The organism is Pseudomonas sp. AAC, from assembly GCF_000725445.1.
Lineage (GTDB): Bacteria > Pseudomonadota > Gammaproteobacteria > Pseudomonadales > Pseudomonadaceae > Pseudomonas > Pseudomonas citronellolis.
The window spans coordinates 1,044,938-1,100,979 of sequence record NZ_KL647094.1 but is presented as its reverse complement, the minus strand read 5'-3'; the positions used below and the strand labels follow the sequence as shown (position 1 = coordinate 1,100,979).

The following is a 56,042-nucleotide window of genomic DNA, read 5'->3' as shown; positions in this document are numbered from 1 at the left end:
GGCTACCTGCTGGCGGCGCAGGTCCGCCCGCACCTGGGGCTGTGATGGGCGAGCGGCGGCGCTGGCCGCTGGTCCCGCGCTCGCTGCTGGGGCGCATGCTGCTGCTGACGCTGCTGGCGATCCTCGTCGCCCAGGGCCTGTCCAGCCTGTTCTGGCTCTCGCACCTGCGCTCCAGCCAGCGCGAGGGCCTGCTCACCAGCTCGCGCAGCCTGGCCTATTCCATGGCCGCCAGCGTCAGCTACTTCCGCTCGTTGCCCATCGGCTACCGCCCGCTGGTGCTGGACCAGCTGCGCAGCATGGGCGGCACGCGCTTCTTCGTCTCGCTCAACGAGCGCCCGCTGCAGATGCAGAGCCTGCCGGACACGCCGAACAAGCAGGCGGTGCTGGACATCGTCCGCGACGTGCTGCAGCAGAAGCTGGGCAAGGACGTGGAGCTGGAAGTGGAATTCGTCGCCCCGGACGACCTGCGCCTGTTCAACAGCCAACTGAAGCTGGAGGAACTGCCGCGCTCCTGGGCCCACTACGCGCTGACCCTGGAGCCGGTGAACCCGCCGGTGCTGGTGACGCAGATCCGCATCGGCGAGAACGAATGGCTCTACATCGCCAGCCTGATGCCGGCGCCCTACGTCAGCCTGGAGCCGGAGGCGCTGCAGCCGCAGCAACTGCTCTCCATCGGCCTGACCAGCCTGTTGCTGCTGCTCTTCGCCGGCCTCTTGGTGCACCAGCAGAGCCGCCCGCTCAAGCGCCTGGCCCGCGCCGCCCGCGAAGTCGCCCTGGGCAGCCCGGCGGCGCCGCTGGAAGAGCGCGGCGCCCGCGAGCTGGTGGAAGTCAGCCGCGCCTTCAACACCATGCGCGAGAGCATCGACCGCTACCTCAGCGAGCGCGGCCAGCTGTTCAGCGCCATCTCCCACGACCTGCGCACGCCCATCACCCGCCTGCGCCTGCGCGTCGAACTGCTCGACGACGAGCCGCAGCGCGACAAGCTCAACCAGGACCTCGACGAGCTGGAACTGCTGGTCAAGGGCGCCCTGCAATGCGTGAAGGACACCGACATCCACGAGAACATCGAGCCGGTGGACGTCAACCAGTTGCTACAGCACGTCGCCGGCCCCTACCTGGCCGACGGCCGCGTGAAGCTGCTGGGGGAGGCGGGCGAACCCTATCCCGGCAAGCCCCTGGCCCTGCGCCGCTGCATCGGCAACCTGCTGGACAACGCCCTGAAGTACGGCGAGCGCGCGCAGGTGCAGGTCGAGGACGGCCTGGAAGCGCTGGTCGTGCACGTCGACGACGAGGGGCCCGGGGTGCCGGAGCAGCGGTTGGAGCAGGTGTTCGAACCGCGGGTGCGCTTGTCGCAGCGGGGGCAGGGGTATGGGTTGGGGTTGGGGATCGCGAGGAATATCGCGCATACCCATGGCGGGGAGGTGAGTTTGCAGAACAGGCGGGAAGGGGGGCTGCGGGTGACCTTGCGGTTGCCGAGGTTGGTTGTGGAATAAGGACGGTTCTTCTTTCCGACTCCGATATTGCCGGCGTACTCCGTAATTCCATCTCGCAGAGGACAGCTCCCTCTCCCTTCAGGGAGAGGGGGCTTGTCCTGAGCGGCGACAAGTCCGGCGTCAGCCTGAAGCTCAGGAGTTGCCGGCTGACGCCATATCATCAACGCACACCGAACGGCTCCCTCTCCCGCTTGCGGGAGAGGGCTGGGGTGAGGGGCTCTTGGCTCTTCAACCCCAACCCAACCAACCCCCAAATGTCACCACCCCGTGACAATCCACCATCCCTTCGTTACCCGGAGCAGGAAATGCCTTGGATAGACTCGGACTACCGCAAGCGCAGACTTGCCCCGAATAACAAGAACAGGTCCTCCCCCATGAATGCGCTCCGCCGCCTTTCCGCCGCTGTCTGTCTTTCCTCGCTCTATCTCGCCACCCCGGCCCATGCCGGCGAAGTCGAAGTCCTGCACTGGTGGACTTCCCCCGGCGAGGCGCGCGCCGCCGAAACCCTGAAGAAACTCGTCCAGGCCAAGGGCCACACCTGGAAGGACTTCGCCGTCGCCGGCGGTGGTGGCGAGGCCGCCATGACCGTGCTGAAGACCCGCGCCGTGTCCGGCAACCCGCCGGCCGCCGCGCAGATCAAGGGGCCGGACATCCAGGAGTGGGGCCAGCTCGGCCTGCTCGCCGACCTCAACCAGGTCGCCGCCGAGGGCAAGTGGGACCAGCTGCTGCCGCCGCAGGTGGCGCAGGTCATGAAGTACCAGGGCGACTACGTCGCCGTGCCGGTCAACGTGCACCGGGTCAACTGGCTGTACATCAACCCCGAGGTCTTCAAGAAGGCCGGCGCCACGCCGCCGACCACCCTCGACGAGTTCTTCGCCGCCGCCGACAAGCTCAAGGCCGCCGGCTTCGTCGCCCTGGCCCATGGCAGCCAGCCCTGGCAGGACGGCACCCTGTTCGAGAACCTGGTGCTCAGCAAGATGGGCCCGGACGGCTACCGCAAGGCCTTCGTCGAGCAGGACAAGGCCACCCTCACCGGGCCGCAGATGGTCGAGGTGTTCAGCGCGCTGAAGAAACTGCGCGGCTACATCGACGCCGACGCCGCCGGGCGCGAGTGGAACGTCGCCACCAGCATGGTCATCAACGGCAAGGCCGGCATGCAGATCATGGGCGACTGGGCCAAGAGCGAGTTCACCGCCGCCAGCAAGGTCGCCGGCAAGGACTACCAGTGCCTGCCGTTCCCCGGCACGCAGAAGGACTTCGACTACAACATCGACTCCCTGGTGATGTTCAAGCTGAGCAACGCCGAGAACCGCAAGGCCCAGGAAGACCTGGCCCGCGCGGTGCTCGACCCGGCGTTCCAGAAGGACTTCAACCTGGCCAAGGGCTCCATCCCGGTGCGCCTGGACGCCGACATGGCGCCCTTCGACGCCTGCGCCCAGCAGTCGATGAAGGACTTCAAGGCGGCCTCGGCGGCCGGCACCTTGGTGCCGAGCATGGCCCACAGCATGGCCGCCTCCAGCTACGTGCAGGGCGCCATCTTCGACGTGGTGACCAACTTCTTCAACGACCCCGCCGCGGACCCGCAGAAGGCTGCCCAGCAGCTCTACGCGGCGATCGAGGCGGCGGCGCAGTAAGCCGCGCGGCGCCTTCCGCCAGGCGCCGCCCCACTCCCAGCCGACCCACTCCGGGCCATCGCCATGGCCCGGACGGCTTCACTCGCACCCGGGAAGACCCATGGCGACAGAAAACCCCACCTTCACCCCCGCGGCGGCCCCGCGCGCCTCGCTGCTCGACGGCCTGCAGCGCTGGCTGCCGAAACTGGTGCTGGCCCCGAGCATGCTCGTGGTGCTGGTCTGCGTGTACGGCTACATCGGCTGGACGCTGCTGCTGTCCTTCACCAACTCGCGCTTCATGCCCAGCTACAGCTGGGCCGGGCTCGGCCAGTACCTGCGCCTGTGGGACAACGACCGCTGGTGGGTGGCCAGCCGCAACCTGCTGCTGTTCGGCGGCCTGTTCATCGTCATCTGCCTGCTGCTCGGGGTGTTCCTCGCCGTGCTGCTGGACCAGCGCATCCGCCGCGAGGGCTTCATCCGCACGGTCTACCTGTACCCCATGGCGCTGTCGATGATCGTCACCGGCACCGCCTGGAAGTGGCTGCTCAACCCCGGCCTGGGCCTGGACAAGCTGCTGCGCGACTGGGGCTGGACGGGCTTTCGCTTCGACTGGCTGGTGGACCCGCAGCGCGTCGTCTACTGCCTGGTGATCGCCGCCGTGTGGCAGGCCTCGGGCTTCGTCATGGCGCTGTTCCTCGCCGGCCTGCGCGGCGTCGACCCGGCCATCGTGCGCGCCGCCCAGGTGGACGGCGCGAGCCTGCCGACCATCTACCTGCGCATCGTCCTGCCGAGCCTGCGCCCGGTGTTCTTCAGCGCGCTGATGATCCTCGCGCACATCGCCATCAAGAGCTTCGACCTGGTCGCCGCCATGACCGCCGGCGGCCCCGGCTACTCCTCCGACCTGCCGGCGATGTTCATGTACGCCCACACCTTCACCCGCGGCCAGATGGGCCTGGGCGCGGCGAGCGCGATGCTGATGCTCGGCGCGGTGCTGGCCATCGTCGTGCCCTACCTGTATTCCGAACTGCGAGGCAAGCGCCATGCGTGACGCGACCTTCAAGCCGAGCCTCGGCCGCCTGGCGGTCCACGCCACCCTCTGGGGCGCCGTGGCGCTGTACCTGATCCCGCTGCTGGTGATGCTGCTGACCAGCTTCAAGAGCCCCGAGGACATCCGCAACAGCAACCTGCTGGCGCTGCCGGAAGTGTTCACCCTGATCGGCTGGGCGAAGGCCTGGGGCGCGGTGGGCGACTTCTTCTGGAACTCGGTGAAGATCACCGTCCCCGGCGTGCTCATCTCCACCTTCATCGGCGCGCTGAACGGCTACGTGCTGTCCATGTGGCGCTTCCGCGGCTCGCAGCTGTTCTTCGGCGCGCTGCTGTTCGGCTGCTTCCTGCCGTTCCAGGTGATCCTCCTGCCGATGTCCTTCACCCTCGGCAAGCTGGGCCTGGCCAACACCACCACGGGCCTGGTGATGGTCCATTGCATCTACGGCCTGGCCTTTACCACGCTGTTCTTCCGCAACTACTTCGTGGCCATCCCGGATGCCCTGGTGAAGGCCGCGCGGCTCGACGGCGCCGGCTTCTTCACCATCTTCACGCGCATCCTCCTGCCGATGTCCACGCCCATCGTCATGGTCTGCCTGATCTGGCAGTTCACCCAGATCTGGAACGACTTCCTCTTCGGCGTGGTGTTCGCCAGCGGCGACGCCCAGCCGATCACGGTGGCGCTGAACAATCTGGTGAACATCAGCACCGGGGTCAAGGAATACAACGTCGACATGGCCGCGGCGATGATCGCCGCGCTGCCGACGCTGATCGTCTACGTACTGGCTGGAAAGTATTTCGTGCGCGGCCTGACCGCCGGCGCGGTCAAGGGGTAATCGGACATGGCAACACTCGAACTGCGCAACCTGCACAAGTCCTACGGCAGCGGCCTGGCGGACACCCTCAAGTCCATCGACCTGGCGATCGAGTCCGGCGAGTTCCTGATCCTGGTCGGCCCATCCGGCTGCGGCAAGTCCACGCTGATGAACTGCATCGCTGGCCTGGAGGACATCAGCGGCGGCGCCATCCTGGTGGATGGCCGCGACATCAGCGGCATGAGCCCGAAGGACCGCGACATCGCCATGGTGTTCCAGTCCTACGCGCTGTACCCGACCATGACGGTGCGCGAGAACATCGCCTTCGGCCTGAAGATCCGCAAGCTGCCCCAGGCGGCCATCGACGAAGAAGTGGCGCGGGTGGCCAAGCTGCTGCAGATCGAGCACCTGTTGCAGCGCAAGCCCTCGCAGCTCTCCGGCGGCCAGCAGCAGCGCGTGGCCATGGGCCGGGCGCTGGCGCGGCGGCCGAAGATCTACCTATTCGACGAGCCGCTGTCGAACCTCGACGCCAAGCTGCGGGTGGAGATGCGCACCGAGATCAAGCTGATGCACCAGCGCCTGAAGACCACCACGGTCTACGTCACCCACGACCAGATCGAGGCCATGACCCTCGGCGACAAGGTGGCGGTGATGAAGGACGGCATCGTCCAGCAGTTCGGCACCCCGCAGCAGATCTACAACGACCCGGCCAACCTGTTCGTCGCCAGCTTCATCGGCTCGCCGCCGATGAACTTCATCCCGCTGCGCGTGCAGCGCCAGGGCAGCCGCCTGGTCGGCCTGCTGGACAGCGGCCAGGACCGCTGCGAGCTGCCGCTGGAGCTGGACGCCGAAGTCGCCGAGGGCCGCGAGCTGATCCTCGGCGTGCGTCCGGAACAGATCGGCGTGGCCGAGAGCGGCAACGGCCTGGTGGACGTGCGCGCCGAGGTCGAGGTGCTGGAGCCCACCGGCCCGGACACCCTGGCCTTCGTCACCCTCAACGGCGCCAAGGTCTGCTGTCGCCTGGCCCCGGACGCCGCGCCGGCCCTGGGCTCGACCCTCCAACTGCACCTGGACCCGGCGCGGGTACTGCTGTTCGACGCGGGCAGCGGCGAGCGCCTGCGCAAGGCGCCGGGCGGGGCGGGGGAGGCCAAGGTCACCCCGCTGGCCCGGCACAAGCACTGAACGCCGCAAGGCATTTCACCAACGAGGACGTCAGCAATGCATAAGAACAACAAGATCCGGCCCGCCCTGGGCTGCCTGCTCGCCCTGGGCGCCGTCGGCCTGAATGGCCTGGCCTGCGCCGACGAGGCCTTCTCCGCCGATTCGAAGTGGGGCCTGGGGGATTGGGGCGGCACCCGCAGCGAGCTGCTGGAGAAGGGCTACGACTTCAAGCTGGACTACGTCGGCGAGGCCGCGGGCAACCTGCACGGCGGCTAAAACGACGACAAGACCGCGCGCTACACCGACCAGTGGGCGCTGGGCACCCACCTGGACCTGCAGAAGATCCTCGGCTGGCACGGCGCCGAGTTCCAGCTGACGGTGACCGAGCGCAGCGGCAACAACCTCTCCAACGACCGCCTCAGCGACCCGCGCGCCGGCCAGCTCAGCTCGGTGCAGGAAGTCTGGGGCCGCGGCCAGAACTGGCGGCTGACGCAGATGTTGTACAAGCAGACCTTCCTCGACGACGCCCTGGACATCAAGGTCGGCCAGTTCGGCGAGGGCGAGGACTTCAACAGCTTCCCCTGCGACTTCCAGAACCTGGCCTTCTGCGGTTCGCAGGTGGGCAACTGGGTGGGCGGCATCTGGTACAACTGGCCGGTGGCGCAGTGGGCGCTGCGGGTGAAGTACAACCTCAGTCCGGAATTCTTCGTGCAGGTCGGCGCCTACGAGCAGAACCCCTCGAACCTGGAGACCGGCAACGGCTTCAAGCTCAGCGGCAGTGGCACCAAGGTCGCGATCCTGCCGGTGGAGCTGGTGTGGTCGCCGAAGGTCGGCGGGCTGCCGGGCGAGTACCGCCTGGGCTACTACTACAGCACCGCCAAGGCCGACGACGTCTACGAGGATGTGAACGGCCAGCCCCAGGCGCTGACCGGCAACGCCTTCAAGTCCCATGGCAGCAAGCACGGCTGGTGGGTGGTGGCGCAGCAGCAGGTGACCGCGCACGACGGCGACGCCTCGCGCGGCCTGAGCCTGTTCGCCAACTTCACCGTGCATGACCAGGCGACCAACAGCATCGACAACTACCAGCAGGTGGGCGCGGTCTACAAAGGCCTGTTCGACGTGCGGCCGAAAGACGACATCGGCCTGGCGGTGGCGCGCATCCACATCAACGACGACGTGACCAGGCACCAGAAGCAGCTCAACGAAGTCGCCGGCCTCGACGACTACGACAACCCGCTGTTCCAGCCGGTGCAGCACAGCGAATACGACGCCGAGCTGTACTACGGCGTGCACGTCACCAACTGGCTGACGGTGCGGCCGAACCTGCAGTACATCAAGCATCCCGGCGGCGTCTACGAGGTGGACAACGCCCTGGTCGCCGGGCTGAAGATCCAGTCCAGCTTCTGATACGCCAAACGACACGCTCCTGAGGTGCTGCTGTACTTGGCCCGCCCGCCGATATCGGGGCGGGCTTTTTGTTCGTGGGGCGCATAACCGTTCGCGGTTATCCGCCGATACGCCGGGGCCACGGCCAGCGCCCAGGTCAACCTGGTAGCCGCCGGGCAGCGAGGCTGGACGGCGGATAACGCCGTAGGCGTTATGCGCCCTACGTGACCGGCCTGGGACGAAAAAATCCGGACATGTGACTGGGGTTCTATGCTTTTCAGGTAGAATCTGCGCTTTTTTCACCAACGTGTAGTAAAACTACATAGATGTCATGCCCCGGGAGCGTCCGGGAAGGGATTGATTCAGGACCTCCGGACAATGCTCGAGCATCCGCTGCAGCGCTTCTTCCATTCCATGCGTGCCAAGCGCCCCTTCGACTGGGTGCGCTTCCAGCGCCGCGACCTGCTGCTGATCGATCATCCCCTGTGCCAGGCGGTCTTCAGCCGCCAGGGCGCGCAGCTGCTGCATTTCCGGCCCCAGGGCGAGCGCTCCATGCTGTGGTGTTCCAGCCAGTGGCCGGCGCTGAGCACGGCGCCCATCCGCGGCGGCATCCCGGTGTGCTGGCCGTGGTTCGGCAGCCATCCCAGCGAGCCCGACTGGCCGCCCCACGGCTGGGCCCGCCAGCGCGAATGGCGCCTGCTCGACGCCCACGCCGACGAGAGCCTGGTGCAGGTGAGCTGGCAACTGGACATCGAGGACTGGCACGTGCGCCTGGACGCGCGCCTGGGCCGCGAGCTGGAGATGGAACTGTCCAGCTACCACGAGGACGACAGCGACTGCCTGTTCAGCTTCGCCCTGCAACCCTACTGGCGCATCGGCTCGCTGCGCCGCAGCGTGGTCCACGGCATGGAGCTGGAGGGCGGCCAGCGCCCGGCTGCGCCGCTGCCCAATACCTGGACGCCGCGGGGCGCGGTCAAGCAGGTGCTGTACAACACCGGTGCGCTGGTGCTGGAAGACGCCGGCTGGCAGCGTCGCCTGCGCATCGACAAGAACGCCGCCGCCGGCAGCGTCATCTGGCACCCCGGCAGCCGCGCGGTGGAGCAGGTGGAGCCGGGCGAGGCCGACCGCTTCCTGTGCATAGGCGCCGCCGGCTACCGCCCCGGCGGCCTGATCCTGGCCCAGGGCGAGCGCATGCGCCTGCGGTTGAAGGCCGGGTTGGTCTGACGGTTTCCGCTGCGCGGGGTTTGAGCGTAGGAACAGCGGTCTTGCCGACTGCGCCAAGGTGCTCTTCGTAGGATGGGTTGAGCTTGCGATACCCATCGAACCATGGTGATGGGTATCGCTTCGCTCAACACCATCCTACGACGGTGCTCCAGGAGCGGACTCCGTCCGCGATCGGTCGATCCCCTGCGCCGAAATCGCGGATGAATCCGCGCCTGCAAAATCACCGCGGCGGGGCGTCAGTCTTCCTCGTCCAACTGGTAGCGCGTCGGCACCAGGCTCTCCTTGATCCTGCGCAGGTGCGGCTGGAAGTCCACGCCGCGGCGCAGAGTCACGCCGGTGGCCAGCACGTCGAGCACCGTCAGCTGGATGATCCGCGAGGTCATCGGCATGTAGATGTCGGTGTCTTCCGGCAGCGGGATGTCCAGGGTCAGGGTGCAGACCTTGGCCAGCGGCGAGTCGGCGGCGGTCAGGCCGAGCACCGAGGCGCCGTTGTCCCGCGCCAGGCGCGCCACCTCCACCAGCTCGCGGGTGCGGCCGGTGTAGGAGATCACCACGAACAGGTCGCCGGTGTGCGCCACCGAGGCGATCATCCGCTGCATCAGCACGTCGCTCTGCGCCGACACCGCCAGGTTGAAGCGGAAGAACTTGTGCTGCGCGTCCAGCGCCACCGAGCTGGAGGCGCCTAGGCCGAAGAAGTGGATCTGCCGGGCCTGGATCAGCAGGTCCACGGCGCGGTCCACGGCGCGCGGGTCGATCAGCTTGTAGGCGGCGTCCAGCGAGGCGATGGTGCTGCCGAAGATTTTCCGCGTGTACGCCTCGGGGCCGTCGTCCTCGGCCACTGCCTGGGTGACGAAGGCCGCGCCGCTGGCCAGGCTCTGCGCCAACTGGATCTTCAGCTCTGGGTAGCCGCTCATGCCGAAGGAACGGCAGAAGCGGTTCACCGTCGGTTCGCTGACGCTCGCGGCCTGGGCCAGCGCGGCAATGCTGAAGCGGGTGGCCTGCTGCGGGTTCTGCAGTATCACCTCGGCGACCTTGCGTTCGGCCTTGTTCAAGTCTTCCAGGCGCGTCTGGATCTGCTCCAGCAGGTTCTTCATCCGTTCTCCTTGGTGGCCCCGGCGGGGCAATCGACGGCCGGGGACGTACCTGCGGCCAGCGGCGCTATCCTAACGTCAGGTCGGCAGACGACCAACAGGACCGCGTCTTGGGAAAAATATGTTGTTTAATTACTACATTTTTGCCTTAATGGCCCGGTGTATTCGGCAAATGTTCCTCAAAATCTGTTTGGTAACAACAAATGCCTGATGTCCGCGTTCTGCCTTGCACCCTGGCGCTGTTCGGCGCGCTGGGCGACCTCGCCCTGCGCAAGCTGATCCCCGCCCTCTACCAGCTCGACCGTGAAGGCCTGCTCCACGGCGACACCCGCATCCTCGCCCTGGCCCGCGACGAGGGCGACCCCGCCGCCCACCTGGCCACCCTCGAGAAGCGCCTGCGCCTGGCCGTGCCGGCGCGCGAATGGGACGACGCCGTCTGGGCGCGCTTCCAGCAGCGCCTGAGCTACCTGAGCATGGACTTCCTCGATGCCGCGTCCTACCCGGCGTTGCGCGACGCGGTGCCCGCCGGCCTGCCGCTGGTGGCCTATTTCGCCACCCCGGCCGCGGTCTACGGCGGCATCTGCGAGAACCTCGCCGCCCTCGGCCTGGCCGAACGCACCCGGGTGGTGCTGGAGAAGCCCATCGGCCACGACCTGGCGTCCTCCCGCGAGGTCAACGAGGCGGTGGCGAAGTTCTTCCCGGAGAACCGCATCTACCGGATCGACCACTACCTGGGCAAGGAAACGGTACAGAACCTCATCGCCCTGCGTTTCGCCAACAGCCTGTTCGAGACGCAGTGGAACCAGAACCACATCTCCCACGTGGAGATCACCGTGGCCGAGAAGGTCGGCATCGAAGGCCGCTGGGGCTACTTCGACCAGGCCGGCCAGCTGCGCGACATGGTGCAGAACCACCTGCTGCAGTTGCTCTGCCTGATCGCCATGGACCCGCCCAGCGACCTCTCCGCCGACAGCATCCGCGACGAGAAGGTCAAGGTGCTGCGCGCGCTGGAGCCGATCCCGCCGGAGCAACTGGCCGGCCGCGTAGTGCGTGGCCAGTACACCGCCGGCTTCATCGACGGCAAGGCGGTGCCCGGCTACCTGGAAGAGGAACACGCCAACCGCATGAGCGGCGCCGAGACCTTCGTCGCCCTGCGCGTGGACATCCGCAACTGGCGCTGGTCCGGCGTGCCCTTCTACCTGCGCACCGGCAAGCGCATGCCGCAGAAGCTGTCGCAGATCGTCATCCACTTCAAGAACCCGCCGCACTACATCTTCGCCCCGGAGCAGCGTTCGCTGATCAGCAACCGCCTGATCATCCGCCTGCAGCCGGACGAGGGCATCTCCCTGCAGGTGATGACCAAGGACCAGGGCCTGGGCAAGGGCATGCAGCTGCGCACCGGGCCGCTGCAACTGAGCTTCTCCGAGGCGTACCAGGCCGCGCGCGTGCCGGACGCCTACGAGCGGCTGCTGCTGGAAGTGATGCAGGGCAACCAGTACCTGTTCGTGCGCAAGGACGAAGTGGAGTTCGCCTGGAAGTGGTGCGACCACCTGATCGCCGGCTGGGAACGCCTGGGCGATGCCCCCAAACCCTACGCCGCCGGCACCTGGGGACCCCAGGCGGCCGTGGCGCTGATCGCGAGAGACGGGAAGGACTGGTATGGCGACCATTGATCTGAAACTGCCGGCCGGCGTGCGCTGGACGGCCTGGGAAAGCCCGGTGGCGCAGGCCCGCGGCCTGGCCGCCAATGTGGCCGAACAACTGCGCGGGGCCATCGCCGAGCGCGGCCGCGCGCTGCTGGCGGTGTCCGGCGGGCGCAGCCCGGTGGCCTTCTTCGAAGCCCTGAGCGGCGAAGTCCTCGACTGGGACAAGGTGACCGTGACCCTCGCCGACGAGCGCTGGGTGCCGGAAGTCCATCCGGACAGCAATGCCGGCCTGGTGCGCCGCCACCTGCTCAAGGGCGCGGCGGCCAAGGCGCTGTTCTGCGGCCTGTATCACTCGGCGCCGAGCCTGGAGGAAGCGGCGGCCATCGCCGACCGCCAGGTCGCCGAGCTGGCCCTGCCCATCGACGTGCTGGTGCTGGGCATGGGCGACGACGGCCACACCGCCTCGCTGTTCCCGGCCAGCCCGGGCCTGGCCGAGGTCCTCGACCCGGCCGGCGCGCGCCATTGCCTGCCGGCCTGGGCGCCGAGCGTGCCGCACCAGCGCTTGACCCTCAGCCGCGCGCTGCTGGCCGCCTCGCGGGTGCAACTGCTGGCGATCCAGGGCGAGGCCAAGCTGGCCACCCTGAAGGCCGCGCTGGCCGCCGAAGACGAAGCAAGCATGCCGGTGAGCGCCTTCCTCCGCGCTCCCCTGTCGATCCACTGGTGCCCCTGAGGCACGGAGTTACCGCAACATGAGTCTCGATTCCCACATCCAGCGCATCGACGCCTTCGCCGAGCGCGCCCGCATCCTGCCGGTGATCACCATCGATCGCGAGCAGGACATCCTGCCCATGGCCGACGCCCTGGCCGCCGGCGGCATCACCGTGCTGGAAGTGACCCTGCGCACCCCGCTGGGCCTGACCGCCATCCGCACCCTGGCCGAGCAGCGCCCGGAATTGTGCGTGGGCGCCGGCACCGTGCTGGACCCGCAAACCTTCCGCCAGGCGGAAGAGGCCGGCGCGCAGTTCATCGTCACCCCCGGCTGCACCGAGGAACTGCTGCAGCACGCGGTGAGCCGCCCGGTGCCGCTGCTGCCCGGCGTGGCCACCGCCTCCGAGATCATGGCCGCCTACCGCCACGGCCTGCGCCGCTTCAAGCTGTTCCCGGCCAAGGTGTGCGGCGGCGTGGAAGCGCTCAAGGCCTTCGCCGGCCCCTTCCCGGAGGTGCGCTTCTGCCCCACCGGCGGGGTGGGGCCGGACAACCTGAACGACTATTACCGCCTGGACAACGTGATGTGCGTGGGGGGCACCTGGATGCTGCCCAGGGCCGCGGTCGCCAGCGGAGACTGGGCTGAGGTCGAGCGCCTGTCGCGCGAGGCCCTGGCGCTGCTCGAATCACACTGAGCTGTCCCACGATCGGACGTGCCCGGCCTTGTGCCGGGCTTTTTTATGGGGCTCTTCGTAGGAGCGAGCTTGCTCGCGAACGGGGATCTGCCGGTGGCTTCGGTGCTTGCCCTGAAGAACGCCCTCTCCCTAACCCTCTCCCTGAAGGGAGAGGGGACCGTTCGGAGCGGTCTGGTGTTCCTGAGTCAGCCGGTACGCGCAGCGGTTGCCGGCTGAGACCATGCTTCTTCTCGGCACGGTCTAGCCCCCTCTCCCTTCAGGGAGAGGGCTGGGGAGAGGGTGCTCTTAAACCCGGCACCTACGCCACCGGGAAACCCCGTTCGCGAGCAAGCTCGCTCCTACGAAAGACCCTCTTCCAGATAATCCCGCAACCGATCCTGCAGATAGGGCACCGCCTCCCCCTCATCCAACCCGAGATACTCCTCCACTGCCATCAGCCGCCAATACTGCCCCTCGTCGCCGAAGCGGATCGCCGCGAACTCCGCCGCCCGCAGCCGCGCCACCAGGAACCAGGCCCAGGGCGCCGGGCCGTGGGTGGCGCGGTAGCGGCGCTGCCATTCGATGCGCTCCTGGCCCAGGCGGATGGCGAACTCCTCCTCCAACTCGCGCAACGCGCATTCGGCCGGGGTTTCCTGGCCTTCGCGGCCACCGCCGGGAAAGTCCCAGCAGCCGGGGAAGGGGATACCGGGTTTCTCGTCGCGCAGGTAGACCACCAGGTGGCCGTCGTGGAACAGCGCCAGCTTGGCGCCGGTGAAGGCGGATTGGTCGCTCAACTCGGTTTCCCCCTGAAAGCGGCGCGAATGGCAAAAGCGGCTAGGCTTTCCCGATCACGGACGGTGCTTTGCCGCGCCCAAGCGCGTATGATGCGCGACCTTTTTCTTCGTTGCATGACACACCGGGAGGTGCCCAGATGAACGACACGCACGAAACCACCGAAATTTCCCCCGCCGGCGAGAAGCTGCAGAAGGTCCTGGCCCGTCTGGGCGTCGGCTCGCGCCGTGACGTCGAGGCCTGGATCGAGGAAGGCCGGGTCAAGGTCAACGGCGTGGTCGCCAGCCTCGGCCAGCGCGTGGAAAGCCACGACGCCATCGCCGTCGACGAGCACCTGATCCGCCGCGAGCAGGCCGAAGAGCACGTGCGCCGCGTGCTGATCTACAACAAGCCCGAGGGCGAGGTCTGCACCCGCGACGATCCGGAAGGCCGCCCGACCGTGTTCGACCGCCTGCCGCGCCTGCGCAGCGGCCGCTGGATCAACGTCGGTCGCCTGGACATCAACACCACCGGCCTGCTGCTGTTCACCACCGACGGCGAGCTGGCCAACCGCCTGATGCACCCGTCCTACGAGATGGACCGCGAGTACGCCGTGCGCGTGCGCGGCGAAGTCGACGAAGAGATGATCGAGCGCCTGAAAGCCGGCGTGATGCTCGAAGACGGCCCGGCCAAGTTCAGCGACATCCAGCAGGCGCCCGGCGGCGAAGGCTTCAACCACTGGTACCACGTGGTGGTGATGGAAGGCCGCAACCGCGAAGTGCGTCGTCTGTGGGAATCCCAGGGCGTGGTGGTGAGCCGCCTGAAGCGCGTGCGCTTCGGCCCGGTGTTCCTCACCTCCGAGCTGACCATGGGCCGCTACCGCGAGATGGACCAGCGCGAGCTGGACATCCTCAGCGAGGAGGTCGGCCTGAAGCCGGTGAAACTGCCGGAGATGACCACCAAGGCCAAGGACAAGCTCGAACGCCAGCAGCGCAAGCTGGCCAAGCCGCTGGCGCGCAGCGAGCGCCCGGATGCCGGTCGCGGCAACCGCCAGCGCAAGGAATCCTTCGGCGGCGAGCGCCCGGCCCGTGGTCCGCGTCCGGTGGCCGGCGAGCGTCCCGCCCGAGGGCCGCGTCAGGACTCCGACCGCCCGGCTCGCGCTCCGCGTCAGGATGCCGACCGTCCGGTTCGTGGTCCGCGCCAGGATGCCGACCGTCCGGTTCGTGGTCCGCGCCAGGACTCGGATCGTCCGGCTCGTGGTCCGCGCCAGGATTCGGATCGCCCGGCCCGTGGTCCGCGCCAGGACTCTGATCGTCCGGCTCGTGCTCCACGCCAGGATTCGGATCGTCCGGCTCGCGGCCCGCGCAAGGACTCCGACCGCCCGGCCCGTGGCCCGCGTCAGGATTCCGAGCGCCCGGCCCGCGCGCCGCGTCCGGAAGGCCGTGGCAAGGCCCCGGCCGGCGAAGCGCCGCGTTCGCGTCCGGCCAAGCCGAGCGCCGAGCGTGACGAGCGCCCGTCCAAGCCGGTGGCGCGCAAGCCGTTGAACAAGCGCCGCCCGCAGCCGGCCGGCGACGGCATGCGCCCGGGCTTCAAGCGCTAAGCGTCAGGCATGAAAAAAGGGCTCCGCGGAGCCCTTTTTTTCGTCTTCCGGAAAGTCCGCTCAGCCAGCGCAGGCCAGGCGGTTGCGGCCGTCGCGCTTGGCCGCGTAGAGCGCGGCGTCGGCCCGGTGCAGCAGGTCGTCGACGCGCTCGCCGGCGATCAGGGTGGCGCAGCCGAGGCTGACGGACAGCGGCACCGGCTTGCCATCGACGGCAAAGTCCAGCTCCTGGATGGCATGCCGCAGCCTTTCGCCGACCTGGGCGGCGCTGCTGCTGGGCGTGTTGGACAGCAGCACGAGGAACTCCTCGCCGCCGAAGCGGAAGACCATGTCGACGTTGCGCAGGCTGGCCTTGATCGCCCTGGCCACGCAGCGCAGGGCCTCGTCGCCGTGGCTGTGGCCATACTGGTCGTTGATGCGCTTGAAGTGGTCCAGGTCGAGCATCAGCACCGACAGCGGCTGCAGGCTGCGCCGCGCCAGCTCGACCTCGCGGCCCAGGGCCTGGTCCATGGCGATGCGGTTGCCGGTGCCGGTCAGCGCGTCGCGCAGGGCGGCCTGGATGGCCGCGCGGTAGAGCAGGGCGTTGCGCAGCGGGTAGAGCAGGCTGGCGATCAGGCTTTCCAGCTGGCCCAGCTCGGTCTCGTCGAAGGGGCGGCGGCGGCGGAAGGCCAGCTCGCCCAGGTATTCCCCGGCATGGTTGAGGTTGTAGGTGGCGCCGTGGCTGGCCGCTTCGCCGAACTCCAGGCGCAGGTCGGCGCTGCCGTTCTGGTAGCTCAGGTAGTCCAGCGGCAGCAGCGCCTGGATCTCCTGGAAGAACAGGCCCAGGACGCGTTCGGTCTCGAGGCTGGTCTGCAACTGCACGGCGAGTTGCCGGCGCACGTCCGTCAGGCTGGCCGGGCGCCGGCCGCGCGGGCGGCCGCTCTCGACCTGGCTCAGGCGCTGGAGCTTGGCGGTATCGAAATCGATGGTGTTGGACTGCTTGGGCGGGGCCATGACGCGTGGCGACCTCTGGCGCAAAACGGCGACAGTGAGGGCTGAGCTATTTTCGTGCCAACCCGCGAAAAGTTCTGTTCTGACGGCTCAAGGGACCGTCTGGCGCGGGCTTGGTTCCGTAGGCTGGGAGTGCCCCGGAGGGTGGGATGTCAAAATGATGGCGAACTTTCCGAGGAATGCGTGGGGGATTTCCTCGGGCGTAGTCGGAAAACCGGCGGGGCGGCTGTCGCGCCGCCCCGCGCCGGTCAGGCCTGGGCGTCGAAGGCCTGGCCGTTGACGCCGATGCTGTCCGGGCCCATCAGGTACAGGTAGACCGGCATGATCTCGTCCGGCGCCGGGTTGTTCGCCGGGTTCTCGCCGGGGTAGGCCATGGCGCGCATGCTGGTGCGGGTGGCGCCGGGGTTGACGCTGTTGGCGCGGACGGCGTTGGTGCCGTCGCACTCGTCGGCCATCACCTGCATCAGGCCCTCGGTGGCGAACTTGGACACCGCGTAGGCGCCCCAGTAGGCGCGGCCCTTACGCCCGACGCTGCTGGAGGTGAAGATCACCGAGGCGTCGCTGGTCAGCTTGAGCAGCGGCAGCATGGCGTGGGTCAGCATGAACACGGCGTTGACGTTGACCTGCATGACGCGCATGAAGTTTTCCCCGGAAATCTGCTCGATGGGCGAGCGCAGGCCGAGGATGGAGGCGTTGTGCAGCAGGCCGTCGAGCTTGCCGCATTCCTTCTCGATGGTCGCCGCCAGCTCGTCGTACTGGTGCGGCTGGGCGGTTTCCAGGTTGAAGGGGATGACCACCGGCTGCGGGTGGCCGGCGGCCTCGATCTGGTCGTAGGTCTGGTTGAGGTTTTCTTCGCTCTTGCCCAGCAGCAGCACGGTTGCGCCGTGGGCGGCATAGGCCCGCGCGGCGGCGGCGCCGATGCCGCGGCCGGCGCCGGTGACCAGGATCACCCGGTCCTTGAGCAGGTCGGGGCGGGCGGAATAGTCGAACATGGAAACTCCTTGGGAGCGCTGGAAGCCTGAAGCCGGAAGCTTGAAGTCGAGCGGCAGAGCGCTTCCGGCTTCAGGTTTCCAGCTTCAAGCTCAACAGGAACAAAGCGCGCGGTCGAGCACAGCCAGCAGGTCGCGCGGGTGGTCGACGATCACGTCGGCGCCCCAGTGCGCGGGGTTGTCCTCGGGGTGGATGTAGCCGTAGCGCACCGCCGCGGTCTTGGTGCCGGCGGCGCGGCCGGACTCGATGTCGCGCAGGTCGTCGCCGATGAACAGCACCTGCGCCGGGTCGATGCCCAGTTGGCTGCAGGCCAGCAGCAGCGGCTCCGGGTCGGGCTTGCTGTTGGTCACGTGGTCCGGGCAGACCAGCACCGCCGAGCGCTCGGCCAGGCCCAGCTGCTGCATGATCGGTTCGGCGAAGCGCACCGGCTTGTTGGTCACCACGCCCCAGATGAGGTTGGCCCGCTCGATGCTTTCCAGCAGCTCCGGCATGCCGTCGTACAGGCGGCTGTAGACCGCGCAGTGGTCCTGGTAGCGGTCGAGGAATTCCTGGCGCAGCGTCTCGAAGCCGGGGGCTTCGGGGTCCATGTCGAAGGTCGCGGCGACCATGGCGCGGGCGCCGCCGGAGACCACGTCGGCGATGCGCTGGGCGTCGATCGGCGCGCGGCCATGGGCGGCGAGCATGGCCTGGCACACGGCGATGAAGTCCGGCGCAGTGTCCAGCAGGGTGCCGTCCATGTCGAAGAGAACCGCTCTGAGCTGCATCGCCGTCATTCCTCGCGCAGGGTCTGGATCATGTAGTTGACGTCGACGTCGTCGGCCAGCTTGTAGTGCTTGGTCAGCGGGTTGTAGGTCAGGCCGACGATGTCCTTGACCGCCAGGCCCGCATCGCGCGACCAGGCGCCCAGCTCGGAGGGGCGGATGAACTTCTTGAAGTCGTGGGTGCCGCGCGGCAGCAGGCGCATGACGTACTCGGCGCCGACGATGGCGAACAGGTAGGCCTTGGGGTTGCGGTTGATGGTGGAGAAGAACACCTGGCCGCCGGGCTTGACCATCTTGTGGCAGGCGCGGATCACCGAGGCCGGGTCGGGCACGTGCTCGAGCATTTCCAGGCAGGTGACCACGTCGAACTGCCCGGGCATTTCCTCGGCCAGCTGTTCGGCGGTGATGCGCCGGTATTCCACCGGCACCCCGGATTCCAGCTGGTGCAGCTGGGCCACTGCCAGCGGCGCCTCGCCCATGTCGATGCCCAGGACGCTGGCGCCGCGCTGGGCCATGGCCTCGCTGAGGATGCCGCCGCCGCAGCCGACGTCCAGCACCTTCTTGCCGGCCAGGCTGGCGCGTTCGTCGATCCAGTTGACGCGCAGCGGGTTGATGTCGTGCAGCGGCTTGAACTCGCTCTCGCGGTCCCACCAGCGATGGGCCAGTGCCTCGAATTTGGCGATCTCGGCGTGGTCGACGTTGCTCATGGCGTACCTTCGTTGCAAATCATGGGAAATCGTGGCGCGCAGGCCGACTATGATGCCAGCTTCGCGCGGCGGATGGGCGCGGCATGACAGATTGTCGCAGCCGCGCCCGGCAGTGTTCAGGCGCCGGCGATGCGCCGGCCCCAGGCGCCGACCTCGGCGGCCAGGCGGCCCTCGTCCAGGCGCGTCAGGCGGCCGGCGTCCAGCAGCTGCTTGCCGCTGACCCACAGGTGGCGCACGCAGTCGCGGCCGCTGGCGTAGATCAGTTGCGAAACCGGCTCGTAGACCGGTTGCTGGGCCAGCCCGGAGAGGTCGAAGGCCACCAGGTCCGCGGACTTGCCCAGCTCCAGAGAGCCGATTTCCTGCTCCAGGCCCAGGGCGCGGGCGCCGTTCAGGGTGGCCATGCGCAGCGCGCGGTGGGCGTCCAGGGCGGTGGCCTGGCCGGCCACGGCCTTGGCCAGCAGGGCGGCAGTGCGGGTTTCGCCGAGCAGGTCGAGGTCGTTGTTGCTGGCCGCGCCGTCGGTGCCTATGGCGACGTTGACCCCGGCCTGCCACAGGCGTTCCACCGGGCAGAAGCCGCTGGCCAGCTTGAGGTTGGATTCCGGGCAGTGGATCACCGAGCTGTTGGTTTCCACCAGCAGCTCCAGGTCCTCGTCGCTCACCTGGGTCATGTGCACGGCCTGGAAGCGCGGCCCCAGCAGGCCCAGGCGGTGCAGCCGGGCCAGCGGGCGCTCGGCGCTCTTTTCCAGGGCCTGCTGGACCTCGAAAGCGGTCTCGTGGACGTGCATCTGGATGCCGGCGTCGAGTTCCTCGGCCAGCATCAGCACGTTCTCCAGCTTGTCGTCGCCGACCGTGTAGGGCGCGTGCGGGCCGAAGGCCACGCGGATGCGCGGGTGGTGCTTAAGGTCGTCGTGCAGCGCCACGCCCTGGCGGATCGCCTCCTGGGCGTCGCGGGCGCCGGGCATGGGGAAGTCCAGCACCGGCACGCACACCTGGGCGCGGATGCCGCTGTCGTGCACCGCCTCGCAGGTCACCCGCGGGTGGAAGTACATGTCCGAGAAGCAGCTGATGCCGCCCTTGATCTGCTCGGCGATGGCCAGCTCGCTGCCGGTGCGCACGAAGTCCTCGTCCACCCACTTCGCCTCGGCCGGCCAGATGTGCTCCTGCAGCCAGGTCATCAGCGGCAGGTCGTCGGCCAGGCCGCGGAACAGGCTCATGGCGGCGTGGCCGTGGGCGTTGACCAGGCCCGGGGCGAGCAGCATGCCCGGCAGCTCGCGGGTTTCCGCCGCCGGCTGGCGCAGGGCCTCGGCGCGCGGGGCGAGCAGGGCGATGCGGCCGTCGCGGATGCCCAGCGCATGGTCGCGCAGGACCACGCCGGCGGGTTCCACCGGGACTATCCAGGTCGGCAGCAGAAGCAGGTCGAGAGGGGCTTTGGCGTCGGGCATGGGGCGCTTCCTGCGGCGCGGGAACGGGTGGTCGGCAGTATACCCGAGCGCCTTGGCCTGCGGCTCGTTATACTCGCGGGTTTTCCCGGCCCTGGCCGGGCTCGATATCGGCGCGCCGCCCGGCGCGCCCGGACCTGATAGAAGAACGAGGTGTTCCATGCGTGAGCGACTGTTGGCGGCCGAGCGGGTCACGGCCATTGATTGGCGCAAGGGCACCCTTCGTCTGCTCGACCAGCGCCTGCTGCCGCTGGAGGAAACCTGGCTGAGCTACGACAGCGCCGCCGGCGTCGCCGAGGCCATCCGCCAGATGGTGGTGCGCGGTGCCCCGGCCATCGGCATCGCCGCGGCCTACGGCCTGGTGCTGGGCCTGCAGGCCCGCCTGAACAACGGCGGCGCCTGGCGCGAGGCCCTGGAGGACGACTTCCGCGTGCTGGCCGAGTCGCGGCCCACGGCGGTCAACCTGTTCTGGGCGCTGAACCGCATGCGCGAGCGCCTCGAACGCCTGAAGCCGGGCGACGACCCGCTGCAGGTGCTGGAAGCCGAAGCCATCGCCATCCACGAGAGCGACCGCGAGGCCAACCTGACCATGGCCCAGCTCGGCGTCGAGCTGATCCGCAAGCAGCACTCCGGCCCGCAGAAGATCCTCACCCACTGCAACACCGGCGCCCTGGCCACCGGCGGCTTCGGCACCGCCCTGGGGGTGATCCGCGCGGCGCACCTGGAGGGCCTGGTCGAGCGCATCTACGCCGACGAGACGCGCCCCTGGCTGCAGGGCGCGCGCCTGACCGCCTGGGAACTGGCCAACGAGGGCGTGCCGGTCACCCTCAACGTCGATGCCGCGGCGGCGCACCTGATGAAGACCCAGAGCATCACCTGGGTCATCGTCGGCGCCGACCGCATCACCGCCAACGGCGACGTGGCGAACAAGATCGGCACCTACCAGCTGGCGATCAACGCCATGCACCACGGCGTGCGCTTCATGGTGGTGGCGCCCAGCTCGACCATCGACATGAACCTGGAAAGCGGCGAGGACATCCCCATCGAGGAGCGCAACGGCCGCGAACTCCTGGAAATCGGCGGCAAGCGGATAGCCGCCGAGGTGGATGCCTACAATCCGGTGTTCGACGTGACCCCGGCCGACCTGATCGATGCCATCGTGACCGAACGCGGCGTCGTCGAGCGTCCGGACACCGAGCGCATGGCCCAGTTGATGAGCCGCAAGCGCCTGCATTGAGGGCGCCCGGCGGGGATAGGTGTTCCCCCGGGCTTGTGGTAAGCTCCGACGGTTCTCAGTGGGGCCTTTTTCTGGCCCCGTCGATTGCGCGGATCATTGACCTAAGTCGTTGATTTGTTGTGAGTCGATGGCGTTCTGATGGCGCTGTCGCACTCCGCCGGGCTCGGGACGGGCGAGGCGGAGTTCCATCTGCAAAAGGAACCAGGCTTCTCATGGGCGAACTGGCCAAAGAAATCCTCCCGGTCAACATCGAAGACGAACTCCGACAGTCCTACCTCGATTACGCCATGAGCGTGATCGTCGGTCGTGCCCTGCCCGATGCACGCGATGGCCTCAAGCCCGTGCACCGCCGCGTCCTGTACGCCATGAGCGAACTGGGCAACGACTGGAACAAGCCCTACAAGAAATCCGCCCGTGTGGTCGGCGACGTGATCGGTAAATACCACCCGCACGGCGACACCGCGGTGTACGACACCATCGTGCGCATGGCCCAGCCCTTCTCGCTGCGCTACATGCTGGTGGACGGCCAGGGCAACTTCGGTTCGGTGGACGGCGACAACGCCGCGGCCATGCGCTACACCGAAGTGCGCATGGCCAAGCTGGCCCACGAGCTGCTGGCGGACCTGGACAAGGAAACCGTCGACTGGGTGCCCAACTACGACGGCACCGAGCAGATCCCGGCGGTCATGCCGACCAAGATCCCCAACCTGCTGGTCAACGGCTCCAGCGGCATCGCCGTGGGCATGGCCACCAACATCCCGCCGCACAACCTGGGCGAGGTGATCGACGGCTGCCTGGCGCTGATGGACAACCCCGAGCTGTCCGTCGACGAGCTGATGCAGTACATCCCCGGTCCCGACTTCCCGACCGCCGGCATCATCAACGGCCGCGCCGGCATCATCGAGGCCTATCGTACCGGCCGCGGGCGCATCTACATCCGTGCCCGCGCCGATATCGAGGACATGGAGAAGGGCGGCAACCGCCAGCAGATCATCATCACCGAGCTGCCCTACCAGTTGAACAAGGCGCGGCTGATCGAGAAGATCGCCGAGCTGGTGAAAGAGAAGAAGATCGAGGGCATCACCGAGCTGCGCGACGAGTCCGACAAGGACGGCATGCGCGTGGTCATCGAGCTGCGCCGCGGCGAAGTCGGCGAGGTGGTGCTGAACAACCTCTACGCCCAGACCCAGCTGCAGAGCGTGTTCGGCATCAACGTGGTGGCCCTGGTCGACGGCCAGCCGCGCACGCTGAACCTCAAGGACATGCTCGAAGTCTTCATCCGCCACCGCCGCGAAGTGGTGACCCGGCGGACCGTCTACGAGCTGCGCAAGGCCCGCGAGCGCGGCCACATCCTCGAAGGCCAGGCGGTCGCGCTGTCGAACATCGACCCGGTGATCGAACTGATCAAGACCTCGCCGACCCCGGCCGAGGCCAAGGAACGCCTGATCGCCACCGCCTGGGAATCCAGCGCGGTGGAAGCCATGGTCGAGCGCGCCGGCGCCGATGCCTGCCGTCCGGAAGACCTGGACCCGCAGTACGGTCTGCGCGAGGGCAAGTACTACCTGTCGCCGGAGCAGGCCCAGGCCATCCTGGAACTGCGCCTGCACCGCCTGACCGGCCTGGAGCACGAGAAGCTCCTGTCCGAATATCAGGAAATCCTCGCCCTGATCGGCGAGCTGATCCGCATCCTGACCAACCCGCAGCGCCTGATGGAAGTCATCCGCGAGGAGCTGGAGAAGGTCAAGGCCGAGTTCGGCGACGCCCGCCGCACCGAGATCGTCGCCTCCCAGGTGGACCTGACCATCGCCGACCTCATCACCGAGGAAGAGCGCGTGGTGACCATCTCCCACGGCGGCTACGCCAAGTCCCAGCCGCTGGCCGCCTACGAGGCCCAGCGCCGCGGCGGCAAGGGCAAGTCGGCGAGCGGGGTGAAGGACGAGGACTACATCGAGCACCTGCTGGTGGCCAACAGCCACGCCACCCTGCTGCTGTTCTCCAGCAAGGGCAAGGTCTACTGGCTGCGCACCTTCGAGATCCCGGAAGCCTCGCGCACCGCGCGCGGCCGTCCGCTGGTCAACCTGCTGCCGCTGGACGAAGGCGAACGCATCACCGCCATGCTGCAGATCGACCTGGAAGCCGTGCGCGCCCAGTTCGCCGGCGAGGAGGGCGATGACGACGACGTGGTCGCCGAGCAGGTCGCCGAGGTGGTGGAAGCCGAAGAGGCCGAAGAGGGCGACGACGCCGACTTCAGCCAGGACGAGCCGACCGGCGCGTACATCTTCATGGCCACCATGAAAGGCACCGTGAAGAAGACCCCGCTGATCCAGTTCACCAAGCCGCGCTCCAACGGCCTGATCGCGCTGAAGCTGGAGGAGGGCGACTCGCTGATCGCCGCCGCCATCACCGACGGCTCGAAGGACGTGATGATGTTCTCCGACGCCGGCAAGGTGATCCGCTTCAAGGAAAGCAAGGTGCGCATCATGGGCCGCAACGCCCGTGGCGTGCGCGGCATGCGCCTGGCCGAAGACCAGCGCATCATCTCCATGCTGATCCCCGAATGCCGCGAGGCGCAGATCCTCACCGCCTCCGAACGCGGCTACGGCAAGCGCACCCCGCTGGCCGACTATCCGCGCCGCGGCCGTGGCGGCCAGGGCGTGATCGCCATGGTCATCAACGAGCGCAACGGCAAGCTGGTGGGCGCCGTGCAGGTGCTGGACGGCGAGGAGATCATGCTGATTTCCGACCAGGGCACCCTGGTCCGCACCCGCGTCGACGAAGTCCGCGGCGCAGGCCGCAACACCCAGGGCGTGATCCTCATCAAGCTGGCCGCCGACGAGACCCTGGTGGGCCTGGAGCGGGTGCAGGAGCCGACCGTGGTCGAGGGCGAAGTCGTGGACGACGAAGCGTTCGACGAGAATCAAGAAGCAGGCGAAGCCGCGGCCGAGGAAGCGCCGCAGGCCAGCGAAGACTGATTAGCGAGAGTGGATGTGAGCAAGCGAGCCTATAACTTCTGCGCAGGTCCAGCTGCGCTTCCCACCGAGGTGCTGGAGCGCGCCCGCGAAGAGCTGCTCGACTGGCAGGGCAAGGGCCTGTCGGTCATGGAGATGAGCCACCGCAGCGACGACTACGTGGCCATCGCCGAGAAGGCCGAGCAGGACCTGCGCGACCTGATGGGCGTGCCGTCGAACTACAAGGTGCTGTTCCTCCAGGGCGGCGCCAGCCAGCAGTTCGCCGAGATTCCGCTGAACCTGCTGCCCGAAGACGGCGTGGCGGACTACGTGGAAACCGGCATCTGGTCGAAGAAGGCCATCGAGGAAGCGCGCCGCTTCGGCAACGTCAACGTGGTCGCCAGCGCCTCCAAGTACGACTACTTCGCCATCCCCGGGCAGAACGAGTGGAACCTGACGCCGAACGCAGCCTACCTGCACTACGCGTCCAACGAGACCATCGGCGGCCTGGAGTTCGACTGGATTCCGCAGGTCGGCGACGTGCCGCTGGTGGTGGACATGTCCTCGGACATCCTCTCGCGCCCGGTCGACGTGTCGAAGTTCGGCCTGATCTACGCCGGCGCGCAGAAGAACATCGGCCCTTCCGGCCTGGTGGTGGTCATCGTCCGCGAAGACCTGCTCGGCCGCGCCCGCAGCATCTGCCCGACCATGCTCAACTACAAGGTCGCCGCCGACAACGGCTCCATGTACAACACCCCGGCCACCTATTCCTGGTACCTCTCCGGCCTGGTCTTCCAGTGGCTGAAGGAGCAGGGCGGCGTCGAGGCCATGGAGAAGCGCAACCGCGCCAAGAAGGACCTGCTGTACTCCTTCATCGACGCCAGCGACTTCTACACCAACCCGATCCAGCCCAGCGCCCGTTCCTGGATGAACGTGCCCTTCCGCCTGGCCGACGAGAAGCTCGACAAGGCCTTCCTCGCCGGCGCCGACGCCCGTGGCCTGCTCAACCTCAAGGGCCACCGTTCGGTGGGCGGCATGCGCGCCTCCATCTACAACGCCCTGGGCCTGGACGCCATCGAGGCCCTGGTGGCCTACATGGCCGAGTTCGAGAAGGAGCACGGCTGATGAGCGACGCTGACCAGCTCAAGGCTTTGCGCGTACGCATCGACAGCCTCGACGAGAAGATCCTCGAGCTGATCAGCGAGCGCGCCCGCTGCGCCACCGACGTGGCGCGGGTGAAGATGCAGTCCCTGGCCGAGGGCGAGAAGCCGGTGTTCTACCGGCCCGAGCGCGAGGCCTGGGTGCTCAAGCACATCATGGAGCTGAACAAGGGGCCGCTGGGCAACGAGGAAGTGGCGCGGCTGTTCCGCGAGATCATGTCCTCCTGCCTGGCCCTGGAGCAGCCGCTCAAGGTCGCCTACCTCGGCCCCGAGGGCACCTTCACCCAGGCCGCTGCGCTCAAGCACTTCGGCCATGCGGTGATCAGCACGCCGATGGCGGCCATCGACGAAGTGTTCCGCGAAGTGGCCGCCGGCGCGGTGAACTTCGGCGTGGTGCCGGTGGAGAACTCCACCGAAGGCGCGGTGAACCACACCCTCGACAGTTTCCTCGAGCACGACATGGTGATCTGCGGCGAGGTCGAGCTGCGCATCCACCACCACCTGCTGGTGGGCGAGAACACTAAGACCGACAGCATCACCCGCATCTATTCCCACGCCCAGTCCCTGGCCCAGTGCCGCAAGTGGCTGGACGCGCACTACCCGAACGTCGAGCGCGTGGCGGTGCCGAGCAACGCCGACGCCGCCAAGCGGGTGAAGAGCGAGTGGAACAGCGCGGCCATCGCCGGCGACATGGCGGCCAGCCTGTACGGCCTGGACAAGCTGCACGAGAAGATCGAGGACCGCCCGGACAACTCCACGCGCTTCCTCATCATCGGCAGCCAGGAAGTGCCGCCGACCGGCGACGACAAGACCTCGATCATCGTCTCCATGCGCAACAAGCCCGGCGCGCTGCACGAACTGCTGGTGCCGTTCCACACCAACGGCATCGACCTGACGCGCATCGAGACCCGCCCGTCGCGCAGCGGCAAGTGGACCTACGTGTTCTTCATCGACTTCGTCGGCCACCACAAGGACCCGCTGATCAAGGACGTGCTGGAGAAGATCAACGGCGAAGCCGTGGCGCTGAAGGTGCTGGGCTCCTATCCCAAGGCGGTACTCTAACAAGCGGCTGGAAGCCGGAAGCCCGAAGCTGGAAGTTGGAGTCGCGCGGTCGCTTCCAGCTTCAAGCCTCCAGCTTTCGGCTTTCGGCTCCAGCGGAGCTGAAAAAATGTCTTGCGACTTCCTCGCCCTGGCCCAGCCGGGCGTACAGAAACTCTCGCCCTACGTGCCGGGCAAGCCGGTGGACGAACTGGCCCGCGAACTGAACCTGGACCCGGCGAAGATCGTCAAGCTGGCCAGCAACGAGAACCCGCTGGGCCCCAGCGCCAAGGTGCTGGAAGCGATCCGCGGCGAACTGGCGGAAATGACCCGCTATCCCGACGGCAACGGCTTCGAGCTGAAGAGCAAGCTGGCTGCCCGCTGCGGCGTGACCACTGCCCAGGTGACCCTCGGCAACGGCTCCAACGACATCCTCGACCTGGTCGCCCGCGCCTACCTAGCGCCGGGCCTGAACGCCGTGTTCAGCCAGTACGCCTTCGCCGTCTACCCGATCTCCACCCAGGCCGTCGGCGCCGAGGGCAGGGCGGTGCCGGCGAAAGACTGGGGGCATGACCTGGAAGCCATGCTGGCGGCCATCGACGCCAGCACCCGCGTGGTCTTCATCGCCAACCCGAACAACCCCACCGGCACCTGGTTCGGTCCGGACGCGCTGGAGCAATTCCTCTCCCGCGTGCCGGAAAACGTCCTGGTGGTGCTGGACGAGGCCTACATCGAGTACGCCGAGGGCGACGAACTGCCCGACGGCCTGACGTACCTGGCCCGCTACCCGAACCTGCTGGTCTCGCGCACCTTCTCCAAGGCCTACGGCCTGGCTTCGCTGCGCGTCGGCTACGCCATCTCCTCGGCGCAGATCGCCGACGTGCTCAACCGCGTGCGCCAGCCGTTCAACGTCAACAGCCTGGCCCTGGCCGCCGCCTGCGCCGCGCTGGACGACGCCGACTACCTGGCCGAGGGCAAGCGCATCAACGACGCCGGCATGCAGCAGCTGCAGGACGGCCTGCGCGCCCTGGGCCTGGCCTGGACTCCGTCCAAGGGCAACTTCCTCGCCGTCGACCTGCAGCGCGACGCCGGCCCGGTCTATCAGGCCCTGCTGGCGGAAGGCGTGATCGTGCGCCCGGTGGGGGGCTACGGCATGCCGCAGCACCTGCGCATCTCCATCGGCCTGCCGGAAGAGAACGCACGCTTCCTCGAAGCCCTGGCCAAGGTGCTCGCCCGTGCCTGAGGTGATGCCGCGCAAGCTCCGCCGCCTGGTGGTGGTGGGGCTGGGCCTGATCGGCGGCTCCTTCGCCAAGGGGCTGCGCGAGAAAGGCCTGTTCGAAGAAGTGGTCGGCGTCGATCGCGACCCGCAGACGCGCCGCCTGGCGGTGCAGCTGGGCGTAGTCGACCGTTGCGAGGAGAGCCTGCGCGAAGGCTGCCGCGACGCCGACGTGATCCAACTCGCCGTGCCCATCCTGGCCATGGAGAAGGTGCTCGCCGAACTGGCCACCTTCGACCTCGGCCACGCCGTGCTCACCGACGTCGGCAGCGCCAAGGGCAACGTGGTGCGCGCGGCCAGGGTCGCCTTCGGCGAGATGCCGGCGCGCTTCGTTCCCGGCCATCCCATCGCCGGCTCCGAGCAGAGCGGGGTGGAAGCGGCCAACGGCAAACTGTTCCGCCGTCATAAAGTCATCCTCACGCCGCTGGATAATGCCGATGCGGACGCGGTCCAGTGCGTCGAGGCACTGTGGCGCGAGCTGGGCGCGGACGTCGAGCTGATGGAAGTCGAGCACCATGACGAAGTGCTCGCCGCCACCAGCCACCTGCCGCACCTGCTGGCCTTCACGCTGGTCGACTCGCTGGCCAAGCGCAGCGAAAATCTGGAAATCTTCCGTTATGCCGCCGGCGGCTTCCGCGACTTCACGCGGATCGCCGGCAGCGACCCGACGATGTGGCACGACATCTTCCTTGCCAACCGCAAGGCGGTGCTGCGCATCCTCGACGTTTTCCGCGACGACCTCGATGCCCTGCGCGAGGCCGTCGATGCAGGGGACGGGCAGCAACTGATGGGCGTGTTCACCCGCGCCCGCGTCGCCCGTGAACATTTCAGCAAAATCCTGGCCCGCCGGGCCTATGTGGACGCCATGCACAACAACGACCTGATTTACCTGGCCCAGCCGGGTGGCCGCCTGTCCGGGCGCGTACGCGTTCCGGGCGACAAGTCCATCTCCCACCGCTCGATCATGCTCGGCTCCCTGGCCGAAGGCACCACCGAGGTGGAAGGCTTCCTCGAGGGCGAGGACGCCCTGGCTACCATTCAGGCGTTCCGCGACATGGGCGTGGTCATCGAAGGCCCGCACCACGGCCGCGTGATCGTCCATGGCGTCGGCCTGCACGGCCTGAAACCGGCGCCGGGCCCCATCTACCTGGGCAACTCCGGCACCTCCATGCGCCTGCTCAGCGGCCTGCTGGCGGCGCAGCCGTTCGACAGCACCCTGACCGGCGACGCCTCGCTGACCAAGCGCCCGATGAACCGCGTGGCCAAGCCGCTGCGCGAGATGGGCGCGGTGATCGAGACCGCCGCCGAAGGGCGCCCGCCGCTGACCATCAAGGGCGGCCAGAAGCTGACCGGCATGCACTACGACATGCCCATGGCCAGCGCCCAGGTGAAGTCCTGCCTGCTGCTCGCCGGCCTCTACGCCGTCGGTGAAACCTCGGTGACCGAGCCGGCCCCTACCCGCGACCACACCGAGCGCATGCTGCGCGGCTTCGGCTACCCGGTGGAGGTGGAAGGCAGCACCGCCAAGGTCGAAAGCGGCCACAAGCTCAGCGCCACCAACATCGAAGTACCGGCGGACATCTCCTCCGCGGCCTTCTTCCTGGTCGCGGCGAGCATCGCCGAAGGTTCGGAGATCGTCCTCGAACACGTCGGCATCAACCCGACCCGTACCGGCGTCATCGACATCCTCAAGCTGATGGGCGCCGACATCACCCTGGAGAACCAGCGTGAAGTGGGCGGCGAGCCGGTGGCCGACCTGCGCGTGCGCTCGGCCAGGCTGAAAGGCATCGACATCCCCGAGGACCTGGTGCCCCTGGCCATCGACGAGTTTCCCGTGCTGTTCGTCGCCGCCGCCAACGCAGAAGGTCGTACCGTGCTGCGCGGCGCCGAAGAGCTGCGGGTGAAGGAGTCCGACCGCATCCAGGTCATGGCCGACGGCCTGCTGGCCCTGGGCGTGAAATGCGAGCCGACCCCGGACGGCATCATCATCGACGGCGGCCCCTACGGCGGCGGCGAAGTCTGGAGCCACGGCGACCACCGCATCGCCATGTCCTTCAGCGTGGCCTCGCTGCGCGCCTCGGCGCCGATCCGCATCCACGACTGCGCCAACGTCGCCACCTCCTTCCCGAACTTCCTCGGACTGGCCGCGGGCGCCGGCATCCGCGTGGCGGAGGAGGGCAACTGATGGCCGCCTCCGACTTCGCCGCGGCCTGGCCGGTGGTCGCCATCGACGGCCCCAGCGGCTCCGGCAAGGGCACCGTGGCCGGCATCCTGGCCAAGCGCCTGGGCTGGAACCTGCTGGACTCCGGCGCGCTGTACCGCCTGCTGGCCTTCGCCGCCGGCAACCACGGCATCGACCTGACCAACGAGGAAGCCCTCAAGGTCCTGGCCGCGCACCTGGACGTGCAGTTCACCCACGCCAAGGGCGGCGAGGGCCAGCACATCATCCTCGAAGGCGAAGACGTCACCGACACCATCCGCACCGAACAGGTCGGCGCCGGCGCCTCCCAGGTCGCCGCGCTGCCGGCGGTGCGTGACGCCCTGCTGCAGCGCCAGCGCGCCTTCCTCGAAGCCCCGGGCCTGGTGGCCGACGGCCGCGACATGGGCACCGTGGTGTTTCCCGGCGCGCCGCTGAAGATCTTCCTCACCGCTTCGGCCGAAGAGCGCGCCCGCCGCCGCTACCTGCAGCTCAAGGGCAAGGGCGTGGACTGCGACATGGCCGCGCTCACCGAGGAAATCCGCGCCCGCGACGAACGCGACAGCCAGCGCAGCGTGGCCCCGCTGAAACCGGCCGAAGGCGCCATCGTGGTGGATTCCACCAGCATGAGCATCGAGGCGGTGGTGGACAGCATTCTTGGTGAAGTCGAGAGGCTCGGTCTGACCGACTGAGGCCTGGGAATCCTTCAGCTGCGGCAGTTTTCGGCGTCGCGTGCTTGAAGATATTTCTGAGGATGATTCCTCTTGATGCTGAGGACGTTTCTTCTAGAGACGTCTTGCCCGGGCTGCCAAACTTCCGCGCTGTTCAATAGCGCCCGCTCGACCCGAGCGGGCCGTGAATAGCGTGGAGGCCCCTTGTCCGACAGTCCCGTCCCCGCCGCACTGCATTCCTCGCAGGGCGCGTGGGTCCAGTTGTTGCTCGCACTGACCCGGCGGGAAATCCTCGCACGCTACCAGGGGGCCCTGTTCGGGCGGCTGTGGCTGCTGCTGTCGCCCTTCCTGCTGCTGGCGGTCTACACCTTCGTTTTCGGCCAGGTGCTCAAGTCGCGCTGGGGGGCGGAGCAGAGCACGGCCTCCTTCGCCTTGACGCTCTTCGCCGGGCTGCTGCTCCACGGCATGCTGGCGGACAGCCTGTCCCGCGCGGTCACGGTGATGCACAATCACCGCAACCAGGTGAAGAAGCTGGTCTTCCCGCTAGAACTCCTGCCGCTTTCGCTGGCACTCTCCGCCCTGTCGAACGCCGTCATCGGCTTTCTCGTACTGCTCCTGCTGATGCCCTGGCTCGGGCAACCGCTGGGCTGGAGCATCCTCTACCTGCCGTTGGTCCTGCTGCCCTTCGTGCTGTGCGTGTGCGGCCTCAGCTGGATCATCGCCGTGTTCGGCGCCTATTTCCGCGATACCAGCCAGTTCATCCAGTTTCTTCTCGTATTGCTGCTGTTCCTCAGCCCGGTGTTCTACCCCGTGAGCGCCTTGCCGGAAGCCTTGCGCCCCTACCTGCTACTCAATCCGCTGAGCGTTCCGGTGGAAGCGGTGAGGGCCTGCCTGTTCGGCATGCCGATGCCGCCGATGGGCGTCCAGTTGGCTTATGCCGCCATAGCCTGTCTGTTGGCGGTGCTGGGCTGGCTGTGGTTCCGGCGTATGAAGGACGGTTTCGCCGATGTCCTCTGAACCGCTCGCCGACACCGTGCCGGCGGTCGTTGCCGATGCCCGCCCGCTGGGGCAGATGCTCATCGAGCGCGGCCTGTGCAACGCCCAGGAGCTGGAGCGCGCGCTGGAACTGCAGGCCAGGATCGGCGGGCGCCTTGGGGCGCTATTGCTGCGCTCGGGCGGTGTTTCGGAGGCGGCCCTGCTGGAAGTGCTCGCCGAACAACTGCGCCTGCCTTTGGTGGGCGTGGACCTGGAGGCCCCCGGCAACGCCGAGTTGCTGGCCTTCCTCGAAGCGACCTCCATCGGTGTGGAATGGTTCGTCGCCGAACAGGTGGTCGTCTGGAACGATGCCCAGGGCGGCCTGCTGGTCGCTTCCCGTGACCCGATGGCGTCCTTCGTCCTGGAGGTCCTGCGCTATTTCCATCCCGGGCAGCCATTGCGCACGGTGCTGTGCCGCTCCCAGGATCTCGACGCCTGGCTGGAGCTGCTCAAGGAGCGCCTGCAGCAGGAGAGCCGCGAGGGGCTGCGCTTCGCCTCCGACGACATCCGCCAGCTGCGGGAAATGGCGGAGGAGGCGCCCATCGTCGAGCTGGTCAACAACGTCATGAGCCAGGCGGTGGAGAAACGCGCCTCGGACATCCACATCGAGCCGCGCGAATTCAATTTCCATATCCGCTTCCGCATCGATGGCGTCCTGCAGTCGCAGCTGAGTCTGCCGCGGGAGCGCTTCGCCGCGGTGGTCTCGCGGATCAAGCTGATCTCCGCCATCGACATCGCCGAGCGGCGCCTACCCCAGGACGGGCGGATGAGCACCAGAGTGGGCGGGCAGGACATGGACGTCCGCGTTTCCACGCTGCCCGGGGTGCATGGCGAGTCGGTGGTGATGCGCCTGCTGCCCAAGGCCCGCGAAGGTCTGCGCCTGGACCGCCTGGGAATGCTGGCGGACCACCTGGACCTGATGCGCGCCTGGATCGCCGAGCCCCACGGCATCGTGCTGGTCACCGGGCCCACCGGCTCCGGCAAGTCGACGACCCTCTACGGCACGCTCGAGGCCATCAACGACGGCATCCGCAAGATCATCACGGTGGAGGACCCGGTCGAGTACCAGGTGCCGAACATCACCCAGGTCCAGGCCCACGCCGACATCGGCCTGACCTTCGCCGCCGCCCTGCGCTCGATCCTGCGCCAGGACCCGGACGTGATCATGATCGGCGAGATCCGCGACCTGGAGACGGCGGAGATCGCCGTGCAGTCGTCCCTCACCGGCCACCTGGTGTTCTCCACGCTGCACACCAACGATTCGCTCAGCGCCTTCACCCGCCTGATCGACATGGGCATCGAGCCGTTCCTGGTCGCCTCGCCGGTACGCGGCGTCCAGGCCCAGCGCCTGGTGCGCACCCTGTGCCGGCATTGCGCGGAGCCCTGCGAGCCCGGCCTGGCGGCAGAGGACAAGGCCGCGCTGGATGCGGCGATCCAGCGCCTCTACCCCGGGCAGGCACCGAACTGGCTCCGCGCGAAGGGCTGCGAGCAGTGCCAGGGCACGGGCTATCACGGGCGGCTGGGAATCTACGAGATGGTGGACGTCGGCCCCGAACTGCAGGCGCTCATCCTGCAACAGGCGCCCGTCGAACAGATGCGCCGGCTGGCGGCCAGCCAGGGCTTCCGCAGCATGCGCGAAGACGGCTTCATCAAGGCCTGGCTGGGCCTGACCTCGCTGGACGAGGTACATCGGGTCACCAGCGGTTAACGGCATGCGCTTCGAATACCAGGCAGTGGACCGGCAAGGCCGGCGTTGCAGTGGCGACCTCGATGCTGGTTCTCACAGCGACGCGCTTCGCCAACTGGAGGCACAGGGCCTGACGCCTCTGAGCCTGGAGGCGGGCCAGCGTGCGCTGCAACCCGGGCGCCGGCGCCTGCGCGCGGAAGAATTGAACATGGCCCTGCACGAGTTGGCGACCCTGCTGGGGGCGGGCGTCGCCCTGGCCGATGCGGTCTCCGCCCAGGAGCGCTCGAGCAGCCATCCACGCCTCTGCGCGGCGCTGCAGAGCATGAGCGAAGGCCTGCGCCAGGGACGTTCCTTCCCTCAGGTGCTGGAGACAGCTGGCTTGCCCCTGCCGCGTTACGCCTACCAGTTGGTGGCGGCGGGCGAGCTGACCGGCAACCTGGCGGCGGCGCTGCGGGACTGCGTGACGCAGATGGAGTACGAGCGGCGCACCCGCGAGGAAGTGCGCAACGCTCTGATCTACCCGAGCGTGCTGGTGCTCAGCGGAATCGGGGCGGTCATGGTGATGTTCGTCTTCGTCGTGCCCAAGTTCGCCAACCTGCTGGAGCACGCCGACAAGCTGCCTTGGCTGGCCTGGGCAGTGCTCAGCACCGGCGTCTGGAGCAAGGCCAATGCCTTGCCGCTGCTGCTCGCCGGCCTGCTGCTGGGTGCCCTGGGGCTGCCGTTGGCCAGGAGCGAGAAGGTTCGCGGCCGCTTCCTCAACGGCTTGTTGCGTTTGCCATTGCTCGGCGACTGGCTGTTGCAGGCGGAGATCGCCCAGTGGGCCAAGGTCCTCGGCACCCTGCTGGGCAACCGCGTGGCGCTGGTCGAGGCCCTGCGCCTGGCCAGCGCGGGCGTGCGCATCGGTCTGCAACGCGAGCTGCTGGAAAGGGTCACCCAGGACGTGAGGGGCGGGACTTCCCTGTCCGAGGCATTGGAACTGCGCAGGGCGATCACCGCTACGGGCGGCAATCTGGTGCGCGTCGGCGAAAGGTCCGGGCGTCTGGCCGAGATGCTCGACAGCCTCGCCGAACTCTACGAGGGGCTGGGGCGTTCGCGCATGCGCAAGGTCCTGGCGCTGATCGAGCCGCTGGCGATCCTGCTGATCGGCGCGCTGTTCGGCGTGATCATCACCGGCGTGGTGCTGGCCATCACCAGCGCCAACGACATTGTGTTCTGAAAAAGGGGAAGTGGATGCGCGACGGGCATGAGGGAAGGGGGCCCCGGCAGGGGAGCAGGAAAGTGCCGGCGCCGGGATGCGAGCGCGGTTTCACCCTGCTGGAAATGATCGTGGTGCTGGTGATCATCGGGCTGCTCATGGGGCTGGTCGGGCCACGTCTGTTCAGCCAGGCCGACAAGGCCAAGGTGCAGACCGCGGATACCCAGGTGAAGATGCTCAAGGGGGCGCTGATGACCATGCGCCTGGACATCGGCCGCCTGCCCAGCGAGCAGGAAGGGCTGGCCCTGCTCAATGCGGCGCCCGCGGACGAGCGGATCAAGGCCTTCTGGAAAGGCCCCTATCTGGACGGTGGGGTGCCGCTGGATCCCTGGAACCGCGCCTACATATATAGCAACGCGCCCAGTGCCGAACAGCCGTTCTCGCTGTACAGCCTGGGGGCCGACGGGCAGCCTGGCGGGGAAGGGGAGAATGCGGACATCGGCTTCCTGCCCCGGCAATGAGCGCTGCGGCGGTTTCACCCTGCTCGAACTGCTGGTGGTGCTGGCCCTGGTCGCCGCGGTGGGCGCCGTCGTCATGCCCAACCTGCTGAACATGCAGGAGGCCTGGCGTCGGCGTATCGACCTGCAGGACATCGCCAACCAGTTGCAGACGCTGGGCTACCGGGCCCGGCTGGAAGCCCGGCAGACCCTCATCGGGCCGGCTGGCGTCGAGCCGCCGCAGATGCTGAAGCTGCCCCAGGGCTGGACGCTGAGCGCAAGCGCGCCCGTCGTCTACCTGGCCAATGGCGTCTGCCTGGGGGGGACGCTGGAGTTGCAGCAGGGGGATGTCGCTCGGCAGTTGCAACTGGTTCCGCCGCAATGCTTGCCGGAGTTCGTCCAGTGAAGCGCGGGCGGCAAGCCGGCTTCACACTGCTGGAAGCGGTGGTCGCCCTGACGTTGCTGGCTGTGGTGGGCAGCGCGCTGCTGGCCTGGCTGGGGACGGGCTTCCGCAGCCTGGAGCGAATGAACGAGGTTCAGCGCCGCATCGATGCGACCCGCACCGGCATGGCGTTTCTCGAGGGGCTCAACCCGATGCTCCAGCCGAGCGGCAGCGCCGCCCTGGGAAGCTACCGGCTGGACTGGGAGAGCCGGCTTCTCGCCGCTCCGCGCCCCGTCGTCAGCCGCTACAGCGGCCACCCCGGGCCCTTCGACAGTGCCCTGTATCGCGTCCAGGCGACCTTGTCCGGCGAGGACCTGCCGCCGCTGCCCTTGAGCCTGGAACTGGCGGGGTACCGGATGGCTCGCCTGCCGGACGGCGGGGGTGCGCCATGAGCCGGCGCATTTCGCGGGGGCGGGAGCGGGGCTTCACCCTGCTGGAACTCATCGTGGTCCTGTTGTTGGCGGCGATGGTCACCACCCTGTTGATGCAGGGGATGGACTATGTCTCGCGGGCCAACGACAGCTTCCTGCGCCAGGGCGAGTCACGGCAACTACGGGTGTTGGCCTTCGGCTGGTTCGACGACGCGATAGCGCAGCTGGCTGCGCCAGCCAGGGGGGATGCGCCGGCTCGTTTCCGCGGCGATCCGCTCAGCTTCGAAGCCGTCTCCCTGGCCAGCGCCGAGCGTATCGAAGGCGTCCCGGTGCCCTTTGCCTTTCGCCTGGAACGGCTTGGCGAGCCGGGCCGGGAGCGGACCGCGATGATCTACGTGCGCCGGTTGCAGGCCAGTCGCTGGCCACTGCTGGAATTGCAGGGGCCGGCGCATTTCCTTTATCGCGACGAGCAGGGAGCCTGGCATGACAACTGGCCGCCCTTGCCGGTGCTGGCCGACAGCCTTCCTGCTGCGGTGGCGTTGAACGCGCCCGAGGAGCGCCTGTTCCGCCTGGCCAGGGTCGCGACGCCGCTTCGACGGGTGAATGCGGATGCGGACTGAGCGTGGTTTCGTGCTGGTCGGCGTCATCTGGTTTCTCGCCATCATGACCTTGGTGGTGGCCTCGGCCGTGACCTGGATCGAACGCTCGCTGGACGGTATCGAAAAGGAGCGTCAGGGGTTGCTGCGCGACATGACGGAACGCTCCATGCTCAGCCGGCTGACCTGGCTGGCATCGACCCAGCGCTTGACCCTGGCCGGATTGACCACACCCGACAGCCCGGCGCCGAGCCTTGCCGACATGGATATGTCGGTCCTGCCGGTAGGGGCCGAGCTGGCCCTGGATGGCCGCGAATACTGCCTGGCCAACGGCTGGTGCTTCGCCTTCGTCGACCGCGCATCGCGTCTTGGCCTGGAGCAGGCCCCGCCGGCGGCCTTGGCCTCGTTGCTGGAAGGGCTGGGGATAGCGCCGGAGAGGATAGCGCCAATGCTGGCGGAGCTTGCCGGCCATTTGCGCGGCCCACCGGGTAGCGCCGCGCTGCGCAGCCTGCATGCCCCGCAGGAAGTCTTCGTCCTCGACAGCTGGCGCCCCTGGGAGGCCGCGTTGCGGGCTGCCGGCTGGGAGGAACTGGTCACGGTCGGCGAGCCGTCCCTGAACGTGAACACCGCCAGCGGCCAACTCCTGCGCCTGGCCTGGCGGTTGCCGGAGGACAGCCTGGCGCTGTTGCTCGCGGCGCGCCATGAGCGGCCGTTGCGAGGCGTGGGCGACCTCGAGGGCGTGTTGGGCATGTATCTGCAGCAATTACCCGCGGAGAACTGGTCGCGCCTGGCCAGCGCCACCCTGTTCATCCGCCTGCGCCCCGCGGACGCCGTGGCGCGTTACGAATACCAACTGCGACTCGAGAGCGACGACCTGCAAGGGTCGCCCTGGCAATTTCTGCAACGGAGGTCCCTGCCGCGCAATGTCCCCATCACCGACACAGCGCCCATCCATCATGAGGCGCCTGGACTGCTTTCCGCCCCGCTTGTGGCAAGCCCATGACGCGGATGGCTCGCCCTGCCTGGAGTGGCGGCGCCAACCCCGTGGCCTGGGGCGGATGCTCCGCACGCAGTGGGTCATCGAGCGTTCGCAATGCCTGTACCGCTGCCTGGACCTGTCCCATGTGCCGGCCAGCGGGAGGGCCCAGGCCCTTGCCCTGAAGCTCGCCGGCCTGTCGCCGTTCCGCTTGCCGGGGCACTACGCGGTCTGGCGCGACGGCTGGGTGCAGCTGTGGCTCTGGGACGAGCAGCAGCGCCAGCGGCTCGCCGAAGCGCAACAGGCTGCGTCCGGCTGCCTCTGCCTGCCGGAAACCCTGCTACAGGCTCCGCCAGCGACGACGCCGGAGCCAAGTGTTCGCCTGGTGCGCGTCCAGGACGGTGTGGACCTGCAGGTCTGGCGGGCCGGCGTGCTGCGGGCGAGCGTCTTCCAGGATGGCCTGCCGCTGTCCGCGACGGCCTGGCAGGCAGTGCGAGGGGTTCCTGGCGTGCGCCTGCCCGAGCGGCTGGAGGAAGAGGTGCCGGCCTGCCTCGAGCGTCCCTGGGCCTCCGGCGCCAGTCTGGTGGGACGGGACTGGGAGCGCTGGTTGCCCTATGGCCTGGCGGCCACCCTGCTGGCGGGCAGCGCTTTCAACCTGACGCAGGGGGCGCAATGGTGGTGGGCCGAGCGCGGCCTGGCGGGGCAGCAGGTCGCGCTGGCCCAGCAGGTCGAGCCGGTGCTGGCGGCACGTACTCGGGCCATGCAGGCCGAGAGCGAAATCCAGGCTCTGCTGCGCTTGCAGGATGCACCTTCGCAGGTCGAACTGCTGCGCACCGTGGCGGGGCTGCTGCCGGAGGATAGCCGCCTGCTGAGCTGGCGCTTCCGGGAAAACGCGCTGGAACTGCTCATCCAGACCAGTCGCGCGGACCCGCGGTTCTTCGTCCAGCGGCTGCAGGAGGGCGGCAGGTTCCAGGATGTCCGGGTCGAACCCTCGCCCAGGGGCGATGGCCTGCAACTGGCCATGAACATTCGACAGGGGGAATAGATGGACGCTCGATTGCAAGAGATGCTGCCCCACTGGTCCCGGCTGCGCGAGCAGTGGCGGGAACAGCCCCGCCTGCGCCTGGCGGGATGGATGATCCTGGCGCTGCTGGTCGTGCATCTGCTGTTGCTGGGCAACGACTGGCGCGAAGCCCGCCGTCAGGCGTTCGAGGAGTCGGCCAGGCGCCTGGCGCAGATGCGCGCGCTGGCCGCCCAGGAGCACTGGCCGGACCGCGCCGTCCAGGCGGAAGACGTGCGCAGCGCATTGCGCATGCGTTTGTGGCAGGCACAGAACCCCTCGTTGGCCAGGGCCGATGTGCAGGCCTGGCTGGATGTCCAGACCAAGCAGAGTGGCCTGCAGGAGGCACGCATCTCGGTGTTGCCGCCCCTGGACTTCGAAAAGGAGGGCGTCGGCGCCCGGGTCCAGGCACAAGTGCGCGGACGTTTCGAGCCGAAGAGTTTCGGCCAGCTGCTGCATGCGCTGGAAACGGCGGAGCACTGGGTGAGCATCGACGCCCTCGAGTTGAACGATCGCGGCTCGCCGTCGGTGAACCTGCAACTCACCTTCCATTTTCGTCCGAACGCAACGCCCCCTTGAGCGGATGAGCGCGGAACGCCCTGATTCGGACGGACATTCAGGCCATTCAGGTGCTGCCGATCGTTCGCAGTCCCAGGTTGGGAAACTTCCTTCATGGAAAGCGGCAAAGGCAGCATTTCTGTAATGACAGAATCCCGCCTTCAACTTGTTTCGAATGCACCTTTCCCTAGCGGTATCGATTCATCGGTTTCCTATGACTTCCTTCTTCCCCTTCCGATTGGCCTGGGCGGCGCTTGCCGGCGGCGTCCTGCTGGCGCTGCTCTGGCAGCCACGGGCAGCCATACCCGAGGCTCCGGCTGAGACTGCGCAGTGGCGGCTACCGGAGGTCCGGCCTGTCTCCCGCAATGCCAGCATTCCGGCGCAGATCGCCAGCATGGCCTGGTGGGGCAGCGCCAGGGAGGAGGCCGAGAAAGCACGCTCGGCGCGCATCAGCGTGGACGAGCAGGGCGTGGCCCGGGTCAAGGTCCAATGGCTGTTTCGCGGTGTGGTCGCCGAGGGCGGACAGCGTTTCGCCCTGATCGCCAAGGATGCCGCCGCGCCGCTGTTGCGCTATGCCCCGGGCGACCAGCTACCGGGAGGCGAACGCCTCGAACGGATCGAAGGGCAGGGCATTCGTTTCTCGCTGTCCGAGGATGGCGCAACACAGGACTTTGAAAGGAAACTCTATGTCCCCCTCGAATGACGCCCTTGCAGGTTTTCCCCAGCATCCCCTGTGGCTCGCGATCTGCCTGGGACTGCTGGGAGGTTGCAGTACGGCGCAGCTTCAACTGCCCGCGCCCTTGCTGGAGCAGCGTCAGGCCACGGAAGAAAGCCTGCCGCAGGAAGGGGGCAAAGGGCCTTCGCAGCGACCGCAGCAATCCATGGGGCCGTTGGTGAGTGCGACGCCGACGCCCGCCGCTGGGCCCATCGGCGGGCGCGTGGACAAGGCCGATCGCCTGGTGCTCGATGACAAGAATGCCGATCTGCAGGTAAACGTCGAGGATATCGCCCTGCCGGGCTTCATCAACGAAGTCTTCGGCAACCTGCTGGGGCTTTCGTTCGAGATCGACGGCAACCTGAAGAATCGCAACGACCGGGTCACCCTGCGCCTGGAGCAAGCGCAGACCCGGCAGACCGTCTACGACATCGCCTCGCAGGTCATGGCCAATTACGGCGTCGAGATCGTCAAGCAGGGCGGCATCCTGCGCTTCCAGGTCAAGCAGGTCGGCCTGAGTCCCGAGGAACCGCCGATCCTCATCAGCGGCGAGGCTCGGCCGGACGTGCCTATAGCCTACCGACCGGTCTTCCAGTTCGTGCCGCTGCACAACGTTGACCCGAAGGACGTGATCCCCTGGTTGAACAGTGCCTACGACAAATCCGGACTGTCGGCCAGCGCGGACAATCCGCGTGGTGGTCTGATGCTCAAGGGCATGGCCTCCATCGTCAGCCAGGCGGCGCAGGCCGTGAGGCTGCTCGATCAACCATTCATGCGGGGCCAGTACAGTCTGCGCATCGACCCGGCATTCATCACCTCGGCAGAGATGGCCAAGCAACTGAAGACATTGCTCGAGGCCCAGGGTTACAGCGTCAGCATCGGCGAAGCTTCCGGGAGCGTCGTACTGGTGCCGCTGGAAAACTCCAATGGCCTGATCGTGTTTTCCAGCCGGCGCTCGCTGCTGGACCTGGCGCGCGACTGGGCCGGACAGGTGGACCGGGTGCCGCTGGCCAGCGCTGTGGATTCCGCTGGCGCCGGAGCGGAAAGCGAGGGGCTGTTCTTTTATGAGGTGCGTAATACCCGGGCACAGGAGGTCGCCCGTTCCCTGCGGTCGCTGGTTTCCGGCTTGGGGGCGGGGGGAGCCTATGGGCTGACGCCTGGCTTGGGCAATAGCGCTTCGAGCCGGGCCGCGGCCGCCGCTGGCAACAATGCCCCGTCTTCGCGCCTGGCGATGGGGCGGGGCGACGGTGACATGGGGGCCGGACGATCCGGCGTCGCCCCGCTCGTGCGGCTGGCCGGCGCCCAGGCTCTGCTCTCGGGCAACAACAGTAGCCTGATGGACAGCCTGGCGGCTGGTGTGTCGGGCAGCGGCACCATCGTCGAGGACGAGAATCGCAACGCCATCCTGTTCCGTGGCCCGGCCAGGGTCTGGCAGCAGATGCAGCCACTGCTGCGGCAGTTGGACAAGCCGGCGCGCCAGGTGTTGATCGAAGTGACGGTTGCCAGCGTCACCCTGGGCGACAACCAGGCCATGGGTGCGAACTGGTCGTTCCTGAGTGGGGGGGCGAATGTTGACCCCAGGTTCGCACGGGATATCTCCGGAGGGGAGTCCGGCTTCAAATACATGATCAACACCGCCGGGGGGACGAAAGCGACATTGACGGCTCTGGCCAACGACTCTCGTACGCGAATCCTGGCCACCCCTCGGATCCTGGTGAAAAGTGGCGAGCAGGCCAACATCAATGTCGGCACCGACATTCCGATCGTGACCGGCCGGCAAACCGATGGCAGCAACACCGGTGGAAACTCCAACCTGCTGCAATCGATCTCCTATCGCTCCACCGGCGTCATCCTCAATGTTTCTCCGGTCGTCTACTCGAACAACCGGGTCGACCTGACGGTCAGCCAGGAAGTCAGCGATGGTGGCGGCGGGGCCTCTACCGGGAGCGATGGAGGCGATGTTTCCTCCCCACCGATCAAGCGCACGTCGCTGGAGACCTCGCTGACGCTGCAAAGCGGCGGCTCCATCTTCATGGGCGGGTTGATCAACGAGAGCCATGTGGACAGCAATGCCGGCGTACCGTGGCTGAAGGATCTGCCGGTCTTAGGCTATCTGTTCGGCAAGCAGTCCCGGACCAAGTCCAAGGACGAGGTGGTGATGCTGATCCAGCCCTACATCATCGACGGCGCGGAAGACGCCAGGGAGATCACCGAGAAGCTTCGGCGGATGATCGAACCCGCAATCAACTGTGACAGGTCGCTGGCCGAGTGTCGCAGCGTGTAAGAATCGATTTTTATAATTCTGGTTTCAGTCTGAAATAAAGTTGATGTTTAGTAGGAGATTTCCTGTTTTTTCAAATTTGCTTATGCGGTCTTATTTGGGGGAATTGTTAGGTTCATGGCGTTGCAAATTACTCATCAGGGACGGGAATATCCACTCATGGAATGCCAGGTTAGTCTGTCGTTTCATATTCAGTTCTTGGGACGGTGCCGCTGAGGCTGAGTCCCTATTCTGGTAGTGATTATGGAGCCGGCTTGATTTGTTCCGGGTGAAAAATTTTGCTCGGAGAAAATCGGAGTTCGGTCTATTGCCAGTGCTCGACTGAATGGAGTGAGTCAAATACAAATGGAGATTGAGATGAGAAAGACAATTCTGAGTGCGGCTATTGCTTCCATGGTTTTCGCAGGTGGAGCCAACGCAGGGGTTATCAGTATTGCAAGTGGGCAGGGTGGGGAAGGTGTCATCAAGAACTCTCCGGGCGTAGTCGATCAGTATGCTCCGGGGCAGGGCAACTACAAATCCGGAGCAAGCCTAGGGAGCGGTGCCGGCTATACCAGCCGAGCTGCCAACATGACCATAGCCCAGGAGGTATTCGGCAGGAATGCCGAACGAGTCGAACTGGTTCTTCCTGACGTTGAATACCAGTTGGATGCGGCCAAGGCAAAGCACATCAGGGCTGGGCACGCGATCCGTGTGACCCTGGACCGGTCGGGCGGACGTTTTGCCAACGGCGTGACTGCAAACCAGATTCAAATAGGTACCCTTGCTCCCGGCAAGGGCTTCGTTGTCGAGGGTAGCGTGGGGACCAGCACGCTGAGCCTGACGCTGGATGAGCTTGGTGCCCTGGAGCTCGCAAAGGGGAGCGCCGAGAGTTCGATCGTTCGTTTCAATTTTCGAACGCCTAATACTTCCAGCCGGCAGTCTACTTCGGTCAATGATCTGAGCAACGCATTGCGGGGGGATTCGACTTTCCTGGGGCAGTCCGATATCGGCATAGCAGGAGGTGAGTTGTCGGATGATCGGCCGTTCCATGTGACGCTGTCCGCCCTGCTGGATACGACTGTCGGCCCCAATGCCGGGAGTGCGCAGAATAACGATTCGACTCAGCCCTTGATGATATTCACTTCCTTGCCTGCGGTATATTGGGATGTATTGAACGTCAATAAGTACGGTCAGAACAGGGTTCTGTATCCCTTGAATGGCTCTGATAGAAAGTTTGATACCTCTGCCTCCGCGAATCCGGAAGTGCGTGACAATTCCAACTATGGCGATAGCTATGCTCGCTTGGGTAGCGTGCGCTTGGGAGTGAATCAGGACGTACTGAACGCTTGGAGGGAAGGGGAAAGGCGGTTCTTCATCGAAACCAGCGATCAGCTTTCCACTTACATCGCTGGTAACTTCTCTGGTATCAAGTCGGTTGCTCTGACGACATCCAGTTGCCGAGAATATAAAGAGGGCGTTGCTGGAGCTGCGCATGTATGGCAGGGGAAGGAGCTCGTTGGAAAGCCTGAGGCCGACGGTGTAACCCAGCTGTGGTTCGGGTTGTCGAATAATGATGCGAACAAGGTTTACAACATTTGCGCGGTTGCCGATGGCGTAACGCCGATGGCCGCTCAGCAGAATTTTGCCGTCGGAAACTTGATCGTGAATTTCACCAATTACAATTATGTCGATCGGGTGCTCCCTGGCGGCAAACTCGATCATTTCTGGAGAAACAGCTGCGTTGCAAGCCTGTTCAACCTTCCAAACTCGAGCAACTCCGATATCTTTTATATTCGTTTGACGAATACCAGTAACGATGGTCGTTCTGGAGGGGTGCGTGGCGTTCTATATGATGAGAATGGAAAGCGCTACCCCGCGAAAGGCAGTGCGTCCCTTGTCGACCAGAGCGGAAAAACGATGCTGCGTGCGCATGAGACGGGTATCTACACCGTTCGGCAGGTAGCCTCGGCTTTTGGTGTGGATGGCGCAAACTGGAACGGTGCGAATGGTCGAGCACGGTTGGTCCTGGAGGGCGATTTCCCGTCTTGTGAGGCTTTGGGCCTGCTGCGGATGGCGAATGGCACTTTGGTGAACATGACTGCGACTACCCAGGGCAATTTCAATGGTGATGGTCCTTCCACCACCGTTGGGCACAATGCAGGCAACAATCGCAATTGATCCGCTCTGGGGCGGGGAGAGGCGGGCTGTCTCTCTCCGCTCTTTTCGAAGGTGTCTCCCTGGGCGCTGCAGCCGCAAGCATGAGGTCTGCATGAGCAGGCTGCTCGCGAGTCTGCCGGCATTTGACGCCTGTGACAGCGATTGCTAACATTCCAGACCTTGTATTGGGAGGCTTTCGTCCATAGTTGGCGGAGCAACCCGTAAAAATTGAATGTGGAGTGCCCGGCTTCGGTCGGGCGCGGCCAGGGGCCGGCAGGATACCAGTCTCGATCCTGCTGGCTTCTTTTTCATCACTTGACCGCGTTCGCTGGTGGCGCGGAGCCGGGCCTACAGGCCTTTGACTACAGGTATAAACATGAGCGAAAGCTTCGCAGAACTCTTTGAAGAAAGTCTGAAATCCCTCGACATGCAGCCGGGTGCCATCATCACCGGCATCGTGGTCGACATCGACGGTGACTGGGTCACCGTGCATGCCGGCCTGAAGTCCGAGGGCGTCATCCCGGTCGAGCAGTTCTACAACGAACAGGGCGAGCTGACCATCAAGGTGGGTGACGAAGTCCACGTTGCGCTGGACGCGGTTGAAGATGGCTTCGGTGAAACCAAGCTGTCCCGCGAGAAAGCCAAGCGTGCTGAATCCTGGCTGGTTCTGGAAGCTGCCTTCAACGCTGATGAAGTGGTCAAGGGCGTAATCAACGGCAAGGTCAAGGGCGGCTTCACCGTCGACGTCAGCGGCATCCGCGCGTTCCTGCCGGGTTCCCTGGTCGATGTCCGTCCGGTGCGTGATACCACTCACCTGGAAGGCAAAGAGCTCGAGTTCAAGGTCATCAAGCTGGACCAGAAGCGCAACAACGTTGTCGTTTCCCGTCGTAGCGTCCTGGAAGCCGAGAACAGCGCCGAGCGCGAAGCCCTGCTGGAATCCCTGCAGGAAGGCCAGCAAGTCAAGGGTATCGTCAAGAACCTCACCGACTACGGCGCATTCGTGGACCTGGGCGGCGTAGACGGCCTGCTGCACATCACCGACATGGCTTGGAAGCGCATCAAGCACCCGTCGGAAATCGTCAACGTCGGCGACGAGATCGATGTCAAGGTTCTGAAGTTCGACCGCGAGCGCAACCGCGTATCCCTGGGCCTGAAGCAGCTGGGCGAAGACCCGTGGGTTGCCATCAAGGCTCGTTACCCGGAAGGCACCCGCGTCATGGCCCGCGTCACCAACCTCACCGACTACGGCTGCTTCGCCGAGCTGGAAGAGGGCGTGGAAGGCCTGGTACACGTCTCCGAAATGGACTGGACCAACAAGAACATCCACCCGTCGAAAGTCGTTCAGGTTGGCGACGAAGTGGAAGTTCAGGTTCTGGACATCGACGAAGAGCGTCGTCGTATCTCCCTGGGCATCAAGCAGTGCAAATCCAACCCGTGGGAAGACTTCTCCGGCCGCTTCAACAAGGGCGACAAGATCTCCGGCACCATCAAGTCGATCACCGACTTCGGTATCTTCATCGGTCTGGAAGGCGGCATCGACGGTCTGGTTCACCTGTCCGACATCTCCTGGAACGAAGCCGGTGAAGAAGCCGTGCGTCGCTTCAAGAAGGGCGACGAGCTGGAAACCGTCATCCTCTCCGTCGATCCGGAGCGCGAGCGCATCTCCCTGGGCATCAAGCAACTGGAAGACGATCCGTTCTCCAGCTACGCCGGCCAGCACGAGAAGGGCAGCATCGTTCGCGGCATCGTCAAGGAAGTTGACGCCAAAGGCGCCGTCATCAGCCTGGGCGACGAGATCGAAGGCGTTCTGAAGGCTTCCGAAATCAGCCGCGACCGCGTCGAAGACGCCCGCAACGTGCTGAAGGAAGGCGAAGAAGTCGAAGCCAAGATCATCAGCATCGACCGCAAGAGCCGCGTCATCAGCCTCTCCATCAAGTCCAAGGACGTCGATGACGAGAAGGATGCGATGAAAGAGCTGCGTAGCAAGCAAGAAGTAGAAAACACCGGTCCGACCACCATTGGTGATCTGATTCGTGCGCAAATGGAGAATCAGGGCTAAGTCCTGATTCCTCTAAGAAAAAGGGCGACCTCGGTCGCCCTTTTTCGTTTTCCAGGAAGCCCTTACCAAGGAAGCACGATCGTGTCTTGCAGGCCGCGCCGAGGTGCTCTTCGTAGGATGGGTTGAGCTTGCGATACCCATCGGGCCATGGTGATGGGTATCGCTTCGCTCAACCCATCCTACGGGGCTCGCGAATAAGCCCCCGCAGCGGAGTGTGTTCGCGAGCAAGCTCGCTCCTACGATGCGTCTGCCTCCGAGGCCACCTGCAGGAGCAACTGTCTTGCCGACTGCGCCGAGATGCTCTTTGTAGGATGGGTTGAGCTTGCGAAACCCATGCGGCCGCGGTGAGGGGTATCGCTTCGCTCAACACCATCCTACGGGTTTTTTTGCCGGAAGGTGTAAGCGGGCCCTGCCCGCGAATCGCGCGCAGGGTCTAATCCTCCCCCGCCAGCTTGCGCTCGTACTGGAAGCGCCAGCGGGTGTACAGCAGCGCCGCGCAGAACAGACTCACGCTGAGCAGCACCTCGGCCCAGCCGTAGATGCGCTGGCCCGGCTCGAAGGTGTTGAGCACCCCGGTGATGAAGTACAGGTTGACCACGTAGCAGGCCCAGGCGTGGCCGCGGGCGCTGCCGATCAGCATGCCCGGGGCGATGATCAGCAGCGGCAGCAGCTTGAGCGCGGTCCACACCTTCGGCACCCAGTCCGGGGCGCCGCGGGCGTCGGTGAACAGCAGGCCCCAGGTGAGGATCAGCAGGACCAGGCCCAGCAGGCTGCCCAGGCTCACCGCGCGGCTCGCGGCCAGGCGCGGGCGCAGGTGCTCGAGGGAGGGCAGGGGTTTCTTCTTGCGGGCCATTCAGCGCTCCAGTTTGCCGGCGACCTCGGCCAGGCGCTTGCCCAGCGCGCGGCACAGGGTGATCTCGTGTTCGTCCAGGGCGCGCTTGCCGTCGGCGCCGGCGAAGTGGCTGGCGCCATAGGGCGTGCCGCCGCCGCGGGTCTCCAGCAGGGCCGGTTCGCTGTAGGGAATGCCGGTGACCAGCATGCCGTGGTGCAGCAGCGGCAGCAGCATGGACAGCTGAGTGGTCTCCTGGCCGCCGTGTAGGCTGGCGGTGGAGGTGAACACCGCCGCCGGCTTGCCGACCAGGGCGCCGGTCAGCCACAGGCTGCTGGTGCCGTCGAGGAAGTACTTCAGCGGCGCGGCCATGTTGCCGAAGCGCGTCGGGCTGCCCATGGCCAGGCCGGCGCAGTCCTTGAGGTCGTCGAGGGTGGCGTAGAGTGCGCCTTCCTCGGGCAGGTCCGGGGCTACCGCCTCGCACTCGGTGGACACCGCCGGCACCGTGCGCAGGCGCGCCTCCAGGCCGCCCTGCTCGATGCCGCGGGCGATCTGCCGGGCCATCTCGGCGGTGGCACCATGACGGCTGTAGTAGAGCACCAGGATGTAGGGCGCGCTCAAGGCAGGATCTCCAGCACCTTCTCCGGCGGCCGGCCGATCACCGCCTTGTCGCCGGCCACCAGGATGGGCCGTTCGATCAGCTTCGGATGGGTGGCCATGGCCTCGATCAGCTGGGCGTCGCTGAGCTGCGGGTCAGCCAGGCCGAGGGCCTTGTATTCCTCCTCGCCGGTGCGCAGCAGCTGGCGCGCGCTGATGCCCAGCTTGCCGAGCAGCGCCTGCAGTTCGGCGGCGCTGGGCGGCGTTTCCAGGTAGCGCACGATGGTCGGGGCCAGGCCGCGCGCCTCGAGCAGTTCGAGGGCACCGCGGGACTTGGAGCAGCGCGGGTTGTGGAAAAGTGTCAGTTGGCTCATATCCATGGGCTCGCTGGGCCGTTAAAGTGGCGGCTATTCTAACCGCCTCCCGAGGGTTGGCTGAACCATCGGCGTTCGGCCGGGCCGGCGGCCCTGCGACTTAAGGACACAGCATGCACCCGCGCTTGCGGAACCTGATCGAGTTCTGGCGTTATCTGCTCCAGCGTTTCCATGCCGACCGCGTCAGCAGCCACGCCGCCGCGCTGACCTACACCACGCTGTTCGCCGTAGTGCCGATGATGACCGTGACCTTCGCCATCGTCTCGGCCATTCCCACCTTCGAAGGCATGGGCGAGCGCATCCAGCTGTTCATCTTCCACAACTTCGTGCCGTCCACCGGCGAGGCGGTGGAAACCTACCTGCGCGCCTTCATCGTCCAGGCGCGCCACCTGACCTGGCTGGGGGTGGCCTTCCTGGCGGTCACCGCGTTCAGCATGCTGGTGACCATCGAGCGGGTGTTCAACGAGATCTGGCGGGTGCGCAAGCCGCGCCGCGGGGTGACGCGCTTCCTGCTGTACTGGGCGATCCTCAGCCTGGGGCCGCTGCTGCTGGGCGCCGGCTTCGCGGTGTCGACCTACGTCACTTCGCTGTCGCTGCTGTCCGGGCCCCATGCGCTGCCCGGCGCCGGCATGTTGCTGAAGTTCATGCCGCTGCTGTTCAGCGTGGCGGCCTTCACCCTCATCTACGCCGCGGTGCCCAACGCCCGCGTGCCGCCGCTGCACGCCCTGGCCGGCGGCGCGCTGACGGCCTTCCTGTTCGAGGCGGCCAAGTCGCTGTTCGGCCTCTACGTCGGCCTGTTCCCCGGCTACAAGCTGATCTACGGCGCCTTCGCCACGGTGCCGCTGTTCCTGCTGTGGATCTACCTGTCCTGGCTGATCGTGCTGTTCGGCGCCGAACTGGTCTGCAACCTGTCCTCGACGCGCCTGTGGCGGCGCAGGGCGTTGCCGCGGCTGCTGGTGCTGCTGGGCGTGCTGCGGGTGTTCTACGAGCGCCAGCGCCAGGGCGAGGCGACGCGCCTGGCGCATCTGCACCGCGCCGGCTGGATGCTGCCGGAGGACGAATGGGAGGAGCTGCTGGCCTTCCTCGAACGCGAGCAGATGGTCTGCCGTTCGGGCGGCAGCGACGATACCTGGGTGCTCTGCCGCGACCTGGGCAGCTACAGCCTGCATCGCCTGCTGAACCGCTGCCCCTGGCCGCTGCCGTGCCTGGAGACGCTGCCGGACAGCCTGGCGGAGGACTGGTACCCGCCCCTGCGCGAGGCCCTGCAGCGCTACCAGGCGGAGCGGGAGGTGCTGTTCGGCGGCAGTCTCGCAGAATGGTTGAGTCCGTCACATTCCAGGTGACATAAAAGGTCAGTTTGCGGCGAAACGGAATGCTGGAAGCGGCCGGGCGGAGATGAAAATGCGTGGAATCGCGGGCCTCGAAAGTTTGGCACGCTTCTGGCTATAGCCGGTTCAGGACAGTGGTGTTCCCCAGAAGTTCCGAGAAGGCCCGCATCTTCATGAACAAAGACCTGAACAAAGTTGTACACCTGCACCAGCGCGACCCGCAGAGTGCCCTGGAGCGGCTGAATAGAATCACCGGTCTGCAGTTCAGCAACTGGCCCGAGTCGCTGCTGCCCAGCGTGCATGCCGCGCTCGACGAGCGGGCTGCCAGCACCGCCGAGCCCGTCGGCGAACCCGCCCGCCAGTTGGGTTGAGCGCTACGACAGCTGGCCGGCGTTGATCCGCTGGTCGCTGGCGATCTGTTCCACCGCCTGGACGAAGAGTTCTTCCACCGTCAGGCGTGAAAGTCCCACCGCCGAACGCAATCTGATCTGCAGATTGTCGATCCTGTAGCGATACGGCAGCCGCGCGATGCCGGACAGCAGTATGCGTCCGCTGGCGTTGAGGGTGCCGTGGTCGATCACCACCTCGTGCTGCCGCTCGCCGTCGCCGTAGCTGGCCAGCAGCGTCACCGGCAACTGGGCCATGCCCGACACCTGCAGCCAGGCGGCGACGTTGTAGTCGCAAGCCCGCCCACCGTTGCTGGTACCGAGGGGCCTGGCATTGGCCACTATGTGTTCGGGCACCCGGCTGACGATCTGATCCGTGGGCTGCATATGTCTGTCGCTTCCGTGAATGGGTTCGGCCGGCGTACTTGGCGCCTGCGTGTTCTGACAGGATGTAGGGCCTGGCGGAAGGAAAACTTCCGCAAGCCCCGCATTATAGGGAGCAACAGGCCCACAAAACGTGCGTGTTAGCGATCCTGGCTGTGACCTGTTTCCCAAATGACATCATCAGCCCAGCCGCAGCGGATGCCGGCTGACCAGGGGCGTGGCCAGGTTGGCCGTGGGCAGCGGGAGGATGGTCTGGTTGTCGAAGCTGGCCAGTTGCAGCCAGAGGTTCTCGCCCTCGACGAATTGCCCCTGGGGCAGCCAGATGCCGTGGTACCAGCCGTTGCCCGGCTCCGGGGTGCTCTGCAGGACCGCCGGGTGCCGCTGTGCGTCAGGCGTGCGGCGCAGCCAGGCCGGCCGCGGCAGGCCCTTGAGGAAGCGCAGGCCCAGGTGCAGGCCGTCGCCGTTGAGGTGACGCCAGCGCACCATCGCCAGGATCGGCGAGCCCGGCTTGTCGAGGATCAGCAGCAGTTGCCCGACCGGCAGGCGCTGTGCCTGGCTGCCCTGGCAGACGATGCGCGCCCCGCCGGGGCTGGCGTCGGCCATCTGCGCCTCGCAGCTGCCGGCGGCGCTGGCCAGCAGGTGGGCCTGGATGGCCGTCAGGCCGATCACCAGCTGGCAGCTCGCATGCTTCTCGGCGCGCGTATGACGGCGCGGCTGGTGGCCCAGCCAGTGCGGGCGGACACGCTCCAGCAGCAGGCTCTCGGCCGCCGGGCGCAGCGGTGCCGGGTCGTGCAGGGCGATCAGCAGCGCGCCCAGTTCCAGGCGGCGCAGGCGTTCGGGCGGTGCCTCGGGCTTCTGGTCGAAGCCCAGGCAGGGGCGGTCGTCGCCGAGGTCGACCAGGTAGCCTTCCTGCTCCTCTTCCTCGTCGTCCCAGTCCTGCAGCCGGGCCAGGCCGGCCAGCGGTGCGAGGGCGCTGAACAGGTGCGGCGCCTCGCCTTCGGTGAGGTGGAAGGGGTTGCTCAGCGCCAGCAGCAGGGATTGCTGGTACAGGCCCCGCAGGGTTCCGGCCGGGGTGGGTTCGAAGGCAGCGGCGATGGGTTCGTCCAGGCACTGCTGGTATTCGCCTATCCAGTACAGCAGGTGGCTGTCGCGCCACAGCGAGCCCGGCGGCTGCTGGTACTGCTGGTAATGGCGCAGCAGGGCCTGGGCGAGGAAGTGCTCGGCCATGTACAGGCACCACGCCAGGTGCGGGCGCGAGGGCTTGTGGCCGTTGAGTATCTGCAGCAGCAGGCGCTTGAAGCCGGCGGCCAGTTCGCCGCACAGGTGCACGAAGAGAGCCGGCGGCGTCTTCTCGGCGCGGATCAGCCGGGTGTAATGGCGATATTCTTCGGCGAGGCTTTGCAGCGCGCGCTGCCTTTCCAGTAAGGTCAGTGCGCAACGGTTGAGCCTGAAGAGGACGCCCAGGCAGTGCTGCAGGCCTTCGTGCAGGGGCAGCCGCCGGGCCTGCAGCAGTCCTGCCGACAGGTTGCTCGCCGCGTCGCCGTTGTCTTCGAGAATGTCCGGCACTTCCAGGCGCAGGGCAGAGAGCATCATGACCACCCCGCATACACGAGGACTGAAGGCATGGGAGTACGGCTCCGTTTTGTCAGTGGACTGTTGGCCGGCCTGATCCTGGCCGGCTGCTCGGCGGATTACGGCGTCGATCAGTATGGAAAGAAGGTACCTACAGCAAGCCTAGATGGCCAGTGGCTAGTCATCAATTACTGGGCCGACTGGTGCGTGCCTTGCCGCAAGGAAGTGCCCGAGCTCAACCGCCTGGCGGAGGACAGCCGGGACAAGGGCGTGCGGGTGCTGGGGGTCAACTACGATGGCCTGCGTGACGCTGAGCTGAGCAAGGCCGCGCAAGACCTGGGGATCCGCTACACGGTGCTGGCCGACGACCCGGCGCCGCGCTTCAAGCTGCCGCGCAGCGAGGCGTTGCCGGTGACCTACATCGTCGACGCCAAGGGCCAGGTGCGCGAGCGCATGCTGGGCGAACAGACGGCCAGCGGCGTACAGGCGCGCCTGCTGGCCCTGCAGGAGGAGAAGCGCTGATGGCGAGAATCTGCATGCACGGCTTCGTCAGTGGGCGCGTGCAGGGCGTCTACTATCGCCAGGGCACCCAGGAGCAGGCCGACCGGCTGGGTATCGACGGCTGGGTGCGCAACCTGCCCGATGGGCGGGTCGAGGTGCTGATGGAAGGGGAGGAGAGCGCCGTCCACGCGCTGCGCGAGTGGCTGCACCAGGGCCCGGAGAAGGCCCAGGTGACGGACGTGGCGTTGCAGGACATGCCGGCCCAGGGCATCACCGGCTTCATCGTGCGGCGCTGAGCCCCGGCGGCGGCCCGGGCTCAGTTGCTGGCGCCGGGGTCCGCGGCCAGGCGGCCGGCGTCGCTCAGCAGGCGCTGGAGAAATTCCTTCTGCAGCTCCGGATCGTTGCGCGTCAGCTCGATCAGGCTCTGTTCCAGCTCGCTGGCTTCCTCTTCCAGGCCGAGGTCGGACAGGCGCTTGACGCGGTGCACCCAGTGCTGCACGTCTTCGCCTTCAAGGTCGTCGTAGATCAGCGCATGAGCTTCGTGCAGCTTGCCCCGCAGCGTCGGGCTGACCAGCAGGCTGGCCTCGGCGTGGGCGCTGTCCTGGGCATCGCGCACGCTCAGCTGCAGGCGGCCGGCGCGGTATACGGCGTCGTCGCTGAAGGGGCTGTCCAGCAGGTTCAGGCGCAGGATGCCGTGACGGTCGGTCAGCAGTTCCTGGGTCTCCTTGCCCACGCTCACCTGCACCGGGCGCTCGGCCCAGGGCAGGCTGGAGTACTCGGTGTGCCTGTTGCGCCGCTGTTCGTCGATGTTGGCCAGGTTCTGCTCGGCGCGGCCGTTGGATTGCACGTTCATGAACGGGTTCATGCCGTCGATGCCGTAGCTGATCCAGCCGCGGGTGACGCTTTCCGGCAGGTTGCCCAGGGCGAACACGTTGACCACGTTGGCGCCGATGCCGGCGACGAAGGTCAGCGCACCCAGCGGCACTTCGTAGAACTCGCGCCAGCCCTGGTAGGGCGTGTAGCGGTCGTAGCGGCGGGTGACCTCGAAGGTGGTGACTTCGAAGGTCTTCTGCTCCTGCACGCGGACGCGGCGCTGCGGCAGCTGCAGGACGCCGGGCTCGCCGACGTCGATCTGCAGGCTGTGGTCGAGCAGCTTGCGCTCGACGCGCTCCTCGTGTTCGCTGCGCTGCGACATCTGGTTGGCGCAGCCGCTCAAGACAAGGCTGCCGCACAGGACGGCAACCTTGAGGCGGGTAGTGCTTCGGGACATCGCGCTGCTCAGTTGCCGATCTTCGCCTTGAGGAAGCTCATCACGTCGGCCACGGCGATGTTCTGCGACTCGCTGTCGCGACGGCCCTTGTACTCCAGGGTGCCTTCGCCCAGGCCGCGGTCGCTGACCACGATGCGGTGCGGGATGCCGATCAGCTCCATGTCGGCGAACTTCACGCCGGGGCTGGTCTTCTTGTCGCGGTCGTCCAGCAGCACTTCGTAGCCGGCGGCGGTCAGCTCGGCGTAGAGCTTGTCGGTGGCCTCGCGCACGCTTTCGGTCTCGTACTTCAGCGGCACGATGGCGACCTGGAAAGGCGCCAGGGCGGCCGGCCAGAGGATGCCGCGCTCGTCGTTGTTCTGCTCGATGGCGGCGGCGACCACGCGGGATACGCCGATGCCGTAGCAGCCCATGATCAGGGTGACCGGCTTGCCCTGCTCGCTGAGCACGGAAAGGCCCATCGCCTCGCTGTACTTGGTGCCGAGCTGGAAGATGTGGCCGACCTCGATGCCGCGGCGGATCACCAGGGTGCCCTTGCCGTCGGGGCTGGGGTCGCCGGCGACGACGTTGCGCAGGTCGGCGACTTCCGGCAGCGGCAGGTCGCGTTCCCAGTTCACGCCGAAGTAGTGCTTGTCGTCGAGGTTGGCGCCGATGGCGAAGTCGCTCATCAGGGCCACCGAGCGGTCGACGATGCAGGGCAGCGGCAGGTTCAGCGGGCCGAGGGAGCCGGGGGCAGCGCCGATGGCGGCCTTGATCTCGGCTTCGCTGGCCATCTGCAGGGGGCTGGCGACCTGGGGCAGGTTGGCGGCCTTGATCTCGTTCAGCTCATGGTCGCCGCGGACCACCAGGGCGACCAGCTTGCCTTCCTCGGCGCCGCGGACCACCAGGGTCTTGATGGTCTTCTCGATGGGCAGGCCGAACTTCTCCACCAGGTCGGCGATGGTCTTGGTGTCCGGGGTATCGACCAGGCGCAGTTCCTCGGTGGCGGCGCCGCGCGCGGTTTCACGCGGTACGGCCTCGGCCTTCTCGATGTTGGCGGCGTAGTCGGAGCTGTCGCTGAAGACGATGTCGTCCTCGCCGGAGTTGGCCAGCACGTGGAATTCGTGGGAGCCGCTGCCGCCGATGGAGCCGTTGTCGGCCTGCACGGGACGGAAATCCAGGCCCAGGCGGGTGAAGATCTTGCAGTAGGCCGTGTACATGCCGTCGTAGGTCTGCTGCAGCGACTCCTGGTTCATGTGGAAGGAGTAGGCGTCCTTCATGATGAACTCGCGGCCGCGCATCAGGCCGAAGCGCGGACGGATCTCGTCACGGAACTTGGTCTGGATCTGGTAGAAGTTGATCGGCAGCTGCTTGTAGCTGGACAGCTCGTTGCGCGCCAGGTCGGTGATGACCTCTTCATGGGTCGGGCCGACGCAGAACTCGCGGTCGTGGCGGTCCTTCAGGCGCAGCAGCTCGGGGCCGTACTGCTGCCAGCGGCCGGACTCCTGCCACAGCTCGGCGGGCTGCACGGCCGGCATCAGCACTTCCAGGGCGCCGGCGGCGTTCATTTCTTCGCGGACGATGGTCTCGGCCTTGCGCAGCACCCGCAGGCCCATCGGCAGCCAGGTGTAGAGACCCGAGGCCAGCTTGCGGATCATGCCGGCGCGCAGCAGCAACTGGTGGCTGATCACCACGGCATCGGCAGGGGTTTCTTTCAGGGTGGACAGCAGGTACTGACTGGTACGCATGGTTGGCCGTTATTCGATTGCGAGACAGAGGTAGGCGGGCATTGTACGGTGCGTGCCTGGCGCCGTACAGGGCGCGGCCGGGGGAGCCGGATGCCGCGGAACGCGGAAAAGGAAAAGCCCGGCGCGGGGCCGGGCTTTCCTTGACCTGCGGTCGTTCCGGTTACAGAACGGACAGCGGGTAGTCGACGATCAGGCGGAACTCGTCGATATCGCCTTCGGCCTGGTCGGAGTTGGCGCGGTGCCAGGCTTGGCGGATGCGGAAGGACAGGTCCTTCGCCGGGCCGCTCTGGACGACGTATTTGGCTTCCACGTTGGTTTCGTGGTGCTTGCCATCTTCGCCGTAGCCGTAGGCAGCGTAGGCGCTGGTCGGATCGATCTTGGTGCCATCGATGTCCTTACCGTTGATGTAGCGAGCCATGAAGGTCAGGCCAGGTACACCGTACTCGGCCATGTTCAGGTCGTAACGAGCCTGCCAGGATTTTTCGCCCGGGCCGTTGAAGTCGGAGTATTGGACGGAGTTGGCGAGGAAGATCGAGTCCGCCGCTTCGTTGTTGTCACCGATACCGATGTAGTCGAACGGAGTGTTGCCGTTCACCTTCTGGAAGGCCAGGGTGAAGGTGTGGGCACTCAGGGTGTAGGCGGCGGCCAGGGAGAAGGTGTTGTTGCTGATGTCGCCAGCTTTCGCGCTGCCTTCATCCTTGGTGTTGTAGTAGTTGAAGTCGAAGCCCAGGGACTGGGAGTCGGCGATCGGCAGGGTGTAGTTCAGGTTGACGTAGTACTGCTTCCAGATGTCTTCCAGCTTGGCGCCGTACAGCGATGCGCTGAAGTTGTC

Annotated in this window: 51 protein-coding genes and 1 pseudogene (2 of these 52 running past the window's edge); 37 read left to right on the top strand and 15 right to left on the bottom strand. The window is 66.8% G+C overall.

From position 1 onward, the window contains the following. The 8 genes and pseudogenes from FG99_RS04665 to FG99_RS04630 all read left to right on the top strand — a co-directional run. Positions 1–45 carry the final stretch of a response regulator gene (locus tag FG99_RS04665; protein WP_043267606.1) on the top strand. It extends 684 nt beyond the left edge of the window, so the window shows 45 of its 729 coding nt (coding positions 685–729); its start codon lies beyond the left edge, outside the window; the stop codon is at positions 43–45. Beyond that, complete coding sequence (locus FG99_RS04660) at positions 45–1,493, top strand: ATP-binding protein (protein WP_009620920.1); 1,449 nt, start codon at positions 45–47, stop codon at positions 1,491–1,493. Before FG99_RS04665 ends, FG99_RS04660 begins: the two co-directional genes overlap by 1 nt. Before the next feature lie 374 nt (positions 1,494–1,867). Then, positions 1,868–3,127: an ABC transporter substrate-binding protein gene (locus FG99_RS04655; protein ID WP_043267604.1), complete on the top strand. Its 1,260-nt coding sequence runs from the start codon at positions 1,868–1,870 to the stop codon at positions 3,125–3,127. Positions 3,128–3,227: 100 nt separating this feature from the next. Next, positions 3,228–4,154 (top strand): carbohydrate ABC transporter permease, encoded by a 927-nt coding sequence (locus FG99_RS04650; protein ID WP_051878441.1) that lies wholly within the window; start codon positions 3,228–3,230, stop codon positions 4,152–4,154. Then, a complete protein-coding gene (locus FG99_RS04645) occupies positions 4,147–4,986 on the top strand; it encodes a carbohydrate ABC transporter permease (protein WP_009620924.1) in 840 nt (279 codons plus the stop codon). Before FG99_RS04650 ends, FG99_RS04645 begins: the two co-directional genes overlap by 8 nt. A gap of 6 nt (positions 4,987–4,992) precedes the next feature. Then, positions 4,993–6,147 carry an ABC transporter ATP-binding protein gene (locus tag FG99_RS04640; RefSeq protein WP_043267602.1) on the top strand — a complete coding sequence of 385 codons (1,155 nt, stop codon included), beginning with the start codon at positions 4,993–4,995 and terminating at the stop codon, positions 6,145–6,147. Positions 6,148–6,183: 36 nt separating this feature from the next. Next, positions 6,184–7,533, top strand: a pseudogene (locus FG99_RS04635) (carbohydrate porin). 357 nt (positions 7,534–7,890) lie between these two features. Next, positions 7,891–8,736, top strand: coding sequence for a D-hexose-6-phosphate mutarotase (locus FG99_RS04630; protein WP_009620929.1), 846 nt, complete (start codon positions 7,891–7,893; stop codon positions 8,734–8,736). A 236-nt stretch (positions 8,737–8,972) separates the two neighbouring features. On the opposite strand, the gene FG99_RS04625 is transcribed toward FG99_RS04630, so the two are convergent. Next, the gene (locus FG99_RS04625; protein ID WP_009620931.1) at positions 8,973–9,830 is read right to left on the bottom strand and encodes a MurR/RpiR family transcriptional regulator; all 858 of its coding nucleotides are present in this window, start codon (positions 9,828–9,830) and stop codon (positions 8,973–8,975) included. A gap of 200 nt (positions 9,831–10,030) precedes the next feature. Between FG99_RS04625 and zwf the strand changes: the two genes are divergently transcribed. From zwf to FG99_RS04610, 3 genes are read left to right on the top strand one after another with little or no spacing between them, the layout of a single operon-like run. Continuing rightward, a complete protein-coding gene (zwf, locus tag FG99_RS04620; RefSeq protein WP_043267599.1) occupies positions 10,031–11,500 on the top strand; it encodes a glucose-6-phosphate dehydrogenase in 1,470 nt (489 codons plus the stop codon). Then, positions 11,487–12,203 carry a 6-phosphogluconolactonase gene (gene pgl, locus FG99_RS04615; protein ID WP_043267597.1) on the top strand — a complete coding sequence of 239 codons (717 nt, stop codon included), beginning with the start codon at positions 11,487–11,489 and terminating at the stop codon, positions 12,201–12,203. Before zwf ends, pgl begins: the two co-directional genes overlap by 14 nt. Positions 12,204–12,222: 19 nt before the next feature. Continuing rightward, positions 12,223–12,873, top strand: a complete 651-nt coding sequence (locus FG99_RS04610; protein WP_043267596.1) for a bifunctional 4-hydroxy-2-oxoglutarate aldolase/2-dehydro-3-deoxy-phosphogluconate aldolase — start codon at positions 12,223–12,225, stop codon at positions 12,871–12,873. Between the two features lie 338 nt (positions 12,874–13,211). On the opposite strand, the gene FG99_RS04600 is transcribed toward FG99_RS04610, so the two are convergent. Then, on the bottom strand, positions 13,212–13,646 hold the full coding sequence (locus tag FG99_RS04600; RefSeq protein ID WP_043267592.1) for an NUDIX hydrolase: 435 nt from the start codon (positions 13,644–13,646) through the stop codon (positions 13,212–13,214). A gap of 137 nt (positions 13,647–13,783) precedes the next feature. On the opposite strand from FG99_RS04600, the gene rluB reads away from it, so the two are divergent. After that, a complete protein-coding gene (gene rluB / locus FG99_RS33150; protein ID WP_043267590.1) occupies positions 13,784–15,223 on the top strand; it encodes a 23S rRNA pseudouridine(2605) synthase RluB in 1,440 nt (479 codons plus the stop codon). Positions 15,224–15,283: 60 nt separating this feature from the next. On the opposite strand, the gene FG99_RS04590 is transcribed toward rluB, so the two are convergent. From FG99_RS04590 to FG99_RS04570, 5 genes are all read right to left on the bottom strand, one after another. Further along, positions 15,284–16,213 carry a GGDEF domain-containing protein gene (locus tag FG99_RS04590; protein ID WP_043267588.1) on the bottom strand — a complete coding sequence of 310 codons (930 nt, stop codon included), beginning with the start codon at positions 16,211–16,213 and terminating at the stop codon, positions 15,284–15,286. 245 nt (positions 16,214–16,458) lie between these two features. Then, positions 16,459–17,202 carry a YciK family oxidoreductase gene (locus FG99_RS04585; protein ID WP_043267586.1) on the bottom strand — a complete coding sequence of 248 codons (744 nt, stop codon included), beginning with the start codon at positions 17,200–17,202 and terminating at the stop codon, positions 16,459–16,461. A 90-nt stretch (positions 17,203–17,292) separates the two neighbouring features. Then, a complete protein-coding gene (gene mupP, locus FG99_RS04580) occupies positions 17,293–17,973 on the bottom strand; it encodes an N-acetylmuramic acid 6-phosphate phosphatase MupP (protein ID WP_141766271.1) in 681 nt (226 codons plus the stop codon). Continuing rightward, positions 17,970–18,668: a bifunctional 2-polyprenyl-6-hydroxyphenol methylase/3-demethylubiquinol 3-O-methyltransferase UbiG gene (gene ubiG, locus FG99_RS04575; RefSeq protein ID WP_043267582.1), complete on the bottom strand. Its 699-nt coding sequence runs from the start codon at positions 18,666–18,668 to the stop codon at positions 17,970–17,972. The genes mupP and ubiG overlap by 4 nt, the downstream gene beginning before the upstream one ends. 116 nt (positions 18,669–18,784) lie before the next feature. Next, positions 18,785–20,110, bottom strand: coding sequence for a TRZ/ATZ family hydrolase (locus tag FG99_RS04570; RefSeq protein WP_009620950.1), 1,326 nt, complete (start codon positions 20,108–20,110; stop codon positions 18,785–18,787). 157 nt (positions 20,111–20,267) lie between these two features. Here FG99_RS04570 and mtnA point away from each other — a divergent pair, with 157 nt between their 5' ends. From mtnA to rpsA, 21 genes are all read left to right on the top strand, one after another. Further along, positions 20,268–21,344 carry an S-methyl-5-thioribose-1-phosphate isomerase gene (gene mtnA, locus FG99_RS04565; protein WP_043267580.1) on the top strand — a complete coding sequence of 359 codons (1,077 nt, stop codon included), beginning with the start codon at positions 20,268–20,270 and terminating at the stop codon, positions 21,342–21,344. Positions 21,345–21,556: 212 nt separating this feature from the next. Next, the gene (gene gyrA / locus FG99_RS04560) at positions 21,557–24,316 is read left to right on the top strand and encodes a DNA gyrase subunit A (RefSeq protein WP_043267578.1); all 2,760 of its coding nucleotides are present in this window, start codon (positions 21,557–21,559) and stop codon (positions 24,314–24,316) included. Positions 24,317–24,331: 15 nt separating this feature from the next. Next, positions 24,332–25,417 carry a 3-phosphoserine/phosphohydroxythreonine transaminase gene (serC, locus tag FG99_RS04555; RefSeq protein WP_043267577.1) on the top strand — a complete coding sequence of 362 codons (1,086 nt, stop codon included), beginning with the start codon at positions 24,332–24,334 and terminating at the stop codon, positions 25,415–25,417. After that, positions 25,417–26,514, top strand: a complete 1,098-nt coding sequence (gene pheA / locus FG99_RS04550; RefSeq protein ID WP_043267575.1) for a prephenate dehydratase — start codon at positions 25,417–25,419, stop codon at positions 26,512–26,514. Before serC ends, pheA begins: the two co-directional genes overlap by 1 nt. A gap of 106 nt (positions 26,515–26,620) precedes the next feature. Then, positions 26,621–27,733 (top strand): histidinol-phosphate transaminase, encoded by a 1,113-nt coding sequence (gene hisC, locus FG99_RS04545; protein ID WP_043267573.1) that lies wholly within the window; start codon positions 26,621–26,623, stop codon positions 27,731–27,733. 4 nt (positions 27,734–27,737) lie between these two features. After that, positions 27,738–29,951, top strand: coding sequence for a bifunctional prephenate dehydrogenase/3-phosphoshikimate 1-carboxyvinyltransferase (locus FG99_RS04540; RefSeq protein ID WP_043267964.1), 2,214 nt, complete (start codon positions 27,738–27,740; stop codon positions 29,949–29,951). Further along, complete coding sequence (gene cmk, locus FG99_RS04535; RefSeq protein WP_009620966.1) at positions 29,951–30,655, top strand: (d)CMP kinase; 705 nt, start codon at positions 29,951–29,953, stop codon at positions 30,653–30,655. Before FG99_RS04540 ends, cmk begins: the two co-directional genes overlap by 1 nt. 183 nt (positions 30,656–30,838) lie before the next feature. Beyond that, entirely contained in the window at positions 30,839–31,651 is an 813-nt protein-coding gene (locus FG99_RS04530; protein ID WP_043267570.1) for an ABC transporter permease, read from the top strand. Further along, the gene (locus FG99_RS04525; protein WP_051878437.1) at positions 31,641–33,377 is read left to right on the top strand and encodes a GspE/PulE family protein; all 1,737 of its coding nucleotides are present in this window, start codon (positions 31,641–31,643) and stop codon (positions 33,375–33,377) included. The genes FG99_RS04530 and FG99_RS04525 overlap by 11 nt, the downstream gene beginning before the upstream one ends. A 4-nt stretch (positions 33,378–33,381) precedes the next feature. After that, positions 33,382–34,572 (top strand): type II secretion system F family protein, encoded by a 1,191-nt coding sequence (locus FG99_RS04520; RefSeq protein WP_043267569.1) that lies wholly within the window; start codon positions 33,382–33,384, stop codon positions 34,570–34,572. A 14-nt stretch (positions 34,573–34,586) separates the two neighbouring features. Then, positions 34,587–35,072, top strand: a complete 486-nt coding sequence (gspG, locus tag FG99_RS04515; RefSeq protein WP_009620975.1) for a type II secretion system major pseudopilin GspG — start codon at positions 34,587–34,589, stop codon at positions 35,070–35,072. Beyond that, positions 35,041–35,454, top strand: coding sequence for a prepilin-type N-terminal cleavage/methylation domain-containing protein (locus FG99_RS04510; RefSeq protein WP_051878434.1), 414 nt, complete (start codon positions 35,041–35,043; stop codon positions 35,452–35,454). The genes gspG and FG99_RS04510 overlap by 32 nt, the downstream gene beginning before the upstream one ends. Beyond that, positions 35,451–35,882 (top strand): PulJ/GspJ family protein, encoded by a 432-nt coding sequence (locus FG99_RS04505; RefSeq protein WP_081884561.1) that lies wholly within the window; start codon positions 35,451–35,453, stop codon positions 35,880–35,882. The genes FG99_RS04510 and FG99_RS04505 overlap by 4 nt, the downstream gene beginning before the upstream one ends. Next, complete coding sequence (locus tag FG99_RS04500; RefSeq protein WP_043267564.1) at positions 35,879–36,481, top strand: prepilin-type N-terminal cleavage/methylation domain-containing protein; 603 nt, start codon at positions 35,879–35,881, stop codon at positions 36,479–36,481. The genes FG99_RS04505 and FG99_RS04500 overlap by 4 nt, the downstream gene beginning before the upstream one ends. After that, entirely contained in the window at positions 36,471–37,460 is a 990-nt protein-coding gene (locus tag FG99_RS04495) for a hypothetical protein (protein ID WP_009620984.1), read from the top strand. Before FG99_RS04500 ends, FG99_RS04495 begins: the two co-directional genes overlap by 11 nt. 55 nt (positions 37,461–37,515) lie before the next feature. Beyond that, a complete protein-coding gene (locus FG99_RS32440) occupies positions 37,516–38,478 on the top strand; it encodes a hypothetical protein (protein ID WP_051878432.1) in 963 nt (320 codons plus the stop codon). Positions 38,479–38,499: 21 nt separating this feature from the next. Continuing rightward, the gene (locus tag FG99_RS04485; RefSeq protein ID WP_043267562.1) at positions 38,500–39,072 is read left to right on the top strand and encodes a hypothetical protein; all 573 of its coding nucleotides are present in this window, start codon (positions 38,500–38,502) and stop codon (positions 39,070–39,072) included. 193 nt (positions 39,073–39,265) lie between these two features. Next, complete coding sequence (locus FG99_RS32435) at positions 39,266–39,754, top strand: hypothetical protein (protein WP_177330885.1); 489 nt, start codon at positions 39,266–39,268, stop codon at positions 39,752–39,754. Then, a complete protein-coding gene (locus tag FG99_RS04475; protein WP_043267560.1) occupies positions 39,738–42,050 on the top strand; it encodes a type II secretion system protein GspD in 2,313 nt (770 codons plus the stop codon). The genes FG99_RS32435 and FG99_RS04475 overlap by 17 nt, the downstream gene beginning before the upstream one ends. A gap of 354 nt (positions 42,051–42,404) precedes the next feature. Next, on the top strand, positions 42,405–44,207 hold the full coding sequence (locus tag FG99_RS31030; protein ID WP_081884574.1) for a hypothetical protein: 1,803 nt from the start codon (positions 42,405–42,407) through the stop codon (positions 44,205–44,207). Between the two features lie 355 nt (positions 44,208–44,562). Beyond that, positions 44,563–46,245 carry a 30S ribosomal protein S1 gene (gene rpsA / locus FG99_RS04470; protein ID WP_043267558.1) on the top strand — a complete coding sequence of 561 codons (1,683 nt, stop codon included), beginning with the start codon at positions 44,563–44,565 and terminating at the stop codon, positions 46,243–46,245. A 433-nt stretch (positions 46,246–46,678) separates the two neighbouring features. Here the strand turns inward: rpsA and FG99_RS04465 are convergent, their stop codons facing one another. From FG99_RS04465 to arsC, 3 genes are read right to left on the bottom strand one after another with little or no spacing between them, the layout of a single operon-like run. Then, entirely contained in the window at positions 46,679–47,098 is a 420-nt protein-coding gene (locus FG99_RS04465; RefSeq protein ID WP_043267557.1) for a DUF2069 domain-containing protein, read from the bottom strand. Further along, positions 47,099–47,695: an NAD(P)H:quinone oxidoreductase gene (wrbA, locus tag FG99_RS04460; RefSeq protein WP_009616906.1), complete on the bottom strand. Its 597-nt coding sequence runs from the start codon at positions 47,693–47,695 to the stop codon at positions 47,099–47,101. Further along, positions 47,692–48,045 (bottom strand): arsenate reductase (glutaredoxin), encoded by a 354-nt coding sequence (gene arsC, locus FG99_RS04455; RefSeq protein ID WP_043267555.1) that lies wholly within the window; start codon positions 48,043–48,045, stop codon positions 47,692–47,694. Before arsC ends, wrbA begins: the two co-directional genes overlap by 4 nt. A 113-nt stretch (positions 48,046–48,158) precedes the next feature. Here arsC and FG99_RS04450 point away from each other — a divergent pair, with 113 nt between their 5' ends. Then, on the top strand, positions 48,159–49,388 hold the full coding sequence (locus FG99_RS04450) for a YihY family inner membrane protein (RefSeq protein WP_009616908.1): 1,230 nt from the start codon (positions 48,159–48,161) through the stop codon (positions 49,386–49,388). Positions 49,389–49,546: 158 nt separating this feature from the next. Beyond that, positions 49,547–49,744, top strand: a complete 198-nt coding sequence (locus FG99_RS04445) for a hypothetical protein (protein WP_043267553.1) — start codon at positions 49,547–49,549, stop codon at positions 49,742–49,744. A 3-nt stretch (positions 49,745–49,747) separates the two neighbouring features. On the opposite strand, the gene FG99_RS04440 is transcribed toward FG99_RS04445, so the two are convergent. Further along, on the bottom strand, positions 49,748–50,146 hold the full coding sequence (locus FG99_RS04440) for a hypothetical protein (protein ID WP_043267551.1): 399 nt from the start codon (positions 50,144–50,146) through the stop codon (positions 49,748–49,750). Positions 50,147–50,323: 177 nt separating this feature from the next. After that, positions 50,324–51,736 (bottom strand): PilZ domain-containing protein, encoded by a 1,413-nt coding sequence (locus FG99_RS04435; RefSeq protein ID WP_043267549.1) that lies wholly within the window; start codon positions 51,734–51,736, stop codon positions 50,324–50,326. 30 nt (positions 51,737–51,766) lie between these two features. Between FG99_RS04435 and FG99_RS04430 the strand changes: the two genes are divergently transcribed. After that, positions 51,767–52,237: a TlpA disulfide reductase family protein gene (locus tag FG99_RS04430; RefSeq protein WP_043267547.1), complete on the top strand. Its 471-nt coding sequence runs from the start codon at positions 51,767–51,769 to the stop codon at positions 52,235–52,237. Continuing rightward, complete coding sequence (locus FG99_RS04425; RefSeq protein ID WP_009616913.1) at positions 52,237–52,512, top strand: acylphosphatase; 276 nt, start codon at positions 52,237–52,239, stop codon at positions 52,510–52,512. Before FG99_RS04430 ends, FG99_RS04425 begins: the two co-directional genes overlap by 1 nt. A gap of 20 nt (positions 52,513–52,532) precedes the next feature. On the opposite strand, the gene FG99_RS04420 is transcribed toward FG99_RS04425, so the two are convergent. The 3 genes from FG99_RS04420 to FG99_RS04410 all read right to left on the bottom strand — a co-directional run. Beyond that, on the bottom strand, positions 52,533–53,486 hold the full coding sequence (locus FG99_RS04420; RefSeq protein WP_043267545.1) for a hypothetical protein: 954 nt from the start codon (positions 53,484–53,486) through the stop codon (positions 52,533–52,535). A gap of 8 nt (positions 53,487–53,494) precedes the next feature. Then, on the bottom strand, positions 53,495–55,210 hold the full coding sequence (locus FG99_RS04415; protein WP_009616915.1) for a proline--tRNA ligase: 1,716 nt from the start codon (positions 55,208–55,210) through the stop codon (positions 53,495–53,497). Positions 55,211–55,370: 160 nt separating this feature from the next. Continuing rightward, a protein-coding gene (locus tag FG99_RS04410; protein ID WP_009616916.1) for an OprD family porin crosses the window boundary here: on the bottom strand, positions 55,371–56,042 show its 3' portion. Its footprint extends 651 nt past the window's final position; the window shows 672 of its 1,323 coding nt (coding positions 652–1,323); the start codon falls outside the window, past its right edge — the gene reads right to left on this strand; it ends in the stop codon at positions 55,371–55,373.

Bases quoted from the DNA above. Each gene is read 5' to 3' on its own strand.
- FG99_RS04660 (WP_009620920.1), top strand. From the start codon at position 45: ATGGGCGAGCGGCGGCGCTGGCCGCTGGTCCCGCGCTCGCTGCTGGGG.
- FG99_RS04655 (WP_043267604.1), top strand. From the start codon at position 1,868: ATGAATGCGCTCCGCCGCCTTTCCGCCGCTGTCTGTCTTTCCTCGCTC.
- FG99_RS04650 (WP_051878441.1), top strand. From the start codon at position 3,228: ATGGCGACAGAAAACCCCACCTTCACCCCCGCGGCGGCCCCGCGCGCC.
- FG99_RS04645 (WP_009620924.1), top strand. From the start codon at position 4,147: ATGCGTGACGCGACCTTCAAGCCGAGCCTCGGCCGCCTGGCGGTCCAC.
- FG99_RS04640 (WP_043267602.1), top strand. From the start codon at position 4,993: ATGGCAACACTCGAACTGCGCAACCTGCACAAGTCCTACGGCAGCGGC.
- FG99_RS04630 (WP_009620929.1), top strand. From the start codon at position 7,891: ATGCTCGAGCATCCGCTGCAGCGCTTCTTCCATTCCATGCGTGCCAAG.
- FG99_RS04625 (WP_009620931.1), bottom strand. From the start codon at position 9,830: ATGAAGAACCTGCTGGAGCAGATCCAGACGCGCCTGGAAGACTTGAAC.
- zwf (WP_043267599.1), top strand. From the start codon at position 10,031: ATGCCTGATGTCCGCGTTCTGCCTTGCACCCTGGCGCTGTTCGGCGCG.
- pgl (WP_043267597.1), top strand. From the start codon at position 11,487: ATGGCGACCATTGATCTGAAACTGCCGGCCGGCGTGCGCTGGACGGCC.
- FG99_RS04610 (WP_043267596.1), top strand. From the start codon at position 12,223: ATGAGTCTCGATTCCCACATCCAGCGCATCGACGCCTTCGCCGAGCGC.
- rluB (WP_043267590.1), top strand. From the start codon at position 13,784: ATGAACGACACGCACGAAACCACCGAAATTTCCCCCGCCGGCGAGAAG.
- FG99_RS04590 (WP_043267588.1), bottom strand. From the start codon at position 16,213: ATGGCCCCGCCCAAGCAGTCCAACACCATCGATTTCGATACCGCCAAG.
- FG99_RS04585 (WP_043267586.1), bottom strand. From the start codon at position 17,202: ATGTTCGACTATTCCGCCCGCCCCGACCTGCTCAAGGACCGGGTGATC.
- mupP (WP_141766271.1), bottom strand. From the start codon at position 17,973: ATGACGGCGATGCAGCTCAGAGCGGTTCTCTTCGACATGGACGGCACC.
- ubiG (WP_043267582.1), bottom strand. From the start codon at position 18,668: ATGAGCAACGTCGACCACGCCGAGATCGCCAAATTCGAGGCACTGGCC.
- FG99_RS04570 (WP_009620950.1), bottom strand. From the start codon at position 20,110: ATGCCCGACGCCAAAGCCCCTCTCGACCTGCTTCTGCTGCCGACCTGG.
- mtnA (WP_043267580.1), top strand. From the start codon at position 20,268: ATGCGTGAGCGACTGTTGGCGGCCGAGCGGGTCACGGCCATTGATTGG.
- gyrA (WP_043267578.1), top strand. From the start codon at position 21,557: ATGGGCGAACTGGCCAAAGAAATCCTCCCGGTCAACATCGAAGACGAA.
- pheA (WP_043267575.1), top strand. From the start codon at position 25,417: ATGAGCGACGCTGACCAGCTCAAGGCTTTGCGCGTACGCATCGACAGC.
- hisC (WP_043267573.1), top strand. From the start codon at position 26,621: ATGTCTTGCGACTTCCTCGCCCTGGCCCAGCCGGGCGTACAGAAACTC.
- FG99_RS04540 (WP_043267964.1), top strand. From the start codon at position 27,738: ATGCCGCGCAAGCTCCGCCGCCTGGTGGTGGTGGGGCTGGGCCTGATC.
- cmk (WP_009620966.1), top strand. From the start codon at position 29,951: ATGGCCGCCTCCGACTTCGCCGCGGCCTGGCCGGTGGTCGCCATCGAC.
- FG99_RS04525 (WP_051878437.1), top strand. From the start codon at position 31,641: ATGTCCTCTGAACCGCTCGCCGACACCGTGCCGGCGGTCGTTGCCGAT.
- FG99_RS04520 (WP_043267569.1), top strand. From the start codon at position 33,382: ATGCGCTTCGAATACCAGGCAGTGGACCGGCAAGGCCGGCGTTGCAGT.
- gspG (WP_009620975.1), top strand. From the start codon at position 34,587: ATGCGCGACGGGCATGAGGGAAGGGGGCCCCGGCAGGGGAGCAGGAAA.
- FG99_RS04510 (WP_051878434.1), top strand. From the start codon at position 35,041: ATGCGGACATCGGCTTCCTGCCCCGGCAATGAGCGCTGCGGCGGTTTC.
- FG99_RS04500 (WP_043267564.1), top strand. From the start codon at position 35,879: ATGAGCCGGCGCATTTCGCGGGGGCGGGAGCGGGGCTTCACCCTGCTG.
- FG99_RS04495 (WP_009620984.1), top strand. From the start codon at position 36,471: ATGCGGACTGAGCGTGGTTTCGTGCTGGTCGGCGTCATCTGGTTTCTC.
- FG99_RS32440 (WP_051878432.1), top strand. From the start codon at position 37,516: ATGCTCCGCACGCAGTGGGTCATCGAGCGTTCGCAATGCCTGTACCGC.
- FG99_RS04485 (WP_043267562.1), top strand. From the start codon at position 38,500: ATGCTGCCCCACTGGTCCCGGCTGCGCGAGCAGTGGCGGGAACAGCCC.
- FG99_RS32435 (WP_177330885.1), top strand. From the start codon at position 39,266: ATGACTTCCTTCTTCCCCTTCCGATTGGCCTGGGCGGCGCTTGCCGGC.
- FG99_RS04475 (WP_043267560.1), top strand. From the start codon at position 39,738: ATGTCCCCCTCGAATGACGCCCTTGCAGGTTTTCCCCAGCATCCCCTG.
- FG99_RS31030 (WP_081884574.1), top strand. From the start codon at position 42,405: ATGAGAAAGACAATTCTGAGTGCGGCTATTGCTTCCATGGTTTTCGCA.
- rpsA (WP_043267558.1), top strand. From the start codon at position 44,563: ATGAGCGAAAGCTTCGCAGAACTCTTTGAAGAAAGTCTGAAATCCCTC.
- FG99_RS04465 (WP_043267557.1), bottom strand. From the start codon at position 47,098: ATGGCCCGCAAGAAGAAACCCCTGCCCTCCCTCGAGCACCTGCGCCCG.
- arsC (WP_043267555.1), bottom strand. From the start codon at position 48,045: ATGAGCCAACTGACACTTTTCCACAACCCGCGCTGCTCCAAGTCCCGC.
- FG99_RS04450 (WP_009616908.1), top strand. From the start codon at position 48,159: ATGCACCCGCGCTTGCGGAACCTGATCGAGTTCTGGCGTTATCTGCTC.
- FG99_RS04445 (WP_043267553.1), top strand. From the start codon at position 49,547: ATGAACAAAGACCTGAACAAAGTTGTACACCTGCACCAGCGCGACCCG.
- FG99_RS04440 (WP_043267551.1), bottom strand. From the start codon at position 50,146: ATGCAGCCCACGGATCAGATCGTCAGCCGGGTGCCCGAACACATAGTG.
- FG99_RS04435 (WP_043267549.1), bottom strand. From the start codon at position 51,736: ATGATGCTCTCTGCCCTGCGCCTGGAAGTGCCGGACATTCTCGAAGAC.
- FG99_RS04430 (WP_043267547.1), top strand. From the start codon at position 51,767: ATGGGAGTACGGCTCCGTTTTGTCAGTGGACTGTTGGCCGGCCTGATC.
- FG99_RS04425 (WP_009616913.1), top strand. From the start codon at position 52,237: ATGGCGAGAATCTGCATGCACGGCTTCGTCAGTGGGCGCGTGCAGGGC.
- FG99_RS04420 (WP_043267545.1), bottom strand. From the start codon at position 53,486: ATGTCCCGAAGCACTACCCGCCTCAAGGTTGCCGTCCTGTGCGGCAGC.
- FG99_RS04415 (WP_009616915.1), bottom strand. From the start codon at position 55,210: ATGCGTACCAGTCAGTACCTGCTGTCCACCCTGAAAGAAACCCCTGCC.